We start from the raw sequence: 56672 nt of genomic DNA, 5'->3' as shown, positions 1-56672 counted from the left end.
CCGCTTCGCCGCGCGCTACTGCGGATGCTTGCGCAGCCCGGCGCTCAAGCGGCGCCTGCTGTACGGCCACAGCAAGCTGACGCCCGCCAGCACCGCCAGACCGTTGGCGACGACGCCGGCCACGTGCAGATAGCTCCAATGGCTGAGCAAACCGCCCTGCAGATGGTTGATCCCCAGCAGCAGCGACAACCCGCACAGCAGCGCCATCAAGCGGTGCGCGGACTGCGGCTCCTCATGCAGCCTGCACAGCAGATAAGTCGCCAGCACCAGATCGAAGATAGCGATCTCGCACTGCCAGCCGCTGGATAGGCCCCAGGCCGTGCCGGCCGCCATGAACTGCGGCGCCAGCAAGTGGCCGATCGCGCTGGCGATGGCGGCAAACGCCCAAATCCTGACATACCAAGTGCTCATCATGCCCCCTTTTTTCGCTATTGAACGTGTATCGATACGCTGCGCCGGCACGCCGGCGCCCATTTTTAGCACGCGAACCGCATCGTCTTTCCGCCTGGGCTCCGCCGCTGGGCGGAGCTGACAGGCGCGCGCATCTTTTATCCACAACAAACCACGAAATCCGGTTTTATCCACAAGCTCCCGGTTCAAGCCGCCCGCCAGACGCGCGAGGGCCGGTTGATCAACAGGACCAGTCCCGCGGCCAGCAGGCATAGCCCCCCCGAAATCATCGTCGCCGCCGTATAGCTGCCCAGGCTGTTGCGCAGCATGCCGGCGCCCAGCGCCGCGAACGCCGCGCCCAGCTGGTGGCCGGCGACGATCCAGCCGAACACCACCGGCGCCTCCTGGCTGCCGAAACTGCCGGCGGTCAGCTTCACCGTCGGCGGCACCGTGGCCACCCAATCCAGGCCGTAGAACATCGCGAACAGCGGCAGGCCGAGGAAATACTCCAGCCCGAAAGCGTAAGGCAGGTATATCAGCGCCAAACCGCGCAGGCCGTAATAGCAAAATAGCAGGATTTGCGGCGCAAAGCGGTCGGATAGCCAGCCCGACAGCGTGGTGCCCAAGAGATCGAACATGCCCATCGCCGCCAGCAGGCTGGCGCCGCGCACCGGCGTCAACCCGTAATCGCCGCACATCGCGATGAAATGGGTGCCGATATAGCCGTTGGTGCTGGCGCCGCAGACGAAGAAAGTGGCGAACAACAGCCAGAAATCGCGCGAACGGGCGGCGCGGGCCAGCGCGTCGAAGGCGATGCGGATCGGGTTGTGGCCAAGGACCGGCGGCGGCGGCGCGTCGTCCGCTTCGCCCAGCGCGCGCAAGCCTATGCTGGACGGCCGCTCCGGCAACAGCAGCGCCACCAGCGGCATCGCGCAGGCGGCGGCGATGGCCAGCAGCCAGACCGTGCTGCGCCAGCCATGCCATTCGGTGAGGTAGGCCATCAACGGCAGGAAGGCCAGCTGGCCGGTGGCGGAGCTGGCGGTGAGGATGCCCATCGCCAGCCCGCGGTGGCGCACGAACCAGCGGCTGACCACCGACGCGCCCAGCGTCATCGCGGTGGCGCCGGTGGCGCAGCCCACCATCAGCCCCCACAGCAACTGCAGCTGCCAGTTGCTGCGCATCAGGCTGGACAAGCCCACGCAAACCGCCAGCAAGGCCAGCGCCGCCAGCACCGTGCGCCGCAGGCCGAAGCGCAGCATCGCCGCCGCGGCGAACGGCCCCATCAGGCCGAACAGCGCCAGGTTGATCGCCAGCGCGGTGGAAATCGCGGAGCGGCTCCAGCCGAACTCATGCTCCAGCGGCACCATCATCACGCCCGGAGCGGAACGGATGGCGGCGGTGACCAGCATCACCAGGAAGGTGACGGCGACGGCGATCCAGGCATAGTGGAAACGCCCCCGGCTCCAGCCGCTCAGAAGGGTCATGCGCCACCTCGTCGCTTACGAAAACGCTTTTCTCAGACTAGCAACAAATCCCGCCGGCGTCGGCTGCCGCCCCGCTTATCCACAGCGATGGCTGACTTTTCAAGTTACCCACAGCCCGTCGGCGCGCGCCATGCCATCGCGCTGAGCCGCGGCCGCACCTTGAATCCCAGCCGCTCGAAAAACGGCTCGCGGCCGGCCAGCGCCTCGCAATAGACCACCTCCGCGCCGCAGCGGAGCATGAATGCCCGCGCCAATGCCGTGCCCAGCCCCAAGCCGATGCAATCACGATGAACGACAATCTCGGCCAGCCAGGCCGCTTGCCAACCATCGCTGAAACCCCGCGCAAACCCCAGCACTCGCCCGTTGTCCAACGCGCATACGCCGAAACAGGCGCGGAACGCCCGCTCCATCGCCTGCAGATCGAAAGCTTTCTCCTCTCCCCAACCTTGGCTGGCATATAACTCCGCCACCGCTGGCAAGCAATGCGCTGGCAAATCCGCCAGCTTTATCCACTGGCAGGTCTCCTCAATGGACGCTCTGGGCTCGATCTGGTCAGCCATACTCCGCCTCCCCCGCCATCTGACGCATGAAATCCACGAACGCCGCCATCCGGGCCGACAGCCCCCGCGACGATGGCCACAGCAGCCGCAACGGCACCCGCTCGCCGCTGTCGCTGTTCAATAAAGGCCGCAAGCGGCCGTCGTCCAGCTCGCGGCGGATGGAAATGTCCGGCAGACAGGCGATGCCCTGTCCCTGCAACGCGAATTCCAGCCGCGCATGCATGCTATTGCAGACCAACGCGGCCGATAGCGATGTGTCGGCCAGCGGCCAATCCTCCAGCTTGCCGCTATTGGGCGAGCGGTAATGGATCAAGCGGTGGTCCGCCAAGCCCGCCGGACTCCGCGGACTGCCATGCCGGGCCAGGTAGTCCGGCGCGGCGACGATCAGGCGGCGGAATCCCGGCAAGGCCAGGCTGCGCAGCTTGCCGTCATCCCCCTCGCCCACCCGGATGGCGGCGTCGAAACCTTCCTCGATGATGTCGACGTTGCGCTCGCTGTAATCCAGCTCCAGCGACACCTCGGGAAAGCGCTGCTGGAAAGCCGACAGCTCCGCCATCATCACGCCGCCTATCGGGGGCAGGCTCAACCGCAGCAGGCCGCCTGGCAGCTTGCCCGCCTGTTCCAGCTCCGCCGCCATCGCGGAGGCTTCTTCCAACATGCGCCGGCCCCGGCCCAACACCGCGTCGCCCTCCGCCGTCAAGGCCAATGACCGGGTGCTGCGTTGCAGCAGCCGCACGCCCAGTTCCGCCTCCAGCCGGCTGATCCGCTTGCCCACCGCCGACGCCGACACCCCCAGCAGCCGCCCGGCGCCGACAAAGCTGCCCTGCTCTGCCACGGTGATGAACACCGCCAGATCGCTCAATGAAGCCAGCACATGCTCTCCTTTTCCAAGCGGCAAGTGTAGCGTCATTCATGCCAAATGGTTCCGCAAAGTGCGGAGCGCCGCCTGGCTGTTTCCCGCCCCCGCCGGCGCTTAGGCTGACGCTTTGCTTCCACATCGAGATCGCCATGTCCTCTTCCCGTCTGCTGAGCCCCGCGCTATTGACGCTGGCGGTGGCCGCCTTCGCCATCGGCACCGCTGAATTCATCATCATGGGCTTGCTGCCCCTGATCGCCGCCGACCTGCGCGTCGGTTTGCCGCGCGCCGCATATCTGGTGTCAGGCTATGCGCTGGGTGTGGTGGCCGGCGGCCCGCTGCTGGCCGGCCTGATCGCCCGCCTGGACGAAAAGCGCGCGCTAAGCGGGCTGATGCTGATTTTCATCGCAGGCAATCTCGCCTGCCTGCTGGCGCCCGGCCTATGGCCGCTGCTGCTGGCGCGGATGTTCACAGCCTTCTGCCACGCCAGCTTCATTGGCGTGGCGGCGGTGATGGCGGCGCGGATGGCTCCGCCCGGCATGGCCGGCCGGGCGATGGCGCTGATGTTCAGCGGCATGACGCTGGCCAATGTGCTGGGGGTGCCGGCCGGCACGCTGATCGGCCAGTGGGCGGGCTGGCGCGCCAGCTTCGCCGCGGTGGCGGCGCTGGGCTTCCTTACCTTATTGCTGATCCGCTGGCAGCTGCCGACGCACATCGGAAACCATACCAGCGGCGAGACGCAGGCGCGCTTGCCTGGACGCGTCTGGCCGGCGCTGCTCGCCAGCGTCCTGGCCGCAGCCAGCATGTTCGCCTTCTTCACCTACCTAGTGCCGACGCTTAGCCAGGTCAGCGGCTTGGCGGCGAAGCACGCCAGCGCGGCCTTGTTGCTATGCGGCGCGGGATTGGTGATCGGCGGCTGGCTCGGCGGCCGCTTGGCGGACGGAAACCTGGACCAGGCCCTGTCGCGATGCCTGATCCTGCTATGCGCCACGCTGGCGACGTTCTACTTGCTGGCAGCGCGCCTGCCTTTCGCGCTGGCGCTGATGGCGCTATGGGGCGGCCTGGCTTTCGCCCTATGCATGCTGCTGCAAACGCTGGCCATTCGCCAGGCGGGAGAGGCCGCCGCGCAGGCATCCGCCCTCAATGTCGGCGCCTTTAACCTGGGCAATGCCTTGGGAGCGTGGCTGGCTGGAAGACTGCTCGACCATGGCGGAACCTTGGCGCAAACCAGCCTGTTGGCCGCGGCGCTGGCGGGGCTGACCTGGCTGCTGGCGCGGTTCATTTCACGCGTGGAAACCGCCCGGCGCGTCGCACTGGCGCGGGCATGAAAAAACGGGCCGCGCAGCGGCCCGTCCCAAGAGGAGGCGAAAATCAGGCGGCCAGCAGGGTCGCCAGCGCCCGCATGGTCTGCCAGGGCTCGCCCGGCTCCACGCCCTTGATCTGGCGATCGATGCGCGCGCACTCGGACAACGCCTGCATCAGCTTGCGCGGGCCGATGCGGCGCAGCGCCGGCTCGGCCAGCCGCTGCTTGTCGCCCCACAGCCGCAGTTCGCGCGCCATGTCGCGCAGCTGGCGGCCGTCCTTCAGGCCCTGGCGCAGCCTGAGCAGCATGCGCACGTCCTCGGACAGCGACCACAACACCAGCACCGGCGCCTCGCCTTCGGCCATCAGCCCGTCCAGCATCCGCATCAGCCGCGGCGCGTCGCCGGCCAGCCAGGATTCCGACAACTGGAACACGTCGAAACGGGCGACATTGGCCACCGCCGCCTGCAGGTCCGCCAGGCTGAGTTCGCCCTTGGGATACAGCAGCGCCAGCTTGTCGACCTCCTGGCGCGCGGCCAGCAGGTTGCCCTCCACCCGCTCGACGAAGAACGCCAGCGCCTCGCTGCCCAGTTGCTGACCCTGCGCCTTCAGCCGCCGCGAAATCCAGCCCGGCAGTTCGGCGCGGCCCACCGGGCGCGCCTCCACCGCCAGCCCGGCCTTTTCCAGCGCGGCGAACCACTTGCCCTGCTGCTGGGTCTTGTCCAGCTTGGGCAGCGTGATCAGGGTGAGGGTGTCGGCCGGCGGGTTGGCCGCCAGCCGCTGCAGCGCCTCGCTGCCCTCGGTGCCCGGCTTGCCGCCGGGAATGCGGATTTCCAGCAGCTTCAGCGAGGCGAACAGCGACACGCTGCTCATCGCGTCGAACAGCTGCGACCAATCGAAACCCGCCTCCACCGTCAGCACTTCGCGCTCCAGGTAACCGGCCGCGCGCGCCGCCGCGCGCACGGCGTCGGCGGCCTCCAGCGCCAGCAGCGCCTCTTCCCCGTGCACCAGGTACAACGGCGCCAGCCCCTTGGCCAGCGCCGCGGTCAACGCGTCAGGGCTGAGTGACGGCATTGGCCGGCTTCAAGCTTTGCGGACCGGCCGGCGAGACAGCCGGCACTTTCAGGTAGGCCAGACGGCGCACGATCTGCTCGGCGGCGTCGCGGCGGGCATCGGCCCACAGCAGGCCCTCTTCCTGCTCTTTGCCCAGCACCGCGCTATCCGAGTAATTCATGCTGCGGCGCACGCTCACCTCCATGTCCGGCTCGATCGGCACGCCGCCCAGCACCACCCGCACGGTGGCGGTGTAGGTCAGCTGGTACTCGCTGATCTTGCCGCTGGCGTTGATGGTGAGGATGTCCTTGGACTGGTTCTCGTTGAGCACGGTAACCACCGCCTGCGCCTGCTTGGCAGCCGGCAGCAGCGTCAGCTTCGAATTGCGCGCCAGCACCGTGCGCAGGTCCGCTTCGATGCCGGTATTGGCCGCCTCCAGATACATGGTTGAGAACGGCAGCTCCTTGACGCTGCCCCCCAGGCCGCGCAGGTGGAAGCCGCAAGCGCTCAGCAGCAGGACCAAGCCGGCCAACAGCAGGCAGTTCAGGCTTTGTTTCATATCACTCCCCAGATGGCGGATGCTCCGCCGGCAAAAACGGCGCGGGACAGCCCCGCCGCCCCGCGCCGCGTCTTCGCTCGAATCAAACGACGATGTTCACCAGGCGGCCCGGCACCACGATGATCTTCTTGGCCGGTTTGCCTTCCATGAACTTGATCACGTTCTCGTGCGCCAGCGCGGCGGCCTCGATCGCGTCCTTGGCGGCGTCGGCAGCCACGGTGACGCTGCCGCGCAGCTTGCCGCACACTTGCACCATCAGTTCGATCTCGCTCTTCACCAGCGCGGCCTCATCCACCTTGGGCCAGGACTGGGCCAGCAGCTCGGTGCCCGGCTTCAGCTGGCTCCAGATGCCGTCGCAGACGTGCGGCACGATCGGCGACAGCAGCAGGGTGGCGGCTTCCAGCACTTCCTGCGCCACCGCGCGGCCGGTGTCGCCACTGGTGTCGGCCTTGTCGTAGGCGTTGAGCAGCTCCATCACCGCGGCGATGGCGGTGTTGAACTGCTGGCGGCGGCCGTAGTCGTCGGCCACTTTCTGGATGGTGCCGTGCAGCTTGAAGCGCAGCTCCTTCTGGCTGGCGTTCAGCTCGCCCGCGCTATACGGAGCGACCACGCCGGCCTCGACGTGCTCGCGCGCGCTCTTCCACAGGCGCTTCAGGAAGCGGAACGCGCCTTCCACGCCGGCGTCGGACCACTCCAGGCTCTGCTCCGGCGGCGCGGCGAACATCATGAACAGGCGCGCGGTGTCGGCGCCGTATTTCTCGATGAACTCCTGCGGGTCCACGCCGTTGTTCTTGGACTTGGACATCTTCTCGATGCCGCCCACCACCACCGGCTGGCCGTCCACGCGGTGCGTGGCCGCCACGATCTTGCCCTTGGCGTCGCGCTCGAGGATCACGTCCTGCGGCGCGATCCAGTCCTTGGAGCCATTGGGCAGGTCGCGGTAGAAGGTTTCGCAGATCACCATGCCCTGGGTCAGCAGGCTCTTGAACGGCTCGTCCGACGATACCAGGCCTTCGTCGCGCATCAGCTTGTGGAAGAAGCGCGCGTACAGCAGGTGCAGGATGGCGTGTTCGATGCCGCCCACGTATTGGTCGACCTGCAGCCAGTAATCGGCGGCCTGCTTGTCCACCATCGCGGTGTCGCACTTGGGCGAGGCGTAGCGGGCGTAGTACCAGCTGGACTCGACGAAAGTATCCATGGTGTCGGTTTCGCGCTTGGCCGCGCCGCCGCACTTCGGGCAGGCGGTTTCGTAGAATTCCGGCATCTTGGCCAGCGGGCTGCCGGCGCCGTCCGGAATCACGTTTTCCGGCAGCGTCACCGGCAGGTCTTGTTCCGGCACCGGCACGTCGCCGCAGCTGGCGCAGTGGATGATCGGGATCGGGCAGCCCCAGTAGCGCTGACGGCTGATGCCCCAGTCGCGCAGGCGGTATTGGGTCTTCTTCTGGCCCTGGCTCTTGGCTTGCAGGTCGCCGATGATGGCGTCGAACGCGGCTTGGTAGCCCAGGCCGTCGTACTTGCCGGAATTGACCGTCTTCACGGTGTCATCCTTGGCGCCGTACCACTCCTGCCAGTTGGCGGCGTCGTATTCGCCGTCTCCGGACACCCGCGCGATCACTTGCTTGATCGGCAGCTGATATTTGTTGGCGAATTCGAAATCGCGCTCGTCGTGCGCCGGCACGGCCATCACCGCGCCTTCGCCGTAGCCCCACAGCACATAGTTGGCCACCCATACCGGCAAGCGTTCGCCGGTCAGCGGGTGGGTCACGAACAGGCCGGTCGGCATGCCCTTCTTTTCCATCTTGGCCACGTCGGCCTCGGCCACGGAGCCGGACTTGCATTCCGCGATGAAGGCCTGCAGTTCGGCGTTGCCGGCCGCGGCCTGGGTAGCCAGCGGATGCTCGGCGGCGACGGCGACATAGGTGGCGCCCATCAGCGTGTCCGGACGGGTGGTGTAGACCTTCAGCTCGCCCTTATGGCCGATGCTGGCCTCGTCGTACGGGAACACCACGTCGGAGCCGTAGCTCTTGCCTATCCAGTTGCGCTGCATGGTCTTGACCTGCTCCGGCCAGCCGTCCAGCTGGTCCAGGTCCGCCAGCAACTGCTCGGCGTAGTCGGTGATGCGGAAGTAGTACATCGGGATTTCGCGCTTTTCCACCAGCGCGCCGGAGCGCCAGCCTCGGCCGTCGACCACTTGCTCGTTGGCCAGCACGGTCTGGTCCACCGGGTCCCAGTTGACCACGCCGTTCTTCTTGTAGATCACGCCCTTCTCGAACAGGCGGGTGAACAGCCACTGCTCCCAGCGGTAGTAGTCCGGCTTGCAGGTGGCCAGCTCGCGCTCCCAATCCAGCGCGAAGCCCAAGCTGTCCAGCTGGGTCTTCATGTATTCGATGTTGGAGTAGGTCCACGCCGCCGGCGCGCCGCCGTTCTTCATCGCCGCGTTCTCGGCCGGCAGGCCGAAGGCGTCCCAGCCCATCGGTTGCAGCACGTTGAAGCCCTGCAGGCGCTTGAAGCGGGCCAGCACGTCGGTGATGGTGTAGTTGCGCACGTGGCCCATGTGCAGCTTGCCGGACGGATACGGGAACATCGACAGCGCGTAGTACTTGGGGCGGGAAGCGTCTTCAACCGCCTTGAAGGCGGCGGTTTTCTGCCATTTCTGCTGCGCGGCGCTTTCCAGCTCGCGCGGGGAGTAGTGTTCTTGCATGTCCGGAGTCTTTTTATTCAGTGGAATTCGAGTCGAATGGATCGATTATATCGGCAAAAGCGGCAAAAAGGGGATGCCGCGGAGCGGACAGGCTGTCCGATTTCCGTACAAAAACAAGGCGTTCATAGCAGCCGGAGCAGCATCTCGCTGGCCATCGCCGCCATCAGCAAGGCAAACGCCTTTTTCAGCCTGGCCACCGGCAGCCGGTGCGCGGCCCGCGCGCCCAGCGGCGCGCACAGCACCGTCATCAGCATCAAGGCCAGCATCGCCGGCAAATAAACAAAGCCGACGCTGCCCCAGGGCAGGCCTTGCGCGCGCCAGCCGCTGGCCAGATAGCCCAGCGCGCCGGAAACGGCGATCGGCCAGCCCAGCGCGGCGCTGGTCCCTATCGCCGTATGCACCGGCACATTGCACCAGCTCATCAACGGCACGCTCATCGAGCCGCCGCCGATTCCCACCCAGCTGGAAATCATGCCGATGGCGCCGCCCGCTGCGCCCTGGCCGGCGCGGCCCGGCATCTCGCGCCCGGCCCTGGGCTGCTTGCCTATCAGCATTTGCGCCGCCACCGCGTAGGCGTAGACCACAAAGAACCAGGCCAGCGCGCGGCCGGGAATCCAGCCCGCCAGCAGGCTGCCGGCCAGCGTGCCCAGCACCATCGCCGGCGCCATGCCGCGCACGATGCGCCAGTCCACCGCGCCTTTCTTGTGGTGGGCGCGCACGCTGGAAGCGCTGGTGAACACCATCACCGCCAGCGAAGTGCCCACCGCCAGATGCTGCGCGTGCTCGCCCCCCAGATGCGCGGCCGCCAACACCGCCAGCACCACCGGCACGATGATCAGCCCGCCGCCGACGCCCAGCAAGCCGGCCAGGAAGCCGGCCACCGCGCCGCAGCCCAGCAAGGCAACCAGCAAGGGCGGCGCCAGCATCACAACACCTCGCGCGTGAGATAGTCCCACTCTTCCGCCGTCACCGGCGTGATCGACAAGCGGTTGCCGCGCTTGAGCACCGTCATGCCCTCCAGCGGCGGATGGCCGCGCAGCTCGGCCGGCGACACCAGCCGGGTCTTGCTGACGAAGCGCACGTCCACGCACTGCCAGCGCGGCTGGGCCGGGTCGGACTTAGGATCGTGATAGGGGCTGTCAGGATCGAACTGGCTGGAGTCGGGATGCGCCGGCGCGGCCACTTCGGCGATGCCGGCGATGCCGGGCTCGGGACAAGACGAATGCCAGAACAGCAGCAGGTCGCCGGGACGCATGTCGTCGCGCATGAAATTGCGCGCCTGGTAGTTGCGCACGCCGGTCCACTCGAACAGGCGCGCCGGTTCGGCGGCCAGGTGGTCGATCGAGGTTTCGTCCGGTTCGGACTTCATCAGCCAATAGCGCATGGGCAATATCTGTTAATCGCTGAGGGGAAAGGGAAAGACTTGCTCAATCTTACTGGAAAGATTGCCTCGTATGCTGGTTTCAACAGGACAGGTTTTTTGCCATGCCTGCCGTTCCAGGAGAATACCGATGAAAACGTGGATACTCGCCGTAATCGCGATAGGCAGCCTAAGCGGCTGCGTGGTGGAACCGCCGCGAGTGGGCATCGCCCCGGTAGTGGTGCGGCCGGCGGTGGTGGTGGCGCCGGCTTACTACTACGGCCCGCGCTACTACGGCTGGCGTTGAAGCCACCACCATGCCAGCGGCGGCGCCAGATTGGCCAGCGCCGCCAGCCAATAGATCAGCAGGAAGGGCTGCTTGCGGGTCTTGTGGCGGAACCAGCGCTGCGCGAGAAACGCGGCCGGCCAGCCTCCGGCCAGGTGCAGCAGCTGCAGCCTGGCCTCCGGAATGCGCCAGGCGCCGCGCAGGGCGGCGCGCTTGTCCAGCCAATACGCCAGCAACGTCGGCAAGGCCAGCGCGGCGTAAGGCAGCCACCAGCCCCAGCCCAGCCGCCCCAGCAGGCAGGCAGCCAGCAAGGGCAGCAACAGCAGCAGAATCATGCTTCCGCCTCCCGCAGCGGCAGCCGCCGCAGGCCGGACTCGGTCAGCAGGCAGTCCAGCCGCACATCCCAGGCCTCGCGCGGCACCGCGTCCACCAGCTGGCAATCGAAAGCCACGCCGACCAGCAGCGGCCCGCCGGCGGCGACGCGGCGGCGGAAGGCCAGCGTGCTGTCGTAGAAACCGCCGCCCTGCCCCATCCGGTAACCCTCGCGGTCTACGCCCAGCAAGGGCACGAACACCACGTCCAGCCGCTCGGCGCGCAGCCGGGCGCCGGCGTATTCCAGGATGCGGTAGCGCGGGTGCAGATACCAGCGGTCGGCGGCCGCCAGCCGGGTGAACCACAGCCGGCGGCCGCGGCGCGGAATCTGCGGCAGATAGACGCGCGCGCCGCGCCACAGCGCGGCGTTGAGCAGCGCGGCCAGGTCCAGCTCGGAGCCGGCGGCCAGATAGCCTCCCACGCGCTTGCCGCGCTTCAACAGGCGCGAAGCATGGCGGGCGATGGCCTGCGCCGCGGCGGCGCGATAAGCCGGCGGCAAAGCCATGCGGGCGCGGCGCAGCTGGCGGCGCAGCGTCGGTTTGTCTGTAATGGGGAGAATATCGGTCATGGGAGGGGGAGACCCCCGCGAGTGCCGTTCGGGCTAAATTCGCTTGTACCCTGTTTCCAGGATGGGCCGCCTGCCAGACATTTCGGGCGCGTTCTCAAATGGAACGCGGCACGCCCATGTCTCACGCTGGCAGCCAGAAGCGAACGCATTGGTACAAAGGAATTGTGTGCCGTCACGAGCACCGCAGGGGATAAACTGACCTGTAGTGCGAGCCTGGAACCGGCTGTCAGAACAGCGGTTGCTGGCTCTGGCGAAGCGCGTTGTCGGCTGCTTCGCCCATGTCGCGTATCTTACGCTGAAACGCCGCCATCTCCAAGCCCTCGCCCACTTTTGTTTTCAGCAGATCGTGGGCGATGTTAAGCGCGGCCATGATGGCGATCTTGTCGGCGTCCATCACCTTGCCGTGCTGCTGAATGGTGGAAATCTTGCCTTCCAGCAGGCGCACCGCCTCCAGCAGGGTTTCCTGCTCGCCCTGCGGGGTGCCGATGGTGAAATGACGGCCCAACAGTTCGATCTCGACCTGAACCACGTCGCTCATTGCTCATCCTCCGGCGCGCCCGGCAGGCGCGCCACCAGGGCCGCCACCCGGCTGCGGGTTTCGTTCACGCGGAAATTCAGCTCGGCATTCTCCTTCAGCGCTTCGGACAGCGCCTCGGCAAAGCGGCCGTTCTGGGTTTCCAACTCCCGGATGCGGGCGATCAGCGCCGCGACGCGGGATTCCAGATATTCCAGTTCATTGTCCATGCCGGCGAGGATAACGGGCGGCTAGTTGGGCGTCAAACCCAGCCGCTGGCGCGCCATGTCCAGCCGCTCGCACAGCGCCGCCGCGCCCTCGACCAGGCGCGGGCCGGGAATGCTGATGTCGTCGCCCGGCAGCGCGAACAGCGCGGCATGCGACACCGCCGGCACGCCGCGCCAGCGCCGCCACATCGCCAGCGTCGCCTCGTCGGACGCCACTATCGCCTGTGGCTGCGCCGCCACGACCGAGGCGGTGGATACCTGCGGCGCCGGCAGCGGCAGGTCGGCGAACACATTGACCCCGCCGCAAGTGCGGATCAGCGAATCGATATAGCTTTTGCCGCTGATGGTGAAGATCGGCGCCTGGCTCAGCTGGTAGAACACCCGCACCGGCGCGCGGCCGCCGTAGCGCTGCTGCAGCGCCGCCATTTGCCGCCGGTATTGCGCGGCGGCGCGGTTGGCCGCCGCCTCGCTGCCGGCCAGCCGGCCCAGCTTGCCGATTTCCAGCGCCACGTCGCCCGGCTGCAGCGGATGGCTGATGAACACCGGCACGCCCAGGCTGCGCAGACGCGCCAGTTCGCGCGGGGTGCCGCCATCCTTCCAGGCCACCACCAGGTCGGGCCGCTGGCGCAGCACCGCCTCCAGGCTGAAGCCGGTGAAGCTGCCGACCCGCGGCAGCTTCTTCGCCGCCGGCGGATGGTCGCTGTATTCGACGGTGGCCACCACCTTGTCGCCGGCGCCGGCGGCGAACAAGAGCTCGGTGGCGTGCGGCACCAGGCTGACTATGCGCTGCGCCGGCTGCCGCAGCGCCACTTCCTGGCCATCGCCGTCCGTCACACGGATATCGGCCTGCGCGGCGCCGGCCAGCAACAGGGCGGCCAAGACCCATGCGCGCCTCATGCCGGACCCCCTTTCAAAACCAGCGGCAAACCGCAGGCCACCAGCGTCACCCGCTGGCAGCGCGCCGCCGCCAGCTGGTTGAGCCGCCCCAGTTCGTCGACGAAGCGCCGGGTTTCGGCATCTCCAGCCACCACGCCCCAGCCCACCTCGTTGCTGACCAGCAGGATTTCGCCACGCGCGCCGTCCAAGGCCGCCAGCAGGGCGTCGCGCTCGACGGCGTAGCCGGCTTCGTCAAAGCCTGGTTCACCGAAAAAGCGCATCAGCCACATGCCCAGGCAGTCCACCAGCACCAGCCCGCCCGGGCAGTCAGCGGCGGCGATGGCGGCGGCCAGGCCGCGGCCGGCTTCCGCCACCCGCCAATGCGCCGGCCGCTGCGCGCGGTGGCGCTCCACCCGGCGCGCGAACTCGGCGTCGCGCACTTCGGCGGTGGCGAGATAACACACCGGGCCGGCATGGCGGCGGGCCAGGTCTTCTGCATGGGCGCTCTTGCCGCTGCGGGCGCCGCCGCTGATCAGATGGGGCATGGTTTAGAACGTGTAAGTCACGGCGGCTTGGTAATTCCGCGCGTTGGCCGGGTACAAATCATAAGCCGTAGGCGAGGTGTAAGCATCCGTCCCGCCATAGGTCGCATAATGCCTGTTGAACAAGTTGTTCACGCTGAAAGTGGCGCTCACATGCTTGCCGAATGCCTGGCTGAACTTGGCGTCGACAACCGTGTAAGCCGGCAACTTGCGGCCAAAGGCGTTGCTCTGGTCATTATCGAAATACTGCTGAGAAACATATTGCGCCGCCACCGACACCTTGCTGGCGTCGCTGATGCTCCAATTCACCGCGGTATTCGCCATCAGCTTCGGCACCATCGGAATAGTGTTGCCGGCCAAGCCGGCGCCTGAGCGGTAGGTCGCCTGAGTCCAGGTCAGATTGGCGTTCACGCCCACCCGCTGCGACAGCTTGGCGCCGCCCTCCAGCTCGACACCCTGATGGCGCGTCTCCGGCAAGTTGGCATTGGCGCCAAACAGCCCGACGAAGGGGTTGTAAGCGATTTCATTGGTCAGATCATTGCGGAACAGCGCCAGCTTGGCATGCGCCGCATCGTTCGCCCATTGCGCCCCCACTTCCCTATCATGCGACTGCTGCGGCTGCAGCGGCAGGCCGTTGGTATAAGTCACCTCATCGGCATTGCCCAGGCGGAAGCTCTGGCCGGATCTGGCATACACGCTCCAACCCGCGCGCAAATCCTGCTTCAGGCCCAAGGACCAGGCATGCAGGCTGGTATGGATGGTCGACAGATTGGCCCCGCCGCTCATGGCGTTGACCTTGTCGTCCACCAGTTGCTGGCGGCCTCCGGCCGACAGCGTCGCGCCCTGCCACAGCTTGAACTGGCCGTCGACGAAATAGCCGACGCGCTTTTGCGAGGTCTGCTTATTGCCCAGCGAGTTGTATACGCTCATCGAACTGTCGAGCCAGTCGCTGCCGAAAGACAGGGTGTGCTTGCCGATAGGCAGCTCGTAACGGGCGCTGGCGGCGTTTTCGCCCAGATTGCGCTGGTCCCGCGAGCATCCGGCGATGCCGGCATACTGGACGCAGGAGTCCGCATCCTTGACGCGGCGCGACCAGTCGGCATACAGCGTCCCGGCCCCCAAGTCCTGGCTCAAAGAAACGCCGCCGCTGCTGGTGCCGGTGGAGGAGTGACTGTTCGGCGTCGCCGTGCCGGTCGGATTGTTGAGCAAGGGGTTCTGGCCGTTGGCCGGATCCATGACGATGGATCCCGGCAGGCGCAAGCCCTGGCTCGCCGTTTTGGCGAACAGCTTGATGTCGCCGCCGTCATGCTTGAAAGTCAAGGTGGCGCCGGCGTTGTCGTCGCGCTCGGCATTGTTCTGGCGGTAATTGTCGGTCTTCAACGACTGGACATAGCCATCCAGCGCCACATACTGGTTCCCCGCGTGCAGATTGGCATCCAGCTGGCGCAGATCGTAACTGCCGCCGGTCAGCATGACGCTGCCGTTCACCCCGTTGGCCGCGCCGGACTTGGTAATGATGTTGATCACCCCGCCGGTCGCGCCGCCGCCGTAGGCGACGCCGCCGATGCCGCGCACCACCTCGATGTGGTCGATGCTCGCCAGCGTGACCGCCCCCAGGTTAGGCGCGCTCAAATCATTGGTGTTTTGCCGTACGCCATCGACCAGGATCAGCGTGTTGCTCATGCCCGTCACGCCGAAACCGCGCAGATCCACCATCGCCGTGCTGGCGGAGCCGGAACTGTTCGACACATGCACGCCGGCGTAGCTAGACAGCACATCCTGCACCGTCGTCGCCGTGCTGTTGGCAATGTCCTCGGCGGTGATGACGGTGACGTTCGCCGGCAGCGACGAGACTTTCTGCGGCACCCGGCTGGCGGTGACGATCACCGGGTCGCCGGCGAACTCGGGAAGATCGGCGGCCTGAACCACGCCGGCGGCGGTCAGCGCCGCGAACAGCGCGCAGGATTGAAACTTGAACATGAAACACACTCCACGACAGGGTCAACGTTGAGTGCGAAGAGGACAACAACAGCAAAGGACGGCACGGCAAAACCGGAACGCCTGTCGGATCGCCTCCCCGCGATTCGTCAGCAATCTGCCCGGCTTCCGGCCGAGGCGCGCAGGCCGGTCTCCGGGCTGGGCCATGCCGGCGCCGCGCCTTCCCATCCTGTAGGACAGTGGCTATCTGCGTCGCCTGGGCGCTTGCGCGCCGGGCCTTACCGTTGCGGGGGCAGCGCCGGCTTGTCCACCGGCTTCCCGTTTCACCCGCGCGCCGGAATTCGGCGGCCGCGGGCACCTGCAAGCGGCGGATTATACCTCGCCGGGCTTATGGCGGCATCGTCCAAGCGGTAATATGCTTAGAGTCCGACCGGCCGCGCGCCGGCGGCAGGCTTTTTCTCGATCACCCGGGCATCGCGCCCCGCACTCCGGCAGGCTCAACCATGAACAGCAGCAAACCCCTGGATCTCTCCGCCCGCAACGCCGCCCGCGCCCGCCAGGCCGTGCTCACCAAGCCGCCCGGCAGCCTGGGCCAGCTGGAGGAACTGGCTTGCCGCTTCGCCGCCTGGCAGGGACGGGCTTGCCCCGAGGAATTGAAACCGGCGATCACCGTGTTCGCCGGCGACCACGGCGTCACCGTCGAAGGCGTGTCGGCCTTCCCGGCCGAGGTCACCACCGAAATGGTGCGCAACTTCAGCGCCGGCGGCGCGGCCATCTGCGTGCTGGCGCGCGCGCTGGACGCCCGGCTGGAGGTCGTCGACGTCGGCGTGGCGGGCGATGTGTCGGCGCTGCCCATCATCCACGCCAAGGTGCGCGCCGGCAGCCACAATCTGGCCAAACAGTCGGCGATGAGCGCCGAGGAAACCGCCGCCGCGCTGGAAACCGGCCGCGCCGCCGCGCGCCGCGCGGTGGATGCCGGCGCCAATCTGCTGATCGCCGGCGACATGGGCATAGGCAACACCACCGCCTCCGCCGCGCTGATCTGCCGCCTCACCGGCGCGGCGCCGGAGCTGGTGGTCGGGCGCGGCACCGGCATCGACGACAGCGGCCTCTCCAACAAGCGCCGGGTGGTGAAGACCGCGCTGGCGCGGGTGGCCTGGGAAAACCTCAGCGGCGAGGACACGCTGGCCGAATTGGGCGGGCTGGAAATCGCCGCGATCGCCGGTTTCTTCCTGGAAGGCGCGCGCCTGGGCGTGCCTTCGCTGGTGGACGGCTTCATCGCCAGCGCGGCCGCGCTGTGCGCCAAAGCGATAGACCCGACGCTGCACGACTGGCTGCTGGCCAGCCACCGTTCCGCCGAATCCGGCCACGACCTGGCGTTGGCGGCGCTGCAGCTGCACCCGCTGGTGGACCTGGGGCTGCGCCTCGGCGAAGGCTCCGGCGCGGCGCTGTGCGTGCCGATGCTGCAGATGGCGGTGAAGCTGCACAACGAGATGGCCACTTTCGCCGAAGCCGGCGTCAGCGGCAAATCGGCATGAATCCCTACACGCTCACCCTGCTGCGCCACGGCGAAATCGACCACGACGGCCGGCTGATCGGCCTGACCGACCTGCCGCTGACCGAGCACGGCCACCATCAGCTCGGTCGCAGCTGGCAGCGCATCAGCAGCCTGGCGCCGGTCACCGCCATCGCCAGCTCGCCGCTGCAGCGCTGCCGCGAATTCGCGGTCAAGCAGGCGCTGTCCGGCTCGCTGACGCTGAAAGTGGACCCGCGCTTCGCCGAGATGGACTTCGGCGGCTGGGACGGCCAGCCGGTGGCCGACCTGGAGCGCGTCCACCCCGGCTGGGGCGAAGCGCTGGCCGACGGCAGGCTGAGCCCGCCCGGCGGCGAAAGCTTCGAAGCGTTCCGCACCCGGGTGCTGGCCGGCCTGGCCGACTGGATGACCGAGGCGCGTGGCAGCCACCGGCTGCTGGTGACGCACGGCGGCGTGATCACTGTGCTGATGGCGGAATTGCTCGGCACCGATTTTTCCGTCGCCAAGCTGATGACGGTGCAGCGCGGCGGCTTCGTCCAGCTGTCGATGCTGGAAGGCCACCCGGCCTACCTGCTGCGCCTGGAGTCTGCATGCGCGGACTGATCCTGGCGGTGCAGTTTCTCACCCGGCTGCCGACGCCGCAGTTGGCGGAATTCAAGCCGGAATGGCTGGCCGCCAGCGCGCGCTGGTTTCCCGCCGTCGGCGCGCTGGTCGGCGCGCTGCTGCTGGGCGCGCTGCAAGTGGGCCAGCCGGTCGACCCCTGGCTGGCGGCGCTGCTGGCGCTGCTGGTCTGGACCGGTGTCACCGGCGGCCTGCACCTGGATGGCCTGGCCGACCTCGCCGACGCGCTGGGCGCGTCCCACCGCTCGCGCGAACGCTTCTTCGAGGTATTGAAAGACCCGCATCTGGGCAGCTTCGGCGTGCTCTCGCTGATCCTGGCGGTGGTTTGCAAGCTGGTGCTGCTGATGCTGCTCGCGCGCCAGAGCGGGCCGGTCTGGGGACTGCTGCTGGCGCCGGCCTGGGCGCGCGGCTTCGCCATCGCTTGGTCTGCGACGCTGCCGGCCATCGCGCCGGGCAGCGGCGAACGCTTCGCCTGGCGCCGCGACTGGGCCGGCATGGGGCTGAACCTGGCCGCGCTGCTGGCGCTGTCGGCCTGGCTGGCGCCGGCGCTGCTGCTGGCCCCCTTGGCCGGCCTGGCCTGGTGGGCCTTCCTGAAGCGCCGCCTGGGCGGCATGACCGGCGACTGCCTGGGCGCGGGGGTTGAGCTTTGCGAGATCGCGCTGCTCGCCGCGCTGTTGATTCTGCCGACGTATTTTCCTGTGTTGAAGTGAGGCCGGCTTACGGCAAACGCGGCGTCAAAACGCCTGGGTGCTGGCGCACCAATGCCCACGGCAACAGGCTCCAGGCCGGGTTGTCGCAATCCTTCCGCGCGCGCGCGAAGAAGGCGCCGATCTGCATGCCTTTCGGCGTCAGATACCAATTGAACGCATTCCAGACCTCGGGACCGCGGTAATCGCAACCCCCGCCTTCGCCACCAGCCATCTCCCGCGGATACAACTTGCCGAAGACGCTAGCGAGCCAAGGCTGCAGCACCTTGCTTTCATACCCGGCATCTCGCAGCAGGCCATCCTCGCCCCGCGCATCCTGTGGTTCGCCCCTCCCCAGCCACAATACATCCTCCAGATGCAAAACGCGCCCGCTGGCCACCTCCATATTCAACGGCGCGTCGCCGGAGTCCGGATGGGCGCCGCCGCAAAACGCGCTGGTTTCAATGCTGATGCTCACCACGCGCGGCGTCAGCAAGCGCGGGGTCACCGCCTGCTGATACCTGCCTAAAGTCGAACCCTGCGCGGCCGCCACGCACTCGAAGGCATCCACCACCGCGCGCCATTGCCGCCTCTCAAAAATCCGGTTCAGACGGGCCATGGCGTCCGCAGAATAGCCGCTTTCCAACCGGAACCAGCGGATCCGGCTGACCGGCTCCTCCCACCAGCTCAGCCGATGGCCGAGGAAAACCTGTTCGCCCACCCGCCGCAACCGCAGGTCAGCCAATCTGGCCCGGTTGTAGTCGTCGATCCAATCCGCTTCGTCCGTACCCTCCTCGCTCGACATGGCCAACGGCGTCAGCGTGACCGGCAACGCGCGCTTCGTCTTCGGTTCGCGCCACTCACCCACCCAACCGGTTCCGGATGGGCGCAACGCGAGATCGGCCCGCGCCTCGCCATGGCCCAGGCTCTCGCTCAAGCGCAACGCGCCCTGCGCATCCCGCTTGCCCGTCAGCGCGATGTCATTATGGAATTTGCGATAGAAATAACGGCCGTCGACCTCGCCCTCGTTATCGACGCTCCACTCCATCACAACCGGCGCGCCGCCCAACTCGCCCTGCCAGACATCGGCGTGAACCGGCGCCGCCAAAGCCCAGCTAACCCACAAACCAACCGCTTTTCGTACGTCCATGCCGCCCCTTTGCATGAAAAAGCCCGCCCAAACTCAGGGACTGGTGCCGCTCTCCAAGCGAGAGTGCGTCACAACCACACAAGCACTTTTCCATAATGACAATTTCATAGCCCGTCACCCATCTTTCACAGCCGACGGCTCAAGGCTGCCGCGCCCCGTGGCGCGGAAACCCGCAGCGCGCCGGGATGAGGGAAGTCGTTCAAGTCCGGCGCAAAGCGCCGGCGCGCGCCCTGGCCGCCGTCAAGCCGATCCGCCACCAGCGCCAGCGCAGCCTGACGTCGTACCAGGCGGGCCTGAGACCCAGCAGGAACAGGAACAAGGCCAGCGGCAGCGTGAAGCCGAAACCCAGGTGCTTGAAGCCCAGCGCGCCGACCACGCCGCCGGCGAAGAAGGACAACAGGATCAGGCTGTAGACGCGGAATTTGTTGCGGTTGGATCGCACCGCCTGGATCCGTGGCCCCTGCTGGCGGTTGTAGTAGCTCATCTTGGCCAGCTCGATGCCGATGTCGGTGGCGATGCCGGTCATGTGGGTGCTGCGCAGCAGGCCGCCGGACAGCTTGGTGACGATGGTGTTGTGCATGCCCATGATGAAGCACAGCAACATCACCGTCGGCGGCGTGAACAGGCCCTTGTGCAGGGACAAGCCGGCGCCCAGCAAGCCGAACACCAGCAGCAGCAGCGCCTCCTCCATCATCGACACGCCGTAGCCGCCGCGCAGCCGTTGCCGGCGCGCCCACAGGATCAGCCAGGTGCTGTGCATGGCGCCGCCGATGAAGCAGCACAGCATCACCAGCAGCGAAAGCGCCAGCCGCACCTCACCGGTGCCCCAGGCGTCGGCCATGCCGGACACGATGCCGGAGACGTGCGAGGTATAGCGGTGCACCGCCAGGAAGCCGCCGGCGTTGATGGCGCCGGCGATGAAGGCCATCGCCCAGCCCAGCTGGCGCAATACCTTGTCGTTGAAGCGGCCGCGGTCCAGCAGCCTGGTAATGTGGAAGTGTCGGGCCATGGCAATCCGGCAAGCAAAACGGCGACCCATCGTCGCCGTTTTTCATATTGCGCCGCAGCATGCCCGCTTGGCAAGCCGTCGGATCAAATGCCGTCCAATCAGCAGCCTTTCAGCGCGATGCCCGGCGTCAACCGCTTCTGCAGCGCCTTCAGATGCTCGGCCTGCGCCGCGTCCAGGTCTTTGAAGGACAGAGTGGTCACCTTAGCCGCTTCGTTCTTGGACTTGACCACCGCCTTGTCGTAGCCGGCCGCCTTCAGGCGCGCCGCCAGCGTCTTGGCCGCGTCTTCGCGGCCGAACAGGCCCAGCGACAGATTGCCCTTGAACTCGTCGCCGCTGACTAGGTAGTTGTCGAAACCCTTGTCCTTCAGCTCGGCCGACAGCGTCTTGGTCTCGGCCTGGGTGGCCAGCGGCGGGTAGTACACCCAGAAGCGGCTCGAGCCCTTGCTTTCTTCCTTGCTGTCTTCCTGCAATTGGCCGGCCTTCAGCTTCAGCGACGGCACGCCGCCCTTCACCCGGGCCAGCAGGCTGTCGCTGAGGCCGGCCCAGCGGTAGCAGGCCTTGGCGGCCGGCGGCGCGGCTTCCGCGGACTTGGCCGCGGCCGGTTTGGACGCCTCTTGCTTGGGCGCCGGCTTCGCCTGCGCCTTGGCCGATTTGGCCTGTTCCTGCGGCGCGCTGGCCGCGGGCTTGGCATGTTTGTCCGTCTTGGCTGCCGCCAGCGGCGCCGACGCCGCCTTGGCGGTGGACGCGGGAGCGCTCGCCGCCGCATGCGGCGCGCTGGCCTGCCCGGCCGACGCGTCCGGCGTCCAGCCTGTCGGCAACAGTTTCACCTGGCCGGGACTCACTTCCTGCGCATGCACATCCATCGGCGGCCGCTGCTTGAAGGAGCCATACATGGCCACCACCAGATTCAGCACCACCACCAGCGCCACAAGCCACTTGATCACGCGTTCGCCACCTTGAGTAAACCCATCAACACCAGATTATCCACGATCTCCAGCGGAGCGGCGAGCCAAGGCGCGATGCGGCCGGCGTCGCCTCCGGTCAGGATCACCGTGGCAGGCTGGCGGCCGGTGCGTTCGGCCAGCTTGCGCCGCTGCCCTTCGATGGCGCCCACCAGCGCCGCCATCACGCCGCTGGCCAACGCATCCTGCGTGCCTTGCGGGAAATCCACCACCGCGCCGGCGGCGCGGTCCAGATTCGCCGTGCCCTGGGCCAGGCTTTGCAGCATCAGGCCATAGCCGGGCAAGATCAGCCCGCCCAGATAATCGCCGTCGGCGGTCAGCGTTTCCACCGTCAACGCCGTGCCGGCGCAGGCGACGATGACGTCGCCGCCGCACAGTTCGCGCGCGGCCAACACCGCCAGCCAGCGGTCGGCGCCCTGCTCGGCGGTGTTGCGATAATGGTTACACACCGCGCCGAAGCGGCTCTGGGCATGCACCCGGTGCAAGGGACAGGCCAACGCCGCCGCCAGCGCGTCGGCCACCTCCTGCCGCGCCACCGACGACATCCAGGCGCCCTGCAGCGGCAGTTGGCTCCAGACCGGCGCCAGGCTGGCCAGCTCGCCATGTTCGGCGGCGCCTTTGGCCACGCATTCCGCGCCGCGGTAGGCGGCCCATTTCACCCGGCTGTTGCCGGCGTCTATCAATAACTTCATTGGCGTTCCCTGAGACTGACCTCTCCGACATGGAAGGTCCGCATCCCCTGCGCGGTCTCCACCCGCAGGGCGCCGTTGTCGGCGACGCCGCAGGCGATGCCGTCCACCGGCTCGCCGTGGGAAAAACTAAGCCGCACCGGCGCCTGCTGATGCGCGGACAACGCGCACCACTCGTCGCGCAGCGGCGCGAAGCCGTCGCGATCGAACGCCGACAGCACCGTTTGCAATTCATTGAGCAGCGCGGCCAACAGGCTGTTGCGGTCGGCCGCCACGCCGGCCTGGCGCAAGGTCGCCACTGGCTGGTCCACTTCGCCCGGATCGGCCACGTTCAAGCCTATGCCTATCACCACCGCCGCCGGCCCCAGCGCGTCGCCGGACAGCTCGATCAGGATGCCGGCCAGCTTGCTGCCGTCCAGCAGCACATCGTTGGGCCACTTCAGCCGCACCGGCGCGCCCAGGCCGCGCAGCGCGCGCGCCAGCGCCACGCCCACCGCCAGCGACAAGCCGGCCAACTCGGACACGCCGCGTTCGAAGCGCCAAAGCAGCGAGAACGTCAGCCCCGATCCCAAGCGCGCCTGCCAGCGCCTGCCCAGTCGGCCGCGGCCGGCGGTCTGCAATTCGCAGGCCAGCACCAGGCCATGCAGTCCGCCGTTGCCGGCGCGCGCCATCAGCTGGCTGTTGGTGGAGTCGGTGCGTTCGGCCACCGCCAAGGTATAGACCTCGGCCGCGGCTTCGGACAGGCCGGCGCGCACGCCGGCGACATCCAGCCAGGCGAACGGCTGCGCCAGCTTGTAGCCCTGGCCGCGCACGCTGAACACGGTGAGGCCCAAATCCGCCTCTATCGCATGCACCGCCTGCCACACCAGCGTGCGCGAACAGCCCAACGCCTGGGCGATGTCCTCGCCGGAATGGAAGCGTCCATCCGACAGGTGGTGCAGCACCGCGAACGCGTGTTCGTTCACGCCTTGCCCTCGCCGGCGCGGATCTTGTTCAGCGTCTGGGTGGTGGAGGTGTCGAACAGGAAGGGAATGGAATGCACCTGGCCGCCGCGCGCCAGCGTCTCGGCGCTGCCGACGATCTTGTCCACCGTCCAGTCGCCGCCCTTCACCAGCACCTCCGGCCGCACCTGCTCGATCAGCTGGGCCGGGGTGTCGGCGTCGAACCAGGTGACCAGGCTGACGCTCTCCAGCGCCGCCAGCACCGCGGCGCGGTTATGCTCGTTGTTGATCGGCCTGTCCTCGCCCTTGCCCTGGCGCTTCACCGAAGCATCGGTATTCAGGCCCAGCACCAGGCTGGCGCCCAGCGCCCGGGCTTGCGCCAGGTAGGTGACATGGCCGCGATGCAGGATGTCGAAGCAGCCGTTGGTGAACACCAACGGGCGCGGCAGCGCGGCCAGACGCTCCGCCAGCTGTTCCGGCGGGCAGATCTTGTCTTCAAACGACGGCATCGGGTAAGTCATGCGGTTCCTTGCGCGAATCATGCGGCGCAGGCGGCAGACAAGGCCGCGGCCGCAAATGGGACGAGTCGCGAAGCATACCACCGTCGCCCGCGCCTGCCCAACTCCCGCGCTCAGGGACAGCTCAGGCTGGCGCCGCTCAGCGTGGCGCCGGCGCTGGCGGCCGACTGGGCATAACCGGTGCTCTGCAGATTGAACGACAGGGCGACGGCGGCGCCGCGGCTGTCGCAGATGCGGAAGTCGCCGGTCTGCGCCACCGCGACATAGGGCGGGCGCGGATTGAAGCTGACGCTGGCGATGGTGCCGCTGGCGGTGCCCGCCGCCAGCGTGCCTATGGTGGGGGAACCGGAAACCAGCGGCTGCGATTTCAGCAACACCGCGCTGCCGGACTGTTGCTCGCTTATCACCCAGCCGGCGCTCCAGCTGCTGCCGCACGCCGTGCTGGAAGCCGCGCTGTACGGACAGATGGTGACGACGCTGTCGTCGTTCACCGCCGATGCCCTGGCCTGGCTCATCGCGCTGAGCAGATTGTCGCGGGTGCTGATCAGCCGCTGGTTCTGCATCAGCGTCTGCCAGGCCGGCATCGCCACCGTCAGCAATATCACCATCACCGCCAGGGTGACCATCATCTCCAGCAAGGTGAAGCCGCGGCTGTTGCCCGACATGCGATTCCCCGGTCAATGCGGCCAGCAGGTGCTGCTGGTATCGCTGCCCTGCGCGTTGGCCGCGCTGCGCAAGCCGCTGTTGCTGACATTGAAGCTGCTGCAGGTGGTGTCGGCCGCCTGCAGCCCGCCGGCGGCCGGCGTGGCGGTCAGCACATAGCCGCTGGCCGTGGTGGCGGAAGACACCTGCACCTGGTAATAGCCGCCAGGCGAGCTGGCCGACACCGTGCAGGCGGCGTTGTTGTAAGCGAAATACTGGGCGTAGCACTGCTCCATCTGCGACTGCGCGGCGGTCAGCGCCTGCCAGGCGTCGCCGCGCCGCGACTGCTGCACATGGCTGGTGTACAGCGGGTAGGCGATCGACGCCAGAATCGCGACCACCGCCAGCGTCACCATCATTTCAACCAAGGTGATGCCGCGCATCCCCGCCGGCCCGCTCCGCCCCCGCTTCACATGATCTGCCACCAGCCGCTCCAGGAATAGTATTGCTGCAACGGGCTGCTGCTGGTGCAGCTCAGCTTGCCGTTGGCGCAATTATTGTTGCTGTTGCCATTGCCCCCGCCCACCAGGATGCTGGCACTGTAGCCGCCCTGATTCGAGGTGACGAAGGCCGGCGTCGATGCGAAGAAGCTGCCCAGCTGCACCCCGGACACCGGCAATTGGTTATAGACATCCTGGCTATTGACCACCCCGTTGCCATTGGCGTCGAGGAAGGGCTGCGTCGGCGGCCCGCCGGTGGCGTAGCTCGACGCCATCAGGAACGACAGGCCGCCGCTGGTGCAAGGCGTGGAGGGCGGCGCGAAGGTGGTGTACACCACATTGCCGGCGAAGACCTGCGGATTGGTCAGCACCCGGGTGCCGCTGCCGGCGAAGCTCAACGTGTAGTACCAGCCGTAGAGGGTCGGGCAGGTGCGCCCCACCACGCAGCTGAGCGGCGGGTTGGGGCTTTGCCAGTTGTAGGTGGTCGAAGTCACCGTGGTGTTGGTGAAGCCCGACTGCGCCGAGGTGACCAGCGACTCGGTCTGCTGCACCAGGTTGGACGGCGTCAGGCCGCTGATGCTCAGATTGTCGTAAACGGCGTAGAAGGCCTGGGTATTGGTATTGGTCAGATCGGATTGGGCCAGCAGCTGGCCGGTGCCGAAATAGACCATCGTGCCCTTCTGCTTGGGGAAGTTGGCGTTCAGCGTGGCCGCAGGCGCGGCGGTGATCGGCTGGTGGTTGCCGCTGCTGTCGGTGGCGGTGAACAGCAGGCGCACGCTCCAACTGGCCGGATTGCTGCTGCCGATGTTGATCGCCCAGACATTGCCCTGCAGATCGCCGGCGTAAACCATGTCCACCGCCGCGCCGGCATTGCCGCTGCTGTTGATCGCCACTACCTCGGACAAGCCTTGCGGCGCGCTGCTGTTGCAGGCCGCCGGCACCGAGCTGCACAGATCTATCTTGGCCAGCGTGGCGCCGGTCTGCGGATTCACCGCATAGAAGATGGCGTGGTTGCCGCTGCTGGCGTAGCCGTTGCCGAACATCACCGCGAATCCCGGCGTGGCGTTGACCCGGGCGATGGAGGGCCGACCATAGGTATAGCCCAGGCCGCTGTCGCTGAATTCCCACAGCGCCGCGCTGGCCAGCGCCGTCTCGCTGGTGAAATTGGACGGCGTGGTCACGTCCAGCGCGTAAATGGTGGAGCCTCCGCCGCCCAGGCCGCCGACCAGCAGCGAATGCCAGACGCCGTTGGCGAACATCACGTCGCCGGCCTGCGGCGAGCCGTCGACGAAATAGATGTGGTTGTTGTTGTACGAGGCGCTGGTCAGCTGGTACAGGTTGGAAAACACGCCGTTGGGGATGAAGGCGAAAGCCTCGTTGCCGGTGCTGGCGTTGAATGCGTGCAGCATGCCGTCGTTGCCGCCGACATAGAGCAGCGGCGTGCGGTTGGCGTTGGCGTTGATGAAGCTCAGGTAGCTGGCGTCGCTGTACGGGCCATCCGGTTTGGCCACATACACCGGGCCGCTGTCTATGATGTCGCCCAGCAGGTGGCTGCGGTTGCGGAAGCCGCCGCCGTTCTGCACCTCCTGCGACTTGTCGCCGCGCAGGTAGTTGAGCCGCAGGCTGCCCTTGGTGTCCGATGGCTGCAGCCAGCCCTGCTGGGTGCTGTTGATGCCGGTGACGCCGGAAGCCGGCCATTCGAACGGCACGCCCTTGCTGTTGACCGCGTCCCAGGTGGCGATCAAGCGCGTGTTTTGCCAGGCGTTGCTGCTGGAGAAGGTGTCCACCTGAGTCTGCGCCTGCCAATTGGCGCTGGTGCCGACGTTCAGCCCGCTGCTGGTGGACAACGAATAGGCCGACAGATTGCCGGTCCAGTCGTTGTACGGGCTGTCGCTGGGATTGAAGCTGGCGAGGAAAGCCTGCGAATTGGTGCTCAGCGTGGTGCTGTTGAGCGCCACCGACGCCTGGTCGTAACTGCCTTTCTGGATCTGCACCAGGATGGAGCTGAGCGCGTTGCTGAACGCGGTGGCGCTGACTGCCGGGTAATAGGAGCCGGTATTGCCCGCCACCGCCATCGCGGTCAGCGTCTGCGCCGCCGTAGGGTTGGTAGCCGGCGCCACCCCGGCGCCCAGGCCTATCACATAGGTCTTGATGCCGCTGTTGGCCAGCGACTGGATCTGGCTGATGGTGTCCAGCAACGCCTGGTCGTTGGTGGCGCCGGTGTTGAGCGAGCCGTCGGCGTTGAAGCTGGCGGTCACGCCATAGCCGCTGGCGGCGGCGCTGCCCGCCGGCGGCCAGAAGTTGCCGCTCTTGTCCTGGGTTGGCAGGCCGTCGGTGATCAGCACCACGTATTTTTGCGGCGAGCAGCCGCTGCTGGACGACGTGCTGGTGAACGAGGTTTGCGCGGTCTTCAGCAGCGCGTAGATCGGCGACTGCCCGGCCGCCGACTTGATTTCGCTGGTGCTGGTGGAATTGGTTTCCGGCTGCAGGAACGGCGAGAAGCTGTTGTAGGCGCTGGTGAGCTGGCTGGCCGACGGGCTGCCCAGATTGGTCATCGTCACATTGGTGGTGGCGCCGGAGTACGACTGCGAGCCGCCATAGCCCCAGCCGCGCTGCACATACATCACCTGCGGCGAGTAAGGCACGTAGCCGGCATTGGTCGGACTGGTGGCCCAGTTGGTGCGCCCGCCCGGCGCCATCGTGCTGTAGGACACCGACACCGAGCCGGACTTGTAGCTGCTCAGCGAGTAATAGGTGTAGGGATTGCTGGGGCTGACCGTGCCGTAGGTCATGAACACCGGGTTGAGCGACGAGGAATACAGCACGTCGTTGATGTTGGCGTCGTCGCTGGTGGCCGCCACCGTCATGTACTGGCTGCCGCTGACCGACGACCCGCTGAGGCCCAGCGACAGCGCGATCGACGCGCAATTGCTGGCCACGGTGGTCGACGACGAGGTCAGGTAGTTGTAGCAGGGGTTGTAGACCGTGTCGGTGCTGCTGGTGGCGGTGGGCGTATTGGTGAAGGCGAAGCCGCCGGTCGGCGCCATGTAATACACCCAGGTGGTGTACATCCTGGTGTTGCTCATCTGGTAGGACAACAGGGCGAAATCCGTCGTCGCCAGATAGGTGTTGAGGATCGACAGGATGCCGGCCTTGGCGACATTGAGCCGCGACGGGCTGTTGTCGGCCAGCTGGCCGCCGGACAGCGTCGAGGTGTACGGCACCAGGCTGCCGGCCGCGCCGCCCGACACCGGAGGCGTGAAGCTGGCCGGCACCGGGTAGTTGATCGGCGAGGACGAGCCGGTCAGTCCGCTCACCGCGCCGGCGCCGGTCAGCAAAGCGCCGCCGCGGCCGGTATAGCTGGTGGAAAAGCCATTGCTGCAGTTGGCGCCGGAATTGCCGGTGCCGTTGCAATAAGTGATGGTGCTGCCGTCCATCGATTCGGAATTGGTGACGGCGATCACCACCTGCGGCCGCGCCGGGGTGGTGATGGTCAGCGGCACCTGCGAGATCGCCAGCGTGGCGGTGGAGCCGCCGCCGGCCACCTTCCGGGCCGCCAGCAGAATGCATGCCAGCAGCAGGATGCCGACCACGATGCGCACCGCCGGTTTCCAGTCAGCCATATCCGCCTCACTGCGTGAAGATTGCCTGGACCACCACCGGGCTCGCGCCGTTGCTGGTGACCACCCGGGCGGTCACCCGGTAGTTGTTGCCGCCGGCCGCCTGCCCATAGATCCCGCGGTTGCCGCAGCTGGTTCCCGCCCGGCAGGCCGCCGGCATGTTTTCCACCACATAGCTGCTGGTGACGGCCGAATTGGGCGGCGTGCCGGTATAGCCGGGAATCGTCATCGCGCTATTGGTCCAGAACGAAGGTGTGTATAAATTCTGCTGCCACGCCGGCACGGTGTTGGCGTTGAACTGGTAGTAGCCGTTGTTGCCCGCCACCGTGTAGGTCTGGCTGGCGAACACGCCCTGCAGCATGGCCGAGTACGCCTGGCGCAGCGTGCCCTCCGCCAGCTCCAGATTGCTCTGGTACTGCACGTTGTTGCTGGCCATGTGCAGCTGGCTCAGCGATTGGGTGCTGCCGGCCAGCCCCAGGATCATGATCACCAGCATGAAGATAAGGGCGATGATCAATACCACGCCGCGCTCCGAGCCGGCTTTGCGCAATGGTTTCATAGGCCCGCGTTCCTCAACGATACCGTCATGGTGTAGACATGGCGCAGCCGGGTGTCGCAAGGCACATTGACCGTATTGCTCAGCACCGTCCACTGCGTCCGGTTGAGGCAATTGCCGGCCTTGCTGAGCGGCGCGGTGCCTTGCGGCCCTTCCAGCAGCACCGCGATGCGCAGGCTGTTCACCTGGCTCCAGCTGCTGATCTGGTTGGCCGGCAAATATTCGGTGGTGACGCCTGGCGCGCTGCCTATGCCGTACCACACCTGCATGGTGTCCACCCCGGGCACGATAGGGGTCACCTGCCAGCCTCCGCCGGTGCCGTCATACACCGCCTGGTACAACGCGCTTTGCGTTCCCGAGGCCTGGCCGACGAAGTAAGCTGTCTGCGACAGCAACGCCGCCACCGAGCCCACCGGAAAATCGCTGTCCAGCGCCTGGTTGAGATTGATGACGCTGCCGCCGCTGGCGCTGCCCACCCCGCTGACCTGCATGATGGACGAGTGCGCGCAATTGGAGACCGACAGCAGATTGTTGGCCGCCACGCCCGATGCCGACAGCGTCTGCAGCGAAGTCGCGCCGGTCGAGGCGTAAACGCTCACCCACACCGGCACCGTGCCGTTGCTCTGGCCGCTGAAGACCACCACGTCGCTGCCGGGCTGCACCTTGCCCTGCAGGCTGCTGTCCAGCGCCGGGCTCCAGTCGGTCAGCGCGCTGTCGTTGGCGCCGTTCAGGCTGGACAAGGTCAGCGTGGACGACGCCACCACCGCGTCATAGCCGGTGACCGGCGCGCTGAAATTCCCCAGCAGGCCATTGGCGCTCACCAGCGCGTTGGAAGTAGTCGCCCCGGAACAGCCGAAGAAACCGGCGCTGCGCGCCGTCTGCGAAATCAGGCTGGAAACGGTGGCGCCGGCGTTCTGCAGCTGGCCCTGACCGGCGTCGGTCGAATAATCCTTGCGCCCCGCCACCATCACACCCACCAGCGCGGTCAGCAGCAGCAGGCCGATGGTGACCGCCACCATCAGCTCCACCAGCGAAAAACCTGTCTGCGCGCGCGTCGGCCTCACATGATGGTCCTCACGATTTCGGTGAGCACCGCACCGCCGCTCGCCGCGTTGCCATCCGTCCACCACACCTGCACCACCCGCTCGGTGGTGGCGCCGCTGGCCGGCTGATAAATGCTGCCAGTGCCGTTCGGCAGATTGTTCTGCAAGTCGGTCAGCCACTGGTATTTGTCGAAAGTGGCCATGGTGGCGGCAGTGCAGGCCGTGGCCACGCAATTGCTTTGAAAAGTGGACGCGCTGACGCCGGAGGCGACGTCATAGGCGCCGGCGGCCACCTGCGCGGAATTCGCCCGCATCCGGTCCACCATATCGTAGGCATACTGATTCGCCATCTGGCGCAGATAGCCGGAGCCGCTGGCGCGCTCCGCGTTGAGCATCACCGCGATGGCGGCCAACACCCCCATGGCCAGCACCAGCAGCGCGATCAGCACTTCCAGCATCGTGAAGCCCATTGCCGCCCGCCAACCTCTCATTGCCCGGACTCCCGTCTATGGTCACAAGGAAAGCCGCTTTGCCTCATTGCAAGCATAGGAGACGCGTCGCTCCAGCCGAAAAGGCCTGCCGACGGAAGTAAGCGCCGTGGCGACGGACGGTCGCCGCGGGGGAACGGGGAGGGGACGGCAAGGCCGAAACGGCGCCGCCCGGCGGGCGGGGCAGAAACGCAGAAACCCCAGCTCATCGAGCTGGGGTTCTGTATGGGGCGTCTGGCGGTGTCCTACTTTCACATGGCGAATGCCACACTATCATCGGCGCTAAGGCGTTTCACGGTCCTGTTCGGGATGGGAAGGCGTGGGACCACCTCGCTATGGCCACCAGACATAAACTGTACAAACTTAAAGAAGCCCGAACCCGTCTCTCAGACAGATTCGCATATATTCGGTATTTGACGTACGTCGCACATCCACTCTCTTGTGTCTCAGTTTCCCAAGCCACTCAAATGATAGGATCAAGCCTCACGAGCAATTAGTATCGGTTAGCTTCACGCCTCACAGCGCTTCCACACCCGACCTATCAACGTCCTGGTCTCGAACGACTCTTCAGGGAGGTCAAGCCTCCAGGGAAGTCTCATCTTCAGGCAAGTTTCCCGCTTAGATGCTTTCAGCGGTTATCTCTTCCGAACTTAGCTACCCGGCGATGCCACTGGCGTGACAACCGGTACACCAGAGGTTCGTCCACTCCGGTCCTCTCGTACTAGGAGCAGCCCCCGTCAAACTTCCAACGCCCACTGCAGATAGGGACCAAACTGTCTCACGACGTTTTGAACCCAGCTCACGTACCACTTTAAATGGCGAACAGCCATACCCTTGGGACCGGCTACAGCCCCAGGATGTGATGAGCCGACATCGAGGTGCCAAACACCGCCGTCGATGTGAACTCTTGGGCGGTATCAGCCTGTTATCCCCGGAGTACCTTTTATCCGTTGAGCGATGGCCCTTCCATTCAGAACCACCGGATCACTATGTCCTGCTTTCGCACCTGCTCGACTTGTCGGTCTCGCAGTTAAGCTACCTTTTGCCATTGCACTATCAGCACGATTTCCGACCGTACCTAGGTAACCTTCGAACTCCTCCGTTACACTTTGGGAGGAGACCGCCCCAGTCAAACTGCCTACCATGCACTGTCCCCAATCCGGATCACGGACCAAGGTTAGAACCTCAAAGGGGTCAGGGTGGTATTTCAAGGTCGGCTCCACCAGAACTAGCGTCCTGGCTTCAAAGCCTCCCACCTATCCTACACAAACCACTTCAAAGTCCAATGCAAAGCTACAGTAAAGGTTCACGGGGTCTTTCCGTCTAGCAGCGGGTAGATTGCATCTTCACAAACACTTCAACTTCGCTGAGTCTCAGGAGGAGACAGTGTGGCCATCGTTACGCCATTCGTGCGGGTCGGAACTTACCCGACAAGGAATTTCGCTACCTTAGGACCGTTATAGTTACGGCCGCCGTTTACTGGGGCTTCGATCAAGAGCTTGCACCCCATCACTTAACCTTCCAGCACCGGGCAGGCGTCACACCGTATACGTCCACTTTCGTGTTGGCACAGTGCTGTGTTTTTGTTAAACAGTCGCAGCCACCGATTCTCTGCGACCTGTCAAAGCTTCGGACGCGAAGTCCTACACCTCAACAGGCATACCTTCTCCCGAAGTTACGGTATCAATTTGCCGAGTTCCTTCTCCTGAGTTCTCTCAAGCGCCTTAGAATTCTCATCCTGCCCACCTGTGTCGGTTTGCGGTACGGTTCTTGTGCAGCTGAAGCTTAGTGGCTTTTCCTGGAAGCGTGGTATCAGTCACTTCAGGTCCGTAGACCCTCGTTATCACGTCTCGGCGTTAAAGAAGAGCGGATTTGCCTACTCTTCACGCCTACCGGCTTGAACAGACTATTCCAACAGTCTGCTGACCTAACCTTCTCCGTCCCCACATCGCACTGCACAAAAGTACGGGAATTTTAACCCGTTTCCCATCGACTACGCTTTTCAGCCTCGCCTTAGGGGCCGACTCACCCTACGCCGATGAACGTTGCGTAGGAAACCTTGGGCTTTCGGCGAGCGGGCTTTTCACCCGCTTTATCGCTACTCATGTCAGCATTCGCACTTCTGATATCTCCAGCATCCCTTACGAGACACCTTCACAGACCTACAGAACGCTCCCCTACCACGGACGCTTACGCGCCCATCCGCAGCTTCGGTTATCAGTTTGAGCCCCGTTACATCTTCCGCGCAGGACGACTCGACCAGTGAGCTATTACGCTTTCTTTAAATGATGGCTGCTTCTAAGCCAACATCCTGGCTGTCTATGCCTTCCCACTTCGTTTACCACTTAACTGATCATTTGGGACCTTAGCTGGCGGTCTGGGTTGTTTCCCTCTTGACGATGGACGTTAGCACCCACCGTCTGTCTCCCATGCTTGCACTTTCCGGTATTCAGAGTTTGCCATGGTTTGGTAAATCGCAATGACCCCCTAGCCATAACAGTGCTTTACCCCCGGAAGTGATACATGAGGCACTACCTAAATAGTTTTCGGGGAGAACCAGCTATCTCCGAGTTTGTTTAGCCTTTCACCCCTATCCACAGCTCATCCCCTAGTTTTGCAACACTAGTGGGTTCGGACCTCCAGTGCGTGTTACCGCACCTTCATCCTGGCCATGGATAGATCACTCGGTTTCGGGTCTACGCCCAGCAACTAAAGCGCCCTATTCGGACTCGGTTTCCCTACGCCTCCCCTATTCGGTTAAGCTTGCTACTGAACGTAAGTCGCTGACCCATTATACAAAAGGTACGCAGTCACGGAACAAGTCCGCTCCCACTGTTTGTATGCATCCGGTTTCAGGTTCTATTTCACTCCCCTCCCGGGGTTCTTTTCGCCTTTCCCTCACGGTACTGGTTCACTATCGGTCGATCACGAGTATTTAGCCTTGGAGGATGGTCCCCCCATATTCAGACAGGATTTCGCGTGTCCCGCCCTACTTCTCGTATGCTTAGTACCAAGAATGCGTTTTCGTGTACGGGGCTATCACCCACTACGGCGGTCCTTTCCATGAACCTTCCACTAACGCAATCTCTATCACATACAGGCTGTTCCGCGTTCGCTCGCCACTACTTACGGAATCTCGGTTGATTTCTTTTCCTTCAGCTACTTAGATGTTTCAGTTCGCTGAGTTCGCTTCCTCTGACCTATGTATTCAGTCAGGGATGACCCCTAAGGGCCGGGTTTCCCCATTCGGATATCGCGGGATCAAAGCTCTATTGCCAGCTCCCCCGCGCTTTTCGCAGGCTTACACGTCCTTCATCGCCTGTGATCGCCAAGGCATCCACCAGATGCACTTAGTCGCTTGACCCTATCATTTCAGCAGCCTAAGCCACTAAAACAACAAGTGTGTTTGTGCGACGACTGCACCGCCCCTTTTGATATGGCGACGCAGCCTTTGATACAATCAAATACCCAAGATGACGATTCATTCAACGAAAGACTTAACTCTCGCTGTTTGTTTCGCCGTCTTAATATATTCGGCTTCTTCAGTTTGTTAAAGATCGGGCGTATTGCTGAGCAGCTTTCGCTGCACGCGAACAACGCAAACAGAATCAAACTCGATCAAGTTCGTTTTTGTTTGCACTGTAAGTGGTGGAGGATGACGGGATCGAACCGACGACCCCCTGCTTGCAAAGCAGGTGCTCTCCCAACTGAGCTAATCCCCCAACTGGTGGGTCTGGTAGGACTCGAACCTACGACCCCTGCGTTATCAACACAGTGCTCTAACCAGCTGAGCTACAAACCCAGTCAACTTCTCAGCACTGAATCTCTTCGATCCAGCTGCCCTTAACGCGAATAACCGATAGGCTGTAAGTGCTTGGCGATCGCCTTCTCTAGAAAGGAGGTGATCCAGCCGCAGGTTCCCCTACGGCTACCTTGTTACGACTTCACCCCAGTCATGAATCCCACCGTGGTAAGCGGCCTCCTTGCGGTTAGCCTACCCACTTCTGGTGAAACTCACTCCCATGGTGTGACGGGCGGTGTGTACAAGACCCGGGAACGTATTCACCGCAGCATGCTGATCTGCGATTACTAGCGATTCCGACTTCACGCACTCGAGTTGCAGAGTGCGATCCGGACTACGATCGGTTTTATGAGATTGGCACCACCTCGCGGCTTAGCGACCCTCTGTACCGACCATTGTATGACGTGTGAAGCCCTGCTCATAAGGGCCATGAGGACTTGACGTCATCCCCACCTTCCTCCGGTTTGTCACCGGCAGTCTCATTAGAGTGCCCAACTAAATGATGGCAACTAATGACAAGGGTTGCGCTCGTTGCGGGACTTAACCCAACATCTCACGACACGAGCTGACGACAGCCATGCAGCACCTGTGTTACGGCTCCCTTTCGGGCACCAAGATATCTCTACCAAGTTCCGTACATGTCAAGAGCAGGTAAGGTTTTTCGCGTTGCATCGAATTAATCCACATCATCCACCGCTTGTGCGGGTCCCCGTCAATTCCTTTGAGTTTTAACCTTGCGGCCGTACTCCCCAGGCGGTCAATTTCACGCGTTAGCTACGCTACCAAGGATTCAAACCCCCAACAGCTAATTGACATCGTTTAGGGCGTGGACTACCAGGGTATCTAATCCTGTTTGCTCCCCACGCTTTCGTGCATGAGCGTCAGTGTCATCCCAGGGGGCTGCCTTCGCCATCGGTATTCCTCCGCATCTCTACGCATTTCACTGCTACACGCGGAATTCTACCCCCCTCTGACGCACTCTAGTCTTGCAGTCTCCAATGCCGTTCCCAGGTTGAGCCCGGGGCTTTCACATCAGACTTGCAAAACCGCCTGCGCACGCTTTACGCCCAGTAATTCCGATTAACGCTTGCACCCTACGTATTACCGCGGCTGCTGGCACGTAGTTAGCCGGTGCTTATTCTTCCGGTACTGTCATCCCCGCCAGGTATTAACCAGCGGGATTTCCTCCCGAACAAAAGTCCTTTACAACCCGAAGGCCTTCTTCAGACACGCGGCATGGCTGGATCAGGCTTGCGCCCATTGTCCAAAATTCCCCACTGCTGCCTCCCGTAGGAGTCTGGGCCGTGTCTCAGTCCCAGTGTGGCGGATCATCCTCTCAGACCCGCTACTGATCGTCGCCTTGGTGAGCTCTTACCTCACCAACTAGCTAATCAGACATCGGCTGCTCGTATAACGTGAGGCCTTACGGTCCCCCACTTTCCCCCTCAGGGCGTATGCGGTATTAATCCGGCTTTCGCCGAGCTATCCCCCATTACACGGTACATTCCGATGCGTTACTCACCCGTTCGCCACTCGTCAGCGGTGCAAGCACCCTGTTACCGTTCGACTTGCATGTGTAAAGCATGCCGCCAGCGTTCAATCTGAGCCAGGATCAAACTCTTCAGTTCAATCTCATAGCAAATTTTCTGGCACGCAAGTTCAAAGAAATAAACAAGTATCTCTTGTCTCTTGCAGTGCAAGTTTTTGGCTTTCGCCAAACACTTACACCTATCGGTTATTCTGTCTGTTAAAGAGCGGTGCCGATCGCTGCGTCGCCATCAGCGGAACCGTTTCGTTTCCGCTGTTTCGTTCGCTGCGTCAGCTGAGGAGACGAACTATACCTGCGCCCTCCCCCTCGGTCAACCGCTTTTTTGAGAAAAGTTGAAGAATTTTACAGAATTATCGGCAAGTCGTTGATTTTAAAAATTTACCAAAAACACTGCTCTTGATATTCAGGCTGAGAAGCCAACAGAAAGTGCCACAGCAGCTGCGTGCGCTGCTGAGAAAAATGCAAAAAGCCTCCGTTTCTGGAGGCTTTTTACTGTCACACGCCATTTTTCAATTTATCTCAGGATGAATCAGCTGCGGTAGTCGGCGTTGATGCGCACATATTCATAGGAGAAGTCGCAGGTCCACACCCTGGCGCTGGCGGCGCCGCGCCCCAACTCCACCCGCACGGTGATTTCGCTCTGGTTCATCACCGCCTGGCCCTGCTCTTCGCTGTATGCCGGATTGCGGCCGCCGTCGCAGGCCACCAGCACATCATCCAGATATAAGGAGAGGCGATCCACATCCAGATCGGCGACGCCGGCATAGCCGATGGCCGCCAGCAGCCGGCCCAGATTCGGGTCGGAGGCGAAGAAGGCGGTCTTCACCAGCGGCGAACGGGCAATCGCATAGGCCACATCCTTGCACTCGGCCACAGAACGGCCGCCGTTGACGTCCACCGTGATGAACTTGGTGGCGCCCTCGCCGTCGCGGACAATGGCCTGCGCCAGTTCGATCGCCACTTCCAGCAACGCCTGCTTCAGTTGCTGATACGCCGGCTGCTCGGCGGAGTCGATCAGGCCCGCCTCGCTCTTGCCGGTGGAAATCAGGATGAAGCTGTCGTTGGTGGAGGTATCGCCATCCACCGTGATGCTATTAAAGGAGAGATCGGCCACTTCGCGCAGCAATTGGTTCAGCAGCGGACGGGTGACGGCGGCGTCGGTGGCGACGAATCCCAGCATGGTGGCCATATTGGGATGAATCATGCCCGAGCCCTTGGCGATGCCGGTGATGGTGACCGGCTTGCCATCCAGCTGCAGCGTGCGGCTGGCGGCCTTGGCTATGGTGTCGGTGGTCATGATGGCCTGGGCCGCATCGGCCCAGTCGGCGGCGCGCAGCGTCGGCAAAGCGGCGATGATCTTGCCGGCCGGCAGCGGCTCCAGGATCACGCCAGTGGAAAACGGCAGCACCTGCTCGGTCTGCACGCCGCTTTGCGCGGCGAGCGCCTGGCACACGCTCAGCGCGCGCTGGCGGCCATCGACGCCGGTGCCGGCGTTGGCGTTGCCGGTATTCACCACCAGCGCGCGGATCTGCACGCCGGCGGCCAGGTGCTCCTGGCACAGCTGCACCGGCGCCGCGCAGAAACGGTTGCGGGTGAACACGCCGGCCACGGTATTGCCCTTGTCCAGACGTACCACCAGCACATCCTTGCGGCCCGGCGTTTTGATGCCGGCTTCGGCCACCAGCAATTCGACGCCGGCGACCGGCGGCAGCAGGCCGGCTTGCGGCGGATTCAGATTCACAGCCATGCGATACTCCACAATTTACAAATATGCGACTGATTATATAAGAATCTGGTCATTTGCGGCGCAGCAAAACCAGCCTCGCGTCAGGCTTGCTGCGCCTCGCTCAGGCATTGCAGCAAGGCTTCGCCATAGCGGGCCAGCTTGAGCTCGCCCAGGCCGTGGATATGGCGCAGGCCGGCCGGGCTGTCCGGGCGCTTTTCCACCAGATCGCGCAGCGTGCGGTCGGAGAACACCGCGTAGGCCGGCACATTGTGCTCGTCGGCCACCTGGCGGCGCCAGCGGCGCAGCGCCTGCCACAGCCTCTCCTCGCGCTCGGTGCGCAGCCAGCGGTCGGCGGCGGCGCTGCCGCGCGACTTCTTCTCGTCGGCCAGCGGGCGCAGATAGATGCTTTCCTCGCCCTTCAGCAGCGGCCGGCAGGCATCGGTGAGCACCAGCGACTGGCCGCGGGCGATGTCCACCTGCACCAGTTGGCGCGCCACCAGCTGGCGGACGATGGAGCGCCACCAGCGCTGGTTCATATCCTTGCCGATGCCGTAAGTGCTTAGCTGGTCGTGGCGATGATGGCCGATGCTGGGGCTTTGCCGCCCCAGCAGCACGTCGATGACATGGCCGGTGGGAAAGCGTTGCCCCACTCTATAAATGCAGGACAACAGCTTGCGCACCGGTTCGGTGGCGTCATAAGTGATGGGCGGGTGCAGACAATTGTCGCAATGGCCGCAGGGGCGGCTGTCCTCGCCGAAGTGGGCGAGGATGTGCTGGCGGCGGCAGCCGGCGGTTTCGCAGAAGGCCAGCATCGCATCCAGCTTGGACAGCTCCACCTGTTTCTGCAGCTCGGCCATCTCGCCGCCTTCTATCATCTGCCGCAGCTGCACCACGTCGTTGAGGCCGTAGCACAGCCAACTGGCCGACGGCAGGCCGTCGCGGCCGGCGCGGCCGGACTCCTGGTAGAAGTTTTCCGGGCTCTTGGGCATGTCGATGTGAGCGACGAAACGCACGTCGGGTTTATCGATGCCCATGCCGAAGGCGACGGTGGCCACCATCACGATGCCATCCTCGCGCAGGAAGCTGCGCTGGTGCGCCTCGCGCTGGGCGTGGCTGAGGCCGGCATGGTAGGGCAGCGCTTCGATGCCGTTGTCGCACAGCCACTGCGCGGTGTCCTCCACCCGCTTGCGCGACAGGCAGTAGACGATGCCGGTGGCCCCCTGGTGCTCCTGGCGGATGAAGTCCAGCAGCTGCTTTTTGGCGTTGTGCTTTTCCACCACCTGGTAAAACAGGTTGGGACGGTCGAAACTGGACAGGAATACCCGCGCCTCGGCCAGCTTCAAATAATGGATGATGTCGAGCCGGGTCTGTTCGTCGGCGGTGGCGGTCAGCGCGATGCGCGGCACTTGCGGGAAGCGCTCGGCCAGCAAGCCCAACTGCTGATATTCGGGACGGAAATCATGGCCCCAGTGGCTGACGCAGTGCGCCTCGTCGATGGCGAACAGCGCGATGTTCAGGCTGGACATGAATTCCAGGAAACGCGTCGTCAGCAAGCGCTCCGGCGCCACGTACAACAGGTCCAGCGTGCCGGCGCGGGCCTGGCGGGCGATGTCGCGCGCCTCTTCCGGCGAGGTGGCGGAGTTCAGGCAGGCCGCGGCCACGCCCAGCTCCTGCAAGGTGGCCACCTGGTCCTGCATCAGCGCGATCAGCGGCGACACCACGATGGCCACGCCGTCGCGCAGCAGCGCCGGAATCTGGTAGCACAGGCTCTTGCCGCCGCCGGTGGGCATCAGCACCAGCGCGTGGCCGCCATGCGCGACTTGCTCGACGATCTCCTGCTGCTGCCCGCGGAATTCCGGGTAGCCGAAAACATGATTGAGGATGGAGACTGCGTCGTGCATGCCGGGTGCGATCTGCGGGAAAAAACGCCATTGTACGGCAAGCGGGGGGAGGAATGCGCCGGGACAAAAAAAGAAGCCGCCAGGATATGGCGGCCACAAGTTGGATGGAGACAATGTGAAACGAAGAGGAAAAATGCTCTCGCACTGTGACAGACCCGCCCCGCCGCGATAAAGTTCCGCGCTTTTCGCAAATTCATGCCGCGCCGCGCCAGCCGGTTTCCCCTGGCGGGCGGCTATGCGACACTGGCGGGATATTCTGGAGATCAACATGCGTACTCGTCTTGCCCCCTTGTTCGCCCTGCTGTTGCTGGCCGGCTGCGCCACCGCGCCCCAGCAGGCCGCCGCCCCCGCCCCGGCCAAAGCGGCAGAGCCGGCGCCGCCGCCGGCCAGCGCCGACTGGCAGAATCTGGGCGTCTCGCCCAACGGCAACATCCTCAACGAGCTGGACTGGCTGTCGCTCAAGCGCCAGGGCCCGCTGGTCACCTTCCGCGACCGCAAGACCATCTTCAACCTGAAGCAGGAAAACTTCCTGTCCACGCCGCGGCACAAGGTTTCGCTGAATACCTGGCAGATAGACTGCTCCCAGCACACCTTCCGCCTGCTGGACATGACGCTGTTCGATGAAAACGGCCGGCAGATCGCCAGCTTCTCCTATAATGACAGTCAGATAAAAGCCATGCCGGTCGTGCAGAATTCCGCCAGTTACCAGCAGATGCTGCTGGTCTGCAAGGGACAGCCCGGCTTCTGATCCCGCCCGCCGCCCGCCAATCAACAGGAATCCCCATGACTATCCGACGCGTGGTATTCAATCAGAAAGGCGGGGTGGGCAAATCCACCATCACCGTCAACCTGGCGGCAGTGGCGGCCAGCCGCGGCCGCCGGGTGCTGCTGATCGACCTGGACCCGCAAGGCAACGCCAGCCACTACCTGCTGGGCGAGGCGATGAAGGAGGCCGGCCCCAGCGTCGCCGACCTGTTCCAGCAAATGCTCAACATCTCGTTGTTCGGCAAGGAGCCGCAGGACTTCGTCCGCGCCACCGGCATAGATGGCCTGTCGCTGCTGGCTTCCCAGCCCGAACTGGCCGAACTGATGGCCAAGCTGGAGTCGCGCTACAAGATGTTCAAGCTGAAGGAAGCGCTGGACCAGCTGGCGCCGCATTACGACGAAATCTGGATAGACACGCCGCCGGCGCTGAATTTCTACACCCGCTCGGCGCTGATCGCCGCCGACCGCTGCCTGATTCCCTTCGATTGCGATGCATTCTCACGGCATGCCCTCTATAACCTGAAGGAAAGCGCCGACGAGATCCGCTCCGACCACAATCCCGCGCTGTATATAGAAGGCATCGTGGTCAACCAGTTCCAGCCGCGCGCCAGCCTGCCGGTGCGGCTGGTGGACGAGCTGAAGGCCGAAGGCCTGCCGGTGCTGGCCTCGCCCTTGTCGGCGTCGGTCAAGATCCGCGAATCGCACCAGGCCGCCCGCCCTATGGTGTACCTGGATCCGCGCCACAAGCTGTCCCGTGAATTCGAGGCTCTGTATCAAGAATTGAGCGAGCGCTGACGAGGAAACAGATGCCGAGGTTGAACCGACTCACCTCGCTATTGCTGGGCTGCCTGCTGGGGGCGGGCCTGCTGTTCACCGAATACTGGCTGCTGCTGGAGCATGACCGCGCCGAACGTCTGCAGGAACAGCAGCACTGGGGGGCGCTTGGCACCGGTCTGGTGGTGGTGCAGCTGGAGGACGCGCTGGAGCATACCCGGATCATGGCGCAGCAGTTGGCCAGCAACGGCCAGGCGCGCGGCCTGGCGGAAATGGCCCGCCGCGTGGTGCGCGAGGACAGCGTGTTCGCCGGCATCGGCACCGTGGCGCTGGTCGAGCAAAACCAGCGCGACGCCTTCGAAAACCGCATCGCCACCAGCATCCGCTTCCTGAAGAACCAGCACCTGCAGCCCAGCCCGGTCCAATTGCAGTACTACCCGGTGGCCAGCTACCTGCCCGACGACGCCAACGCGCTGCCGCAGGGATTGGACCTCAGCCATCTGGGCGACTCCAAATGGCTGCTGGACCTGGCCCGCCGCAGCGACCAGCCGATGCTGCTGCCCAGCCAGCTCTCCGGCCTAGGCGGCATCCGGCTCGACATCATCACCCGGCTGGGCGACGACCACACGCTGCTGCTGCTCAATCTGCGCCAGGACAAGCTGATGCAGCCGATAGGCAACGAGCTGATCACCGACAATCCGCTGCATCATGTCCGCCTGCTGATCTGGAGCAAGAACCAGCCCGACGTGCCGCTGCTGGACTCGGCGCCGGGCCGCCCCATCCCCACCGAGCCGCCGATGTTCTCGCGCCGCAGCAAGGTCGGCGGCAACGAATTGCTGCTGGGCGCCTATTCGCTGCAGCCGGTGCAGCCCCTGCTCAGCCCGATGGCCTGGACGGTGCTGATCGCCTCGTCCGCCACCCTGGCGCTGCTGCTGTTGCTGCAGCAACGCCAGCTGCTGGCCAATCGCCAGTTGCACGAACAGCTCAAACAACAGCAACTGCTGCTGGAGCAGAACAACCGCACGCTGCGCGAGCAGATCAGCGACCGGGTGATGTCGGAACAGGCGCTGGCGCAAAGTGAGGCCCGCCAGCGCGCCATCCTGGAGGCCAGCTCCGACGCCATCATCCTGATAGACCGCAGCGGCCATATCCTGCAGACCAACCCCGCGGCGGCCAAACTGGTGGAGCAAAGCGCCCACTCGCTGGAAAACCTGCCCGCCGGCGTGTTGTTCCCCGATCTGTACAATCCCGACCCCGGCCACGCGTTCGAGCAGACCGCGAGCCAGCACGAAGGCCGGCCGTTCGAAACCCGCTTGCTGCGCAGCGACGAGCAACAGCTGCCAGTGGAGCTGTCCCTCAGCCGGGTGGTGATGCCGGATGACTGGTTCTACGTCACCGTCTGCCGCGATATCTCGCGCCGCAAGGAGCAGGAAGAAGCGCTGATCCAGCTGAAGAACAGCCTCGCCGAACAAGTGGAAGTGCAAAGCCGGCAGCTTGCGGCGCTGCTGGACGCCAGCCCGCTGGCGATGGCCTATATCGTCGACCGCAATCTGCGCCAGGTGAACCACGCTTTTCTGGAGCTGTTCCAGCAGCAGGGCCAGGACGTGATTGGCCGCCCCACCATGCCTTACTTTGAAAACCCCGAACAATGGGAGCGCACCGGCAAGGCCCTGTACAGCCTGCTCAACGATGGCAAGGTGGTGCAAACCGAAGTCCGGCTGCGCACCGGCAAAGGCCAGCTGTTCTGGTGCCGCCTGCACGGCCGCGCGGTCAACCCCTCGGTGCCCAAGCTCGGCACCATCTGGGTGTACCTGGACATCTCCGCGCAGCGCTCGCTGGAGGAAACCCTGCGCCACGCCAAGATCCTGGCCGAGGAAACCAGCCGCGCCAAGACCGAGTTCCTGGCCAATATGTCGCACGAGCTGCGCACTCCGCTGCACGCCATCCTGGGTTTCACCGAAATGGGACAGCTGCGCGCGCAGAGTCTGGGCGAGGCCAAGCTGGAGCAATACTTCACCCGCATCAACACCAGCGGCAGCCGGCTGTTGACCCTGCTCAACGACCTGCTGGACATGGCCAAGATGGAGGTCGGCCGCATGGACTACAACATCGGCCGCGGCAATCTCAGCCAATGCCTGCGCGAAGCCTGCGACGAAATGACGCCGATGGCGTCCCGCAACCAGATCCGCATCGATCTGGAATGCGCGCCGGAAACCCTAGCGGCCGACATCGACCCCTTCCGCATCGGCCAGGTGATACGCAATCTGCTGTCCAACGCCGTCAAGTTCAGCCCCGCCGGCTCGGAAATCCGCGTGCGGGCGCTGTTGGACGAACAGGACGGCCAGGAATGGGCGCACGTCAGCGTGGCCGACTCCGGGCCCGGCATCCCGGAAAAAGAGCTGGAAACCATTTTCGACAAGTTCATCCAGAGCAGCACCACCAAAACCGGCGCCGGCGGCACCGGCCTGGGCCTGGCCATCAGCCGCGAAATCATCCACGCCCATCATGGTCGGATCATTGCCGACAATCTGCCTGACAGCGGCGCCATTTTCACCTTTTCCATTCCCAGTCATTTTCAGCGTAACCTAGAGGAGGGAACGCCGGATGCCTCACAAACTCTTGCTCGTTGACGACGAGCCGTTCAATCTGGAACTGATGACCGAACTGCTGGAGGATGCCGGCTACGAAACCCGGCAAGCGGAAAACGGCGAAGTCGCCTGGCAGATCCTCGAGCGCGAAGGCGAACAGTTCTCCACCATCCTGCTGGACAAGATGATGCCGGGCATGAGCGGCTTCGACGTGCTCAAGAAGATCAAGGCCGAGCCGCGGCTGGAGTTCCTGCCCGTCATCATGCAAACCGCGATGGGCGCCGCCTCCAGCGTGCAGGAAGGCTTGGCTGCCGGCGCTTTCTACTACCTGACCAAGCCATTTTCTCGCGACATGCTGCTGGCCATCGTCGGCGCCGCCGTCGGCCACTGGGACCGCTACGCCCATTTCCGCGAATTGGCCAATCTGCATGTCGACGCGCTGCGCCACCTGCAGGGCGCCCGCTTCCGCTGCCGCACCCACCGCGAAGCCCAATCCATCACCGCGCTGCTGGCCAAGACCAGCTCGCAGCCGGAGCGGGTGGCCACCGGGCTGTTCGAACTGCTGGTCAATGCCATCGAACACGGCAATCTGGACATCAGCTACGAGCAGAAAAGCCAGCTGCTGGCCAGCGGCGAATGGGAGCAGGAGCTGGAGCGCCGGCAGCTGGCGCCGGAATACCGCGACCGCGAGGTGTCGCTGGAATTCAGCCTGATCGGGCAACAGCTGCAGTTCATCGTCGAGGACATGGGCTCGGGCTTCGACTGGGAGTACTACCAGAACGCCGAGCCGGCCTCGCTGATGACCAGCCACGGCCGCGGCATCCTGATCGCCCGCAAGCTGTCCTTCGACAGCCTGCACTACGAAGGCAAGGGCAACCGGGTGATCGCCCGCGTCAGTCAGGGCTGATCCCGCCGCAGGCGCCGCGAGCGCGCCAGTAGCGCGGCTGCTGCTGCCGCAGGCAGCCCCAGCGCAGCTCGCGGCCGAAGTCCAGCGTCACCGCGCCGTCCAGATCGGTGCGCAGCACCGTTGCGCCGTATTGCTCGAAGCGCTGCAACACTTGCGGATGCGGATGGCGGTAGCGGTTGAGAAAGCCCGCGCTGACCACCGCCAGCCGCGGCCGCGCCGCCGCCAGCCAGGCCTCCCCGCTGGAGGTGCGGCTGCCGTGGTGGCCGGCGATCAGCACGCTGCTGGCCAGCCGGATGCCGGGCTGCGCCGCCAGCGCGTCCTCCACCTGCCGCGGCGCGTCGCCGCTGATCAGCAAGGCATGTCGGCCGCCCGCCACCCGCAGGATGCAGCTGCGGGCATTGTCCTCGCCCGCCGCCGCCCCGGCCCCAGGCGCCAGCACATCGAAGCGTATGCCGTCCCAGTCCCAACCCTGGCCCTGCCGGCAAGCTGCGGCCCGCGGCAGCGTCTGCGGCTGGCCGGCCAACACCTTTCCCACCGGCAAGGCCGCCAACACGCCGGCCGCCGCGCCGTCGTGGTCATTGTCGTGATGCGACAGCATCAGCGCGTCCAGCCGCGCCACCCCCAGCCCGCGCAGCTGCGGCAGCACCACCCGGCCGGCGTCGCCGGCGCCGGTGTCGAACAGCAGCGCATGCTCCGCCGTCTGCACCAGCAACGACAAGCCCTGCCCCACGTCCAGCACCGTCGCGCGAAATTCGCCGCGCGCCGGCCCCGGCGGCCGGTAGAGCAAACCCGGCAGCAACAGCAGGCAGGCCAAGGGCTTGCCCGGCACGCCGCGCGGCGCGATCAACCACAGCGAACCCGCGCCGGCCAGCGCCAGCAGCGGCCACGGCGCGCCCGCCACATGCCAGGCCGGCCCGGCGGCCAGCCGCTCCACGCCGAAGTAGAAAGCTCGCGCCAGCCAAGCGGCCAGCGGCAACAAGCCATCCCACGGCAAAGCCACCGCCAGCAGCGCCGCAGGCGTCAGCAGCATGGAAACGAAGGGGATGGCCAGCGCGTTCGCTAGTGGCGACAACAACGGAAAACCGCCGAACAGCGCCGCCAGCGGCACCAAGCTGGCCACCCCCGCCGCCCATTGGCCATCCAGCGCGGCGCGCCAGCGCGGCGGCGGCCGACGCCGCGCCAACGAACAAAACATCAGCGCCGCCACCAGGCCGAACGACAGCCACAGGCCAGGCGCCAACACCGCGAACGGGTCCAGCAGCAAGGTCAACGACAGCGCCAGCCACCACACCTGGAACGGCGACAGCTGGCGGCGCAGCTGCAAACAGCACCAGCCGGCCACCAACATGAACAAGGTGCGCTGGGTCGGCACCGTGAAGCCGGCCAGCAGCGCATAGACGGTGGCCGCCGACAGGGCGGCGCCGGCGGCCAGCAAGCGCGGCGCGCGCGCCACCGGCCAGCGGCGCAGCAGGCTGGCGCATGCCCAGCCCGCCAATCCCGCCAGCATCGTGATGTGCAAACCAGAGATGGACACGATGTGGGTCAGGCCGGTGGCGGCGAACAATTGCCAGTCCTCCCGCGCCACCCGCTGCTGCGCGCCCACCGTCAGCGCGGCCACCAACGCCGACTCCCTGCCGGCGCCTAGCGCCCGTTCGATGCGCGCCACTTGGCGCGCGCGCCAGCCGTCCACCCAGGCCATCAGGCCCTGCCCGTCGGCCAGCCTCCGCCGCTCCTTGCCGGCCGAGCCGCTGGCCAGCAGCCCCTCCGACCACAGCCACTGTTCGGCGTCGAAGCCGAACGCGTTGGCGCTGCCGCGCCTGGGCTTGAATCGCGCGCTCAATTGCCAGCGGCTGCCAGGCGGCCAGTCCCGCTTCAGATAGTCGTGCAGCTGCACCCGCTCCGGCAGCGCCGCGCCCGGCGTCAGCGTCCGCTCCACCTCCAGCACCAGCCGGACGCCGTACTCGCCGGGATCTGGCAGGCCGCGCACCACCGCGACGAACGCAATCGGCTTCTGCTGCCAGGCGGCCGGCAATTCCTGCTGCAGCCGCCACTGCGCGCGCGCCGCGGCATAGCCAAGACCCAGGGACAGCGCCAGCAATACCAGCAGCCATCGGCGGAGCGGCCAGCCCGACCGCCAGGCACAAGCGGCCAGCGCCGCCGGCAGCAGCGCATACTCGCGCAGGTCCGGCAAAGCCGGCAGGAAAGCGCAGCCCCCCACCCCGACGACCCAGGCAATCAGCGCCGCCATGCCAGGCGCGGGCCTGGCGCGCCGTTCGCGGCCATCCGGCATTTCGCCTCCGCCCGGCCGCCGATTAAGTGGAAATACCATCATGGCAAATGACAATGTTGATTAAATTGAATTCTGTATAAGCTGAATCTGTGGCAATCGCGGAAGTTACAGCCCTGCCGGCATCCCGCTGGCGGGATCACTGACGAAGGAGCAAACGTGGACGCATACATCGGCACCATTCTCGCCTTTGGCTTCGACTTTCCCCCGATAGACTGGGCGCAATGCCAGGGCCAAACCCTGCAGGTCTCCCAGAACCAGGCGCTTTTCGCCACCATCGGCAGCCACTACGGCGGCAATGGCAGCACCGTATTCCAGTTGCCCAATTTGTGTGGCCGGATGCCCATCAGCATCGGGCCGGCGCAACCCACCTACAACCTGCCGTCCTACGCCATCGGCAACTTCGGCGGCCAACAGACCGTCAACCTGCTGACCGCCAACATGCCGCTGCACAACCACGGCACCTCGGCCGTCAACGTCAGCTTCCAGGCCTCCACCGTCCCGAACCCGACGACGCCGGCCAGCGCGCCCAGCACCAGCAACCCCTATCTGGGCGCCTCCGGCGGCGGCACCGGCCTCGCCACCATCTGGAGCCAACAACTGGAGAGCCCGGTCACCGTCAAAGGGCTGGGACTGAGCGGCAATACCGACACCGCCGGCGGCACCGCCCCGGTCAGCGTGCTCAACCCCTACCTGGCGCTGAATTTCTGCATCGCCGTGCAAGGCATCTTCCCCACCAGACAATAACGCCACTGCAGGCGGCGCGGCCCGCCCGCGCCGCCGAGGAGAACCCGATGCTGGCCGAACTCCGTAGCGAAGATTTCGCTCCCTTGCTGGGGCAGAGCTGTCTGTTCAGCGTGGAGCAGCAGCCCGAACTGGAATTGCGGATCCAGACTGTCCGCCAGAAGCCGCTGGCTCAAGTGCCTGGCCGGGAGGACACGCAGCGCACGCCTTTCGTGGTGGAGTTGGTCGCCGCCCACGCCACCGAACTGGTGGACGCCGTCGGCACCCTGAGCCTGCCGGCGGCAGACGGCCTGCCCGAACGGCGGCTGGAAAACGTCTGGATCAGCCGCACCGGCGCCATGGGCCGCGACCGCCAGTACTGCTATTTCCAGTTGCCGTTCAATTAACGCCGCCAGCGCCAGCCGCCAGCGGCTGGCGACTTCAAACCGCGCCGACCATGATGGAACGGCCGTCCGGATACCACACCAGCTTGTCGGCCACCGCGCCCGCCTCTTCCAGCACGAAACCCAGCGACTGATACAGACGCCTCGCCTGCTCGTTGCCATGCCACACCACCACCGCCAGCGGACAACGCACCTGGCGCGCCGCCTGCTGCAAGCCCTGCAGCACCTGCTTGCCATAGCCCCGCCCGCGCGTCTCCGGCAGCATGGCCAGGAAGATGACCCGCACCTCGTTATGGCCGAAGTCCACCATCACCACGCCGATGGCGGCGCCGGTCTGCTCCACCACGAAATGCATCGCGTTCGGATGATTCTGCCCCGCGCCCTGCAGCAGCGCCTGCAACTGCTGGCGCTGCACCGTATCGATCAGTTCGCGCTCCCCCTGTATCCACTGCAGGTCCGGCCGCGCGCTGCGGTAGACCTTGTCGATGAAAGGCGCGTCGGCGGACTGCGCCGGCCTCAGGGTCGGGCCCTGGGCCAGGGAGGCGAAATTGAGTTCGGCGGCCATGCTCTCTCCTTGGAATTGACACGGTGAATGATGGGAAAACCAGCGCCGTCTCGATCGGACAGCGCGTAACGGCTACAAGCCGGCCTCGCGCTCGACAACGGCCAGAAGATGCCGCCAACCCAGCTGCAACAGGCTGTAGCGCTCGCCGCGCAACTTCGCCCAGCCCGCGGTTTCCCGCAGCGGCGCGACCTGGCGGTCGCAGTCCTCCAGCCGGACCCGGAACACCGCGCTCAACGGCACCAGGCCATGGTCGCGCGCTTCGGTGGCGATCGGCCCGCCGAAAGTGGAAGCCAGCAGCGGCTGGTCCAGCGTGGCCAGATTCAGGCTGTCTATCGGTCCCAGCCGGCAAGACACCGCCCAGCCCTCGCCGCTGTCTGGCACAAAGCTGGCGCGGCCGCCGCGCCGCAGCCCGATCAGGCTGTCCTCGTCGACAAACGCTTCCCCCCGCGCCCCGTCCGGCCCGACCAGATCCAGCAGATGCTCGCCCTCGGCCACCACGGTGCCCGGCCGCAACGCCTCGCTGCTGTCCGCCACCCGGCCGGCGAACGGCGCCGTCAGCACCAGTCTGGCCACTTGCCGGGACAGGCTGGCCACCTGCTGCTGCGCGGCCAGCCATTGTTTCTGCAAGGCCGGCCCCTGCTGCTGCAACTCGCTGTTGAACGGCTGCTGCGACGCCTGCCAGGCCAGGTGGCGCTCCACCACCTGGGCCTGCGCCATTTGCCGGGCCAATTCCGGCGAGTACAGCCTGGCCAGCACCTGGCCCGCCCGCACCTGCTGGCCATCCCGCGCCTTGACCTCGACCACCTCCGCCGCATCCGGCGCGTACAAGCCTTGCGATTGCGCGGCGGCCAACACCGCCGGGCTGGAGACATCGCGCTGCCACGGCAGCAACAGAAACAGAGCGATCAACGCCAACAAAGCGGCGCTGCGCGCGGTTTCCAGTTGCCAGCGCAAATCCGCCCGCCGCGCCCACCAGCAACGCAGCTCGGCGACGATGGGCCGCGCGATGAACCAACCCAGTTCAACGCCCAGCAACAGCAGGCCCAAAGTCTTGAAAAAGAGGTGGTAAACCAGGAAGGCGATGGAGAGGAACAGCACCAGCCGGTACAGCCAGGTGGCCCAGGCGAACAGGATCAGCGCGCGGCGCCGGGCGGGCAGGAAGAATTCCGGAACCGGGTCGTCCAGCCCCAACAGCCACTGCCGCATCTGCCAGCGCGCCAGCGCGAAGGCGCGGGCGTGCAGATTGGGCATGCCCCACCAGTCTGCCAGCAGGAAATAGCCATCGAAGCGCATGAAGGGGCTGGAGTTGATCGCCAGCGTCGCCAGCCAGGTGGTGGTGGCCAGCAGAAACACCCCCGCCCGCAGCGGACCGTCCGGCAGGAAGCACCAGGCCAGCGTGGCCCAGGCCGCCAGCGTCAGCTCCGCCAGCATGCCGGAGACGCCGATCAGCATGCGCTGCCGCCGCGACGGCAGTTTCCAGGCGTCGCTGGTATCGGTGTACAGCACCGGCACCATCACCAGGAAGGCCACTCCCATCGCCGGCACCCGGCAGCCGAAATGCCGGGCCGTCAACGCATGGCCCAGCTCGTGCAGTATCTTGGCCAAGCTAAGCGACGCCGCGATGCCCAATGCGGCGCTCCAGCCGCCGTAACCGGAGAAGGTATGAGTGAACTCATCCCAGCGCCGGGACGCCAGCGCCAGCGCCAGCGCGGCCACCGCCGCCATCAGCCACCAGAACGCCGGCCGAAACACCGCCGCCAGCCAGGGCAGCAGCCGGTTCAACACCGGCTCCGGCCGCACCAGCGGAATGCGGAAGAACAGGTAGTTCTTCAACAGCCACATCGCATGCCCGGGCTTGCCGGCCTGGTACTGGCGCCAGACCCGCTCGCAATCGGCGGGGGCAAGCGGTTGCAGCAATTGGTGCTGCCGTAAAAACAGCAGCAGCTGCAGCAGATCGTCTTCGCCCAGTTCGAGCGTGGTTTCGGCATTCACCGCCGCCAATACCGCCGCGGCGTCGCCAAGCGGCCAGCGCGACAGCATCTCGAAACCGGCCCAACCCAGCTGATAGAAACGGTTGGCTCCCGGATCGTGCAGCATCCAGCTGGGCGAGCCGTCCGCCTGCGCCGGGCCGGCGTGCAGGGTCAACTCCTGCCGCAGCGGCGGCAGCGCCGCGGCGCCCATCACCAGCCCAGCCATTGCCGCGCCGCCGTCAACGGCCGCCGCAGCGCGTAATAGGACAAAGGCACCCAGTCGCCATACACCCGCGCGGTGCCCATCTGGCCCAATTGCGGCAGACGCTGGCCGGCGGCGAAGCTCGCCTGCAGACGGTAGGCCAGCAGATTGCCCTCACTGACTTCGGCCTTGTAGGCCACCCGCAGCAAAGTGGCATCGTAGGAGCGGAACGGCGAGGCGTTGGGATACAGCGTGACCTGGCTGCCGGGCTGGATGGCGATGGCCTCGGCCGCCGGCAGCCAGGCTGTCAGCTCCACTTTGGCGGGGTCCGCCAGCGTCATCACCTTTTCGCCCTGGGCTACTGCCTTGCCCTGCCAGTCGTTGCGGTCGGAAAACACCACCACGCCGTCGGCCGGAGCGGTGACATGCAGACGCTTGAGCTCGCGGCCGGCGAAATCGGCGCTGATGTCCTTCTCCTCCAGCCTGGCCTTGTCCTGCGCCATCGCCAGCTTGCCCTTGTCATCGGTGACCGCCAACTGCGCGCTGGCGCGGAAGCTTTCCTCAGCCGCCCGCCTTTCTTCCTTGGCCAGCTCAAACTGGCCGGACAACAGGGTGGCGTCCAGATCGAACAAGGGCGCGCCGCGCTTCACCGGCTGATTGGGCGACACTTCGACGCGGTCTATCACCCCCGCCACCGGCGCCCGCAGCAGCATCGGGTCGCTGGGCACCACTTCGGCGCGCGCCAGCACGCTCTGGCGAATGGGAAAACAGGCCACCAGTAGGGCCGCCAACAACGCGCGCCGCCGCCGCGGTCCGGCGCGCAGGCCATCCCGCAGCAGCGCCCGCCAGTTGCGGCGCGGCGCGAACTGCCGCAGCGCGTGGGCGTAGGCGTGCGCCAGCTCTTCCGCCAGCTTGAGCTCGTAATCGCTCCAGGGTTGATCGCGCGCCAACAGCAAGGCGCCATGCTCGCCCAGCGGCAGCCACAACGCATGCTGCGGCAGCCATTGCTGCCATTCCGCGGCCAGCGCCGGCGCCAGGTCGGCGGCTTCGCAGCGCCGGCTGGCCGCGCCGGCGGCCTCGCGCGCCAATTGGCGGAACAAGGCGCTCAGCCATTGCAGATAGGGCGCGGTGGGGTCGGGATCAACCAGGCCGGACAAGGTTGCGACATGGCGATGCAGGCCCTCGCGCCAAAGTGCGGCCTGCCGGTAGGGCAGCAGCTGCAGGCTTTCGTTGACCATCACGAAGCCCAGCTGCGCCGCGCTGTCGGCCTCCCGCGCATGGCGCTGCAGCTGCAGCAGGGTGGCCAGTTCCAGACTTTTGTCGGCGTGTCCCATGGCCTTATTTGAAACTGGCCCAGCCGCTCATGCCGGGCAGCAAGTTGCCGGCCTTGCCGTCTATCACGCCTATCGCCAGGATGGACTGGCTCACCGGGTCGATCTGCGCGCCCAGCCGCTCTATCCGGGCCGGGAAGCTGGCGCCCAGCTCGTCGACCGAGATCGTGAAACGGCTGCCTGGCTTCAGCGTGGCCAGCCACTTGGACGGCACCAGCATCCGCAACTCCAGCGAGTCGGAATCGACGATGTCCAGGATGGGGTTGCCCGGGCTGACATACTGGTGCACCGCCGCGCTGCGCTTGGCCACCCGGCCGTCGAACGGCGCCGCGATGCTGCACTTCGACACCAGCGTCTGCGCGTAGCTGGCATCGGCGGCGGCCTCCTTGGCCTTGCCCTGCGCCTGGGTCAGCTCCAGCGTGCCGACCGAGTTGTATTTGGCCAGCTGATTGTTGACCTTCAACAGCTGGCTGGCAGCCTCCAGCGAGGCCTGCGCCTTGCGCAGCTGCGCGCGGTAGCTGCTGCAGTCGAACTCCACCAGCGGCTGGCCGCGGCGGAAGCTTCCGCCTTCCACTACCGGCAGCGCGGAGATCTTGGCTGGGATTTCGCTGGACAGGGTCACCGCGTGGCGCGACATCAGCTGCACGCGGATGCGGCCGTCGGCGGCGTTGAGCGTCGAGGCCGGCGGCGTGGCCGCGCCGGCGTGGCCGGCCAGTCCGATGGCGGCGAGGGTGAGCCAGCGCGTTATCATTTGGCCGCGCCTCCCGCCACCGTGCCCTGCCATTTGGTTTCGGAGCCGCGGAACGCAGCGCTGAGCGAAGCCAGATCATAGCCCTGGGTAGTGGCCGGCAGCGGGTCCAGCCCCAGGCTGGCGCCCATTTGGCCATAGGCGTTTTGCAGATCGCCGTAGGTCTGGAACAGCCGCAGCGACGAGAACACCGCGTTGGCGTCGGCCAGAATGCCCTGCAGCCGCGCGGTGGCGCCGCTGTCCACCGCATTGCGGGTTTGCTCATAGATGGCCTGGTCGACGCTGTTGAGCTCATGCTCCAGTTCGAACTGCCGCGACTTGCCCTGGAAGTCGAGATAAGCGACATGGACCTGGGTCAGCACCGCCATGTTCAAGGCCATCCGCTGCGCGTCGTCCACCCGCTTTTGCGCTTCGGCCGCGCGCGTGATCGGCCCCGCGCTGAACAGATTCAGCAGGTTCCAGCTGATGCGCAGCCCGGCGTCGCTCCAGGAGTTGTTGATCAGGAATTTGTTGCTGTCGTAATGCTGGCCGACGCTGAACTCCAGCCCCGGCAACAGCTTGGCGATGGCTTTGCGCGTCTCCAGCGCGCTGATGCGCTTGCTGTAATTGGCTTCGACCACTTCCGGCCGGTTCAGCAGGGCCATGTCCTCCATCTTGTCGACATCGATGCCCAGCGCCGGCACCGGCATGTCGGCGGAGGCGGCCACCTGGAAGTCCTGGCCCGGCGTCACATTCATGATGGCGGCCAACCTGGGCTTGGCCTGCGACAGCGCGTTGCGCACCGCGCTCATCTGGCGGATCACGTCGAGCAGCTGGCGGCGGTAATTGAGCGCGTCCAGCGGCGCCCGCAGTTTCTGCTGCTCGACGTGGCGAGCGTCGTCCAGCGCCGATTCGGCGTCTTTCAGCAACGCGTCCACCCGCCCTTGCAGGCGCTGCGCGCCGGCGGCCTGCCACCACGCTTCGCGCACCTGCTGCATCAGCTGCTGCGCGACCTTGCGCTTGCGCTGCTCCAGGATCAGCACCCGGTCCGCCTGCTGCTGCGCCGAAAAATAGCTGACGCCGAAGTCCAGCACGTTCCAGCTCAGGTTCAGGTCGGCGGTGCGGTCGCGCTTCTCGCTGGAGATGGACGGCGCCAGCGACTGCTCGCCGGTGGCGATGTTTTGCGAGGACGAGGCGTTGTCCTTGCTGCGCGAGGTGTAGCCCGCCGCCAGCGCCAGCTTGGGCAGCATGTCCAGGCTGGACAGATCCAGCTGGCGCTGCGCCATCGCCTCTTCCATCAGCTTCACCCGGTAATCCAGATTGTATTTGAGCGCCCGCGCCATCGCCTCCTGCAAGGTGACCGGCGCGGACAACGCTTCCTGGCTGCCGAACATCGCCTGCCTGTCGGCGGCGAGCGTGGCCTGCCGCTCCGACAGGCTGATCGGCTGCGGCGTCGCCGCGCAGCCGGCCAGCGCCGCAGCGACGGCCAAAACGGTCAATCGAACCACCCATGATCCCGCTTGATCTTTGGATTGCATGCTGCTGTCCCCTTGAACTTGAAAAATGCCGGGGTCCGAACCCCGCCATGCCTGCCGCCGCGCCCGGCTACGCTTGCCCATCGCCCTCCAGCCATGCCTGCATCCGCTGCAGGAAAGCCTTGTGGCCGTGGCGGTCGAACTGCTGGTTCAACGCCAGCTTGCCGGCGGCCGCCTTGCCTGCCGCCTTGCCCGCCGGCGTTCCGTTCGCACGCGACTGGCCGAAGTTGAGCTGGATGTGGCTGTTGCCATGGTGGCCGCTCTTGTCCTGCACGCGGATGTCGATTGAAATCGGCTTGTTCCAGCCCGCCGGCGCCTGCCCGGTGAATTTGCCCGTCGCCGGGTCGAACTTCAGCCACGAGGGCAGCGGCTGGCCATCGCTCTGCCGGGCGACGATGCTCAGGCTGGCCGTGGACTCGCGGGTGATGATGGTGGCCGGCGGCAGCGTGATGGAGAAAGACTGCCCGGACACCAGCGGCCTGACGCCAAGATCCGGGTTCACCTGCAGCGCGATGGTGGGGTTGGCCGCCACATTGCTGACAAAGGACGGCGCCGCGCCGTTGACGGTGTCCGTCGTGCCGAAAGTAGGCGTAGTGACGCTGGTTACGACGCCGGCATGATCGGTCGGCAGCGTGGCCGTGCCTGGCCCGGTGTTGCCGCTAACCGCGGCCAACACGATATTGGGCGTGATCGGCGGCAGCTGTATGGTGTTGCCGAAGCTGGTCGTCGCGACAGTCGCCACCGGGGTCACCGTGCTGGTCGTCACCACCGGCGTCGAGACCTGGTACGAGGGCACGCTGACCGTGCCCGCCAGCTGGTTGCCGGCGACATCGCTGACCGTGCCGCTCTTGATCGCCAGCGACAGGGTGCCGTCGCCGCCCACCCCGGTCAGTTGAATGGCGTAAGTGGTCGCGTTGATCTGCGTGACGCTCGCCACCGTGCCATGCGCGCCGCCGCTGGTCACCACGCTCAGGTCGGCTGCGTTGAACCCGACCACCGGTTTGGAAAACACCACTTGGTAGCCCAGCGTGCTGGCCGAAGTGCTCAAGGCGTCGGTGGCGGTAAAGCTCTGCACCTGGGGCGCGGCGGTGTCCACCGTGATGGTGTAGCCGGTCGACTGCCCGCTGATGTTGCCGGCCGCGTCGGTCGCCGTCGCCCGAATGCTGTGGTTGCCGTCGGCCAGGCTGCTCGCCAGGTTGTAGCTCCACGCGCCGCTGCCGTTCGCCGTCGCCGTCCCCACCGCCGTGCCGTCCACGTACACCGTCACCGTGCTGTTCGCCTCTGCCGTGCCTTGCACCGTCGGCTGGTTGTTGTCGGTGATGCCGTCGCTGTGGCTGCTGCCGGTGTCCGACGACGTGGCCAGCGCCAGACCGGTCGGCGCATTGGGCGCAGTGGTGTCGATGGTGACGTTGTAACCGCTGGATTGCGCGCTGATGTTGCCGGCCGCGTCGGTCGCCGTCGCCCGGATACTGTGGTTGCCGTCGGCCAGGCTGCTCGCCAGGTTGTAGCTCCACGCGCCGCTGCCGTTCGCCGTCGCCGTCCCCACCGCCGTGCCGTCCACGTACACCGTCACCGTGCTGTTCGCCTCTGCCGTGCCTTGCACCGTCGGCTGGTTGTTGTCGGTGATGCCGTCGCTGTGGCTGCTGCCAGTATCCGACGCCACGCTCAGCCCCAGACCAGTCGGCGCATTGGGCGCGGTAGTGTCGATGGTGATGGTGTAGCCGCTGGACTGCGCGCTGATGTTGCCTGCCGCGTCGGTCGCCGTCGCCCGGATGCTGTGGTTGCCGTCGGCCAGGCTGCTCGCCAGGTTGTAGCTCCACGCCCCGCTGCCGTTCGCCGTCGCCGTGCCCACCGCCGTGCCGTCCACGTACACCGTCACCGTGCTGCCCGCCTCGGCCGTGCCTTGCACCGTCGGCTGGTTGTTGTCGGTGATGCCGTCGCTGTGGCTGCTGCCGGTGTCCGACGACGTGGCCAGCGCCAGACCGGTCGGCGCATTAGGCGCAGTGGTGTCGATTGTGATGCTGTAGGCCGCCGACAGCGTGCTGACATTGCCGGCCGCGTCGGTCGCCGTCACCCGCGCGCCATGGTTGCCGTCCGGCAGATTGGCGCTCAGGCTGTAGCTCCACGCGCCGCTGCCGTTCGCCGTAGTCGTCCCGACCTGGAAGCCATCGATATACACCGTCACCGTGCTATTGGCCGGCGCGGTGCCCTGCAGCGTCGGGGTGTTGTCGCTGGTGATGCCGTCGCTATGGCTGCTGCCGGTGTCCGTCGCCGTGGTCAGGCCGCTGATTGCCGGCGTCGTCGGCGTCGCGGTATCGATGGTCACGCTGTAGGCGGTCGCCTGGCTGCTGACATTGCCGGCGGTATCG

48 protein-coding genes, 2 tRNA genes, 3 rRNA genes, 1 other RNA gene and 1 riboswitch (1 of these 55 cut by a window edge) are annotated in these 56672 nt (G+C 65.7%); of the genes, 11 read left to right on the top strand and 43 right to left on the bottom strand.

Features of this window, described 5'->3' with window-relative positions:
- Positions 1-15: 15 nt before the first annotated feature.
- The 4 genes from U6115_RS02465 to U6115_RS02450 all read right to left on the bottom strand — a co-directional run bounded on the left by U6115_RS02465 (position 16) and on the right by U6115_RS02450 (position 3308).
- Entirely contained in the window at positions 16-414 is a 399-nt protein-coding gene (locus U6115_RS02465) for a hypothetical protein (protein ID WP_043578942.1), read from the bottom strand.
- A gap of 182 nt (positions 415-596) precedes the next feature.
- Positions 597-1874 carry an MFS transporter gene (locus U6115_RS02460; RefSeq protein WP_043578939.1) on the bottom strand — a complete coding sequence of 426 codons (1278 nt, stop codon included), beginning with the start codon at positions 1872-1874 and terminating at the stop codon, positions 597-599.
- A gap of 104 nt (positions 1875-1978) precedes the next feature.
- Positions 1979-2434: a GNAT family N-acetyltransferase gene (locus tag U6115_RS02455; protein WP_052258253.1), complete on the bottom strand. Its 456-nt coding sequence runs from the start codon at positions 2432-2434 to the stop codon at positions 1979-1981.
- A complete protein-coding gene (locus U6115_RS02450; protein ID WP_197465948.1) occupies positions 2427-3308 on the bottom strand; it encodes a LysR family transcriptional regulator in 882 nt (293 codons plus the stop codon). The genes U6115_RS02455 and U6115_RS02450 overlap by 8 nt, the downstream gene beginning before the upstream one ends.
- Positions 3309-3442: 134 nt before the next feature.
- Here U6115_RS02450 and U6115_RS02445 point away from each other — a divergent pair, with 134 nt between their 5' ends.
- A complete protein-coding gene (locus U6115_RS02445; RefSeq protein WP_043578936.1) occupies positions 3443-4618 on the top strand; it encodes an MFS transporter in 1176 nt (391 codons plus the stop codon).
- Between the two features lie 43 nt (positions 4619-4661).
- Here the strand turns inward: U6115_RS02445 and holA are convergent, their stop codons facing one another.
- The 5 genes from holA to U6115_RS02420 form a co-directional block, all read right to left on the bottom strand.
- Positions 4662-5666, bottom strand: a complete 1005-nt coding sequence (gene holA / locus U6115_RS02440; RefSeq protein ID WP_043578933.1) for a DNA polymerase III subunit delta — start codon at positions 5664-5666, stop codon at positions 4662-4664.
- On the bottom strand, positions 5647-6204 hold the full coding sequence (locus U6115_RS02435) for an LPS-assembly lipoprotein LptE (protein ID WP_080509356.1): 558 nt from the start codon (positions 6202-6204) through the stop codon (positions 5647-5649). The genes holA and U6115_RS02435 overlap by 20 nt, the downstream gene beginning before the upstream one ends.
- A gap of 82 nt (positions 6205-6286) precedes the next feature.
- Positions 6287-8905: a leucine--tRNA ligase gene (gene leuS / locus U6115_RS02430; RefSeq protein WP_043578930.1), complete on the bottom strand. Its 2619-nt coding sequence runs from the start codon at positions 8903-8905 to the stop codon at positions 6287-6289.
- 122 nt (positions 8906-9027) lie between these two features.
- Positions 9028-9831: a sulfite exporter TauE/SafE family protein gene (locus tag U6115_RS02425; RefSeq protein WP_043578927.1), complete on the bottom strand. Its 804-nt coding sequence runs from the start codon at positions 9829-9831 to the stop codon at positions 9028-9030.
- Positions 9831-10289, bottom strand: coding sequence for an EVE domain-containing protein (locus U6115_RS02420; protein WP_043578924.1), 459 nt, complete (start codon positions 10287-10289; stop codon positions 9831-9833). Before U6115_RS02420 ends, U6115_RS02425 begins: the two co-directional genes overlap by 1 nt.
- Before the next feature lie 127 nt (positions 10290-10416).
- On the opposite strand from U6115_RS02420, the gene U6115_RS02415 reads away from it, so the two are divergent.
- On the top strand, positions 10417-10572 hold the full coding sequence (locus tag U6115_RS02415) for a vir-repressed protein (RefSeq protein ID WP_099049614.1): 156 nt from the start codon (positions 10417-10419) through the stop codon (positions 10570-10572).
- Here U6115_RS02415 and U6115_RS02410 read toward each other — a convergent pair.
- From U6115_RS02410 to U6115_RS02375, 8 genes are all read right to left on the bottom strand, one after another.
- A complete protein-coding gene (locus tag U6115_RS02410; protein ID WP_043578921.1) occupies positions 10557-10886 on the bottom strand; it encodes a DUF1294 domain-containing protein in 330 nt (109 codons plus the stop codon). The two genes, U6115_RS02415 and U6115_RS02410, sit on opposite strands and share 16 nt — an antisense overlap.
- Positions 10883-11491, bottom strand: a complete 609-nt coding sequence (locus U6115_RS02405; protein ID WP_043578918.1) for a 5-formyltetrahydrofolate cyclo-ligase — start codon at positions 11489-11491, stop codon at positions 10883-10885. Before U6115_RS02405 ends, U6115_RS02410 begins: the two co-directional genes overlap by 4 nt.
- A gap of 8 nt (positions 11492-11499) precedes the next feature.
- Positions 11500-11684, bottom strand: a non-coding RNA gene (gene ssrS / locus U6115_RS02400) — 6S RNA.
- Positions 11685-11717: 33 nt separating this feature from the next.
- On the bottom strand, positions 11718-12029 hold the full coding sequence (locus U6115_RS02395; RefSeq protein WP_043578914.1) for a cell division protein ZapA: 312 nt from the start codon (positions 12027-12029) through the stop codon (positions 11718-11720).
- Complete coding sequence (locus U6115_RS02390) at positions 12026-12235, bottom strand: hypothetical protein (protein ID WP_043578911.1); 210 nt, start codon at positions 12233-12235, stop codon at positions 12026-12028. Before U6115_RS02390 ends, U6115_RS02395 begins: the two co-directional genes overlap by 4 nt.
- Positions 12236-12256: 21 nt before the next feature.
- Complete coding sequence (locus U6115_RS02385) at positions 12257-13129, bottom strand: cobalamin-binding protein (RefSeq protein ID WP_043578908.1); 873 nt, start codon at positions 13127-13129, stop codon at positions 12257-12259.
- Positions 13126-13653, bottom strand: coding sequence for a bifunctional adenosylcobinamide kinase/adenosylcobinamide-phosphate guanylyltransferase (gene cobU, locus U6115_RS02380; RefSeq protein WP_043578905.1), 528 nt, complete (start codon positions 13651-13653; stop codon positions 13126-13128). The genes U6115_RS02385 and cobU overlap by 4 nt, the downstream gene beginning before the upstream one ends.
- Before the next feature lie 3 nt (positions 13654-13656).
- Positions 13657-15630, bottom strand: coding sequence for a TonB-dependent receptor (locus U6115_RS02375; protein ID WP_052258251.1), 1974 nt, complete (start codon positions 15628-15630; stop codon positions 13657-13659).
- A 125-nt stretch (positions 15631-15755) separates the two neighbouring features.
- Positions 15756-15965: riboswitch (cobalamin riboswitch) on the bottom strand.
- 126 nt (positions 15966-16091) lie between these two features.
- On the opposite strand from U6115_RS02375, the gene cobT reads away from it, so the two are divergent.
- Genes cobT through cobS form a run of 3 tightly spaced genes read left to right on the top strand, consistent with a single transcriptional unit; the run spans position 16092 to position 18453 of the window.
- Complete coding sequence (cobT, locus tag U6115_RS02370; RefSeq protein ID WP_043578902.1) at positions 16092-17126, top strand: nicotinate-nucleotide--dimethylbenzimidazole phosphoribosyltransferase; 1035 nt, start codon at positions 16092-16094, stop codon at positions 17124-17126.
- Complete coding sequence (locus U6115_RS02365) at positions 17123-17725, top strand: histidine phosphatase family protein (protein WP_043578899.1); 603 nt, start codon at positions 17123-17125, stop codon at positions 17723-17725. The genes cobT and U6115_RS02365 overlap by 4 nt, the downstream gene beginning before the upstream one ends.
- Positions 17713-18453: an adenosylcobinamide-GDP ribazoletransferase gene (gene cobS, locus U6115_RS02360; RefSeq protein ID WP_043578896.1), complete on the top strand. Its 741-nt coding sequence runs from the start codon at positions 17713-17715 to the stop codon at positions 18451-18453. Before U6115_RS02365 ends, cobS begins: the two co-directional genes overlap by 13 nt.
- A gap of 7 nt (positions 18454-18460) precedes the next feature.
- Here the strand turns inward: cobS and U6115_RS02355 are convergent, their stop codons facing one another.
- From U6115_RS02355 to recQ, 19 genes are all read right to left on the bottom strand, one after another.
- Positions 18461-19579, bottom strand: a complete 1119-nt coding sequence (locus U6115_RS02355; RefSeq protein WP_052258249.1) for a hypothetical protein — start codon at positions 19577-19579, stop codon at positions 18461-18463.
- A gap of 199 nt (positions 19580-19778) precedes the next feature.
- Positions 19779-20588, bottom strand: a complete 810-nt coding sequence (locus U6115_RS02350) for a YoaK family protein (RefSeq protein WP_043578890.1) — start codon at positions 20586-20588, stop codon at positions 19779-19781.
- 98 nt (positions 20589-20686) lie between these two features.
- A complete protein-coding gene (locus U6115_RS02345; protein ID WP_230623416.1) occupies positions 20687-21532 on the bottom strand; it encodes an SPOR domain-containing protein in 846 nt (281 codons plus the stop codon).
- On the bottom strand, positions 21529-22242 hold the full coding sequence (locus U6115_RS02340) for a type III pantothenate kinase (RefSeq protein ID WP_043578887.1): 714 nt from the start codon (positions 22240-22242) through the stop codon (positions 21529-21531). Before U6115_RS02340 ends, U6115_RS02345 begins: the two co-directional genes overlap by 4 nt.
- A complete protein-coding gene (locus tag U6115_RS02335) occupies positions 22239-23204 on the bottom strand; it encodes a biotin--[acetyl-CoA-carboxylase] ligase (RefSeq protein ID WP_043578884.1) in 966 nt (321 codons plus the stop codon). Before U6115_RS02335 ends, U6115_RS02340 begins: the two co-directional genes overlap by 4 nt.
- Entirely contained in the window at positions 23201-23701 is a 501-nt protein-coding gene (rfaE2, locus tag U6115_RS02330) for a D-glycero-beta-D-manno-heptose 1-phosphate adenylyltransferase (protein ID WP_043578882.1), read from the bottom strand. The genes U6115_RS02335 and rfaE2 overlap by 4 nt, the downstream gene beginning before the upstream one ends.
- A gap of 110 nt (positions 23702-23811) precedes the next feature.
- Positions 23812-24363 (bottom strand): GspH/FimT family pseudopilin, encoded by a 552-nt coding sequence (locus U6115_RS02325; protein WP_043578879.1) that lies wholly within the window; start codon positions 24361-24363, stop codon positions 23812-23814.
- A gap of 12 nt (positions 24364-24375) precedes the next feature.
- Complete coding sequence (locus U6115_RS02320) at positions 24376-24825, bottom strand: type IV pilin protein (protein ID WP_146008393.1); 450 nt, start codon at positions 24823-24825, stop codon at positions 24376-24378.
- A complete protein-coding gene (locus U6115_RS02315; protein WP_052258246.1) occupies positions 24810-28463 on the bottom strand; it encodes a pilus assembly protein in 3654 nt (1217 codons plus the stop codon). Before U6115_RS02315 ends, U6115_RS02320 begins: the two co-directional genes overlap by 16 nt.
- 7 nt (positions 28464-28470) lie before the next feature.
- Positions 28471-29019, bottom strand: coding sequence for a pilus assembly PilX family protein (locus tag U6115_RS02310; RefSeq protein ID WP_080509355.1), 549 nt, complete (start codon positions 29017-29019; stop codon positions 28471-28473).
- The gene (locus U6115_RS02305; protein ID WP_047238828.1) at positions 29016-30080 is read right to left on the bottom strand and encodes a PilW family protein; all 1065 of its coding nucleotides are present in this window, start codon (positions 30078-30080) and stop codon (positions 29016-29018) included. The genes U6115_RS02310 and U6115_RS02305 overlap by 4 nt, the downstream gene beginning before the upstream one ends.
- Positions 30077-30550 (bottom strand): type IV pilus modification protein PilV, encoded by a 474-nt coding sequence (pilV, locus tag U6115_RS02300; protein ID WP_080509354.1) that lies wholly within the window; start codon positions 30548-30550, stop codon positions 30077-30079. The genes U6115_RS02305 and pilV overlap by 4 nt, the downstream gene beginning before the upstream one ends.
- A gap of 229 nt (positions 30551-30779) precedes the next feature.
- Positions 30780-30894 (bottom strand): 5S ribosomal RNA (gene rrf, locus U6115_RS02295).
- A gap of 125 nt (positions 30895-31019) precedes the next feature.
- Positions 31020-33911: ribosomal RNA gene (locus tag U6115_RS02290) — 23S ribosomal RNA — on the bottom strand.
- A 282-nt stretch (positions 33912-34193) separates the two neighbouring features.
- Positions 34194-34269 (bottom strand) — tRNA-Ala (locus tag U6115_RS02285).
- 3 nt (positions 34270-34272) lie between these two features.
- Positions 34273-34349, bottom strand: a tRNA-Ile gene (locus tag U6115_RS02280).
- Between the two features lie 92 nt (positions 34350-34441).
- Positions 34442-35977 (bottom strand): 16S ribosomal RNA (locus U6115_RS02275).
- The 16S, 23S and 5S rRNA genes sit together here with 2 tRNA genes alongside, the layout of an rRNA operon.
- Positions 35978-36427: 450 nt before the next feature.
- On the bottom strand, positions 36428-37645 hold the full coding sequence (gene argJ / locus U6115_RS02270; protein ID WP_043579678.1) for a bifunctional glutamate N-acetyltransferase/amino-acid acetyltransferase ArgJ: 1218 nt from the start codon (positions 37643-37645) through the stop codon (positions 36428-36430).
- A gap of 80 nt (positions 37646-37725) precedes the next feature.
- A complete protein-coding gene (gene recQ, locus U6115_RS02265; RefSeq protein WP_043579676.1) occupies positions 37726-39525 on the bottom strand; it encodes a DNA helicase RecQ in 1800 nt (599 codons plus the stop codon).
- 268 nt (positions 39526-39793) lie between these two features.
- On the opposite strand from recQ, the gene U6115_RS02260 reads away from it, so the two are divergent.
- From U6115_RS02260 to U6115_RS02245, 4 genes are read left to right on the top strand one after another with little or no spacing between them, the layout of a single operon-like run.
- Positions 39794-40273 carry a surface-adhesin E family protein gene (locus U6115_RS02260; protein WP_043579674.1) on the top strand — a complete coding sequence of 160 codons (480 nt, stop codon included), beginning with the start codon at positions 39794-39796 and terminating at the stop codon, positions 40271-40273.
- 35 nt (positions 40274-40308) lie between these two features.
- The gene (locus tag U6115_RS02255) at positions 40309-41085 is read left to right on the top strand and encodes a ParA family protein (protein WP_080770321.1); all 777 of its coding nucleotides are present in this window, start codon (positions 40309-40311) and stop codon (positions 41083-41085) included.
- A gap of 11 nt (positions 41086-41096) precedes the next feature.
- The gene (locus U6115_RS02250) at positions 41097-43694 is read left to right on the top strand and encodes an ATP-binding protein (RefSeq protein ID WP_047244587.1); all 2598 of its coding nucleotides are present in this window, start codon (positions 41097-41099) and stop codon (positions 43692-43694) included.
- On the top strand, positions 43669-44559 hold the full coding sequence (locus tag U6115_RS02245) for an ATP-binding response regulator (RefSeq protein ID WP_043579672.1): 891 nt from the start codon (positions 43669-43671) through the stop codon (positions 44557-44559). The genes U6115_RS02250 and U6115_RS02245 overlap by 26 nt, the downstream gene beginning before the upstream one ends.
- On the opposite strand, the gene U6115_RS02240 is transcribed toward U6115_RS02245, so the two are convergent.
- On the bottom strand, positions 44546-46849 hold the full coding sequence (locus U6115_RS02240) for a DNA internalization-related competence protein ComEC/Rec2 (RefSeq protein ID WP_230623430.1): 2304 nt from the start codon (positions 46847-46849) through the stop codon (positions 44546-44548). The genes U6115_RS02245 and U6115_RS02240 overlap by 14 nt on opposite strands.
- Positions 46850-47005: 156 nt before the next feature.
- On the opposite strand from U6115_RS02240, the gene U6115_RS02235 reads away from it, so the two are divergent.
- Positions 47006-47593, top strand: a complete 588-nt coding sequence (locus U6115_RS02235; RefSeq protein WP_043579670.1) for a phage tail protein — start codon at positions 47006-47008, stop codon at positions 47591-47593.
- A 47-nt stretch (positions 47594-47640) separates the two neighbouring features.
- A complete protein-coding gene (locus tag U6115_RS02230) occupies positions 47641-47976 on the top strand; it encodes a hypothetical protein (protein WP_043579667.1) in 336 nt (111 codons plus the stop codon).
- 34 nt (positions 47977-48010) lie between these two features.
- On the opposite strand, the gene U6115_RS02225 is transcribed toward U6115_RS02230, so the two are convergent.
- The 6 genes from U6115_RS02225 to U6115_RS02200 all read right to left on the bottom strand — a co-directional run.
- A complete protein-coding gene (locus U6115_RS02225) occupies positions 48011-48538 on the bottom strand; it encodes a GNAT family N-acetyltransferase (protein ID WP_043579664.1) in 528 nt (175 codons plus the stop codon).
- A gap of 72 nt (positions 48539-48610) precedes the next feature.
- On the bottom strand, positions 48611-50734 hold the full coding sequence (locus tag U6115_RS02220) for an HlyD family efflux transporter periplasmic adaptor subunit (RefSeq protein WP_236686524.1): 2124 nt from the start codon (positions 50732-50734) through the stop codon (positions 48611-48613).
- Positions 50719-52044 (bottom strand): efflux RND transporter periplasmic adaptor subunit, encoded by a 1326-nt coding sequence (locus tag U6115_RS02215; RefSeq protein ID WP_043579662.1) that lies wholly within the window; start codon positions 52042-52044, stop codon positions 50719-50721. Before U6115_RS02215 ends, U6115_RS02220 begins: the two co-directional genes overlap by 16 nt.
- 4 nt (positions 52045-52048) lie before the next feature.
- Positions 52049-52792 carry an efflux RND transporter periplasmic adaptor subunit gene (locus U6115_RS02210; RefSeq protein ID WP_043579660.1) on the bottom strand — a complete coding sequence of 248 codons (744 nt, stop codon included), beginning with the start codon at positions 52790-52792 and terminating at the stop codon, positions 52049-52051.
- Positions 52789-54306 (bottom strand): TolC family protein, encoded by a 1518-nt coding sequence (locus U6115_RS02205; protein ID WP_080509554.1) that lies wholly within the window; start codon positions 54304-54306, stop codon positions 52789-52791. The genes U6115_RS02210 and U6115_RS02205 overlap by 4 nt, the downstream gene beginning before the upstream one ends.
- Positions 54307-54373: 67 nt before the next feature.
- On the bottom strand, positions 54374-56672 hold the 3' end of the coding sequence (locus U6115_RS02200; protein WP_193603931.1) for an Ig-like domain-containing protein. The gene runs 4466 nt beyond the window's last position; only the last 2299 of its 6765 coding nucleotides appear in the window; the start codon falls outside the window, past its right edge; the stop codon is at positions 54374-54376.

Origin of the sequence: Chromobacterium subtsugae (assembly GCF_035919665.1) — a bacterium.
GTDB lineage: Bacteria > Pseudomonadota > Gammaproteobacteria > Burkholderiales > Chromobacteriaceae > Chromobacterium > Chromobacterium subtsugae.
Note: the sequence above shows the minus strand (reverse complement) of the source record. Positions and strands in the feature narration are given on the sequence as shown.

Bases quoted from the DNA above. Each gene is read 5' to 3' on its own strand.
- U6115_RS02350 (WP_043578890.1), bottom strand. From the start codon at position 20,588: ATGGCCCGACACTTCCACATTACCAGGCTGCTGGACCGCGGCCGCTTC.
- recQ (WP_043579676.1), bottom strand. From the start codon at position 39,525: ATGCACGACGCAGTCTCCATCCTCAATCATGTTTTCGGCTACCCGGAA.
- U6115_RS02255 (WP_080770321.1), top strand. From the start codon at position 40,309: ATGACTATCCGACGCGTGGTATTCAATCAGAAAGGCGGGGTGGGCAAA.
- cobU (WP_043578905.1), bottom strand. From the start codon at position 13,653: ATGCCCCATCTGATCAGCGGCGGCGCCCGCAGCGGCAAGAGCGCCCAT.
- U6115_RS02365 (WP_043578899.1), top strand. From the start codon at position 17,123: ATGAATCCCTACACGCTCACCCTGCTGCGCCACGGCGAAATCGACCAC.
- U6115_RS02220 (WP_236686524.1), bottom strand. From the start codon at position 50,734: ATGGCTGGGCTGGTGATGGGCGCCGCGGCGCTGCCGCCGCTGCGGCAG.
- rfaE2 (WP_043578882.1), bottom strand. From the start codon at position 23,701: ATGACTTACCCGATGCCGTCGTTTGAAGACAAGATCTGCCCGCCGGAA.
- U6115_RS02425 (WP_043578927.1), bottom strand. From the start codon at position 9,831: ATGCTGGCGCCGCCCTTGCTGGTTGCCTTGCTGGGCTGCGGCGCGGTG.
- U6115_RS02340 (WP_043578887.1), bottom strand. From the start codon at position 22,242: ATGAAGTTATTGATAGACGCCGGCAACAGCCGGGTGAAATGGGCCGCC.
- U6115_RS02205 (WP_080509554.1), bottom strand. From the start codon at position 54,306: ATGCAATCCAAAGATCAAGCGGGATCATGGGTGGTTCGATTGACCGTT.
- U6115_RS02240 (WP_230623430.1), bottom strand. From the start codon at position 46,849: ATGCCGGATGGCCGCGAACGGCGCGCCAGGCCCGCGCCTGGCATGGCG.
- U6115_RS02310 (WP_080509355.1), bottom strand. From the start codon at position 29,019: ATGAAACCATTGCGCAAAGCCGGCTCGGAGCGCGGCGTGGTATTGATC.
- U6115_RS02455 (WP_052258253.1), bottom strand. From the start codon at position 2,434: ATGGCTGACCAGATCGAGCCCAGAGCGTCCATTGAGGAGACCTGCCAG.
- U6115_RS02460 (WP_043578939.1), bottom strand. From the start codon at position 1,874: ATGACCCTTCTGAGCGGCTGGAGCCGGGGGCGTTTCCACTATGCCTGG.
- U6115_RS02435 (WP_080509356.1), bottom strand. From the start codon at position 6,204: ATGAAACAAAGCCTGAACTGCCTGCTGTTGGCCGGCTTGGTCCTGCTG.
- U6115_RS02420 (WP_043578924.1), bottom strand. From the start codon at position 10,289: ATGCGCTATTGGCTGATGAAGTCCGAACCGGACGAAACCTCGATCGAC.
- U6115_RS02375 (WP_052258251.1), bottom strand. From the start codon at position 15,630: ATGTTCAAGTTTCAATCCTGCGCGCTGTTCGCGGCGCTGACCGCCGCC.
- U6115_RS02445 (WP_043578936.1), top strand. From the start codon at position 3,443: ATGTCCTCTTCCCGTCTGCTGAGCCCCGCGCTATTGACGCTGGCGGTG.
- U6115_RS02395 (WP_043578914.1), bottom strand. From the start codon at position 12,029: ATGAGCGACGTGGTTCAGGTCGAGATCGAACTGTTGGGCCGTCATTTC.
- U6115_RS02415 (WP_099049614.1), top strand. From the start codon at position 10,417: ATGAAAACGTGGATACTCGCCGTAATCGCGATAGGCAGCCTAAGCGGC.
- argJ (WP_043579678.1), bottom strand. From the start codon at position 37,645: ATGGCTGTGAATCTGAATCCGCCGCAAGCCGGCCTGCTGCCGCCGGTC.
- cobT (WP_043578902.1), top strand. From the start codon at position 16,092: ATGAACAGCAGCAAACCCCTGGATCTCTCCGCCCGCAACGCCGCCCGC.
- U6115_RS02230 (WP_043579667.1), top strand. From the start codon at position 47,641: ATGCTGGCCGAACTCCGTAGCGAAGATTTCGCTCCCTTGCTGGGGCAG.
- leuS (WP_043578930.1), bottom strand. From the start codon at position 8,905: ATGCAAGAACACTACTCCCCGCGCGAGCTGGAAAGCGCCGCGCAGCAG.
- U6115_RS02355 (WP_052258249.1), bottom strand. From the start codon at position 19,579: ATGGACGTACGAAAAGCGGTTGGTTTGTGGGTTAGCTGGGCTTTGGCG.
- U6115_RS02215 (WP_043579662.1), bottom strand. From the start codon at position 52,044: ATGGGACACGCCGACAAAAGTCTGGAACTGGCCACCCTGCTGCAGCTG.
- pilV (WP_080509354.1), bottom strand. From the start codon at position 30,550: ATGAGAGGTTGGCGGGCGGCAATGGGCTTCACGATGCTGGAAGTGCTG.
- U6115_RS02390 (WP_043578911.1), bottom strand. From the start codon at position 12,235: ATGGACAATGAACTGGAATATCTGGAATCCCGCGTCGCGGCGCTGATC.
- U6115_RS02225 (WP_043579664.1), bottom strand. From the start codon at position 48,538: ATGGCCGCCGAACTCAATTTCGCCTCCCTGGCCCAGGGCCCGACCCTG.
- U6115_RS02325 (WP_043578879.1), bottom strand. From the start codon at position 24,363: ATGTCGGGCAACAGCCGCGGCTTCACCTTGCTGGAGATGATGGTCACC.
- U6115_RS02405 (WP_043578918.1), bottom strand. From the start codon at position 11,491: ATGACCGATATTCTCCCCATTACAGACAAACCGACGCTGCGCCGCCAG.
- U6115_RS02315 (WP_052258246.1), bottom strand. From the start codon at position 28,463: ATGGCTGACTGGAAACCGGCGGTGCGCATCGTGGTCGGCATCCTGCTG.
- cobS (WP_043578896.1), top strand. From the start codon at position 17,713: ATGCGCGGACTGATCCTGGCGGTGCAGTTTCTCACCCGGCTGCCGACG.
- U6115_RS02210 (WP_043579660.1), bottom strand. From the start codon at position 52,792: ATGATAACGCGCTGGCTCACCCTCGCCGCCATCGGACTGGCCGGCCAC.
- U6115_RS02260 (WP_043579674.1), top strand. From the start codon at position 39,794: ATGCGTACTCGTCTTGCCCCCTTGTTCGCCCTGCTGTTGCTGGCCGGC.
- U6115_RS02410 (WP_043578921.1), bottom strand. From the start codon at position 10,886: ATGATTCTGCTGCTGTTGCTGCCCTTGCTGGCTGCCTGCCTGCTGGGG.
- U6115_RS02465 (WP_043578942.1), bottom strand. From the start codon at position 414: ATGATGAGCACTTGGTATGTCAGGATTTGGGCGTTTGCCGCCATCGCC.
- U6115_RS02245 (WP_043579672.1), top strand. From the start codon at position 43,669: ATGCCTCACAAACTCTTGCTCGTTGACGACGAGCCGTTCAATCTGGAA.
- holA (WP_043578933.1), bottom strand. From the start codon at position 5,666: ATGCCGTCACTCAGCCCTGACGCGTTGACCGCGGCGCTGGCCAAGGGG.
- U6115_RS02250 (WP_047244587.1), top strand. From the start codon at position 41,097: ATGCCGAGGTTGAACCGACTCACCTCGCTATTGCTGGGCTGCCTGCTG.
- U6115_RS02385 (WP_043578908.1), bottom strand. From the start codon at position 13,129: ATGAGGCGCGCATGGGTCTTGGCCGCCCTGTTGCTGGCCGGCGCCGCG.